Source organism: Pseudarthrobacter sp. TAF60_1, assembly GCF_052113505.1.
Classification (GTDB): domain Bacteria; phylum Actinomycetota; class Actinomycetes; order Actinomycetales; family Micrococcaceae; genus Arthrobacter.
Window position 1 is genome coordinate 168,912 of record NZ_JBFRDI010000002.1, and the last position, 57,671, is coordinate 226,582.

The 57,671-nt window shown below is 64.8% G+C and carries 53 protein-coding genes (2 of these 53 cut by a window edge); 38 read left to right on the forward strand and 15 right to left on the reverse strand.

What is annotated here, in order from left to right; genetic code table 11:
- The 4 genes from thrS to pdxS form a co-directional block, all read left to right on the forward strand.
- Positions 1–1,768 carry the 3' portion of a threonine--tRNA ligase gene (thrS, locus tag AB4Y73_RS03060; RefSeq protein ID WP_441868269.1) on the forward strand. The gene continues 242 nt to the left of window position 1, outside the view, so only the last 1,768 of its 2,010 coding nucleotides appear in the window; its start codon lies off the left edge, out of view; the stop codon is at positions 1,766–1,768.
- A gap of 20 nt (positions 1,769–1,788) precedes the next feature.
- Positions 1,789–2,376, forward strand: a complete 588-nt coding sequence (locus AB4Y73_RS03065; RefSeq protein ID WP_441868272.1) for an HIT family protein — start codon at positions 1,789–1,791, stop codon at positions 2,374–2,376.
- Positions 2,366–2,995, forward strand: a complete 630-nt coding sequence (pgsA, locus tag AB4Y73_RS03070; RefSeq protein ID WP_441868275.1) for a phosphatidylinositol phosphate synthase — start codon at positions 2,366–2,368, stop codon at positions 2,993–2,995. The genes AB4Y73_RS03065 and pgsA overlap by 11 nt, the downstream gene beginning before the upstream one ends.
- Before the next feature lie 135 nt (positions 2,996–3,130).
- Complete coding sequence (pdxS, locus tag AB4Y73_RS03075; protein ID WP_441868278.1) at positions 3,131–4,057, forward strand: pyridoxal 5'-phosphate synthase lyase subunit PdxS; 927 nt, start codon at positions 3,131–3,133, stop codon at positions 4,055–4,057.
- Between the two features lie 149 nt (positions 4,058–4,206).
- Here the strand turns inward: pdxS and AB4Y73_RS03080 are convergent, their stop codons facing one another.
- Positions 4,207–6,219, reverse strand: a complete 2,013-nt coding sequence (locus AB4Y73_RS03080; protein ID WP_441868281.1) for a M3 family metallopeptidase — start codon at positions 6,217–6,219, stop codon at positions 4,207–4,209.
- 421 nt (positions 6,220–6,640) lie between these two features.
- On the opposite strand from AB4Y73_RS03080, the gene AB4Y73_RS03085 reads away from it, so the two are divergent.
- Positions 6,641–8,011 (forward strand): ferredoxin reductase family protein, encoded by a 1,371-nt coding sequence (locus tag AB4Y73_RS03085; protein WP_441868284.1) that lies wholly within the window; start codon positions 6,641–6,643, stop codon positions 8,009–8,011.
- Between the two features lie 24 nt (positions 8,012–8,035).
- On the opposite strand, the gene AB4Y73_RS03090 is transcribed toward AB4Y73_RS03085, so the two are convergent.
- On the reverse strand, positions 8,036–8,788 hold the full coding sequence (locus AB4Y73_RS03090) for a type 1 glutamine amidotransferase (RefSeq protein ID WP_441868287.1): 753 nt from the start codon (positions 8,786–8,788) through the stop codon (positions 8,036–8,038).
- Positions 8,785–10,077: a MurT ligase domain-containing protein gene (locus tag AB4Y73_RS03095; RefSeq protein WP_441868290.1), complete on the reverse strand. Its 1,293-nt coding sequence runs from the start codon at positions 10,075–10,077 to the stop codon at positions 8,785–8,787. The genes AB4Y73_RS03090 and AB4Y73_RS03095 overlap by 4 nt, the downstream gene beginning before the upstream one ends.
- Positions 10,078–10,169: 92 nt before the next feature.
- On the opposite strand from AB4Y73_RS03095, the gene pdxT reads away from it, so the two are divergent.
- From pdxT to AB4Y73_RS03140, 9 genes are all read left to right on the forward strand, one after another.
- Positions 10,170–10,880, forward strand: a complete 711-nt coding sequence (gene pdxT / locus AB4Y73_RS03100; RefSeq protein ID WP_441868293.1) for a pyridoxal 5'-phosphate synthase glutaminase subunit PdxT — start codon at positions 10,170–10,172, stop codon at positions 10,878–10,880.
- A gap of 3 nt (positions 10,881–10,883) precedes the next feature.
- On the forward strand, positions 10,884–11,639 hold the full coding sequence (locus tag AB4Y73_RS03105) for a YebC/PmpR family DNA-binding transcriptional regulator (RefSeq protein WP_441868296.1): 756 nt from the start codon (positions 10,884–10,886) through the stop codon (positions 11,637–11,639).
- 35 nt (positions 11,640–11,674) lie between these two features.
- Complete coding sequence (gene ruvC, locus AB4Y73_RS03110; RefSeq protein ID WP_441868298.1) at positions 11,675–12,253, forward strand: crossover junction endodeoxyribonuclease RuvC; 579 nt, start codon at positions 11,675–11,677, stop codon at positions 12,251–12,253.
- Between the two features lie 90 nt (positions 12,254–12,343).
- Positions 12,344–12,988 carry a Holliday junction branch migration protein RuvA gene (ruvA, locus tag AB4Y73_RS03115; protein ID WP_164199541.1) on the forward strand — a complete coding sequence of 215 codons (645 nt, stop codon included), beginning with the start codon at positions 12,344–12,346 and terminating at the stop codon, positions 12,986–12,988.
- Positions 12,981–14,066 carry a Holliday junction branch migration DNA helicase RuvB gene (ruvB, locus tag AB4Y73_RS03120; RefSeq protein ID WP_441868301.1) on the forward strand — a complete coding sequence of 362 codons (1,086 nt, stop codon included), beginning with the start codon at positions 12,981–12,983 and terminating at the stop codon, positions 14,064–14,066. Before ruvA ends, ruvB begins: the two co-directional genes overlap by 8 nt.
- 183 nt (positions 14,067–14,249) lie before the next feature.
- Complete coding sequence (gene yajC, locus AB4Y73_RS03125; protein ID WP_441868304.1) at positions 14,250–14,645, forward strand: preprotein translocase subunit YajC; 396 nt, start codon at positions 14,250–14,252, stop codon at positions 14,643–14,645.
- 134 nt (positions 14,646–14,779) lie between these two features.
- Positions 14,780–16,537, forward strand: a complete 1,758-nt coding sequence (gene secD / locus AB4Y73_RS03130) for a protein translocase subunit SecD (protein WP_441868307.1) — start codon at positions 14,780–14,782, stop codon at positions 16,535–16,537.
- Complete coding sequence (gene secF / locus AB4Y73_RS03135) at positions 16,537–17,556, forward strand: protein translocase subunit SecF (RefSeq protein ID WP_441868310.1); 1,020 nt, start codon at positions 16,537–16,539, stop codon at positions 17,554–17,556. Before secD ends, secF begins: the two co-directional genes overlap by 1 nt.
- Before the next feature lie 136 nt (positions 17,557–17,692).
- Entirely contained in the window at positions 17,693–20,086 is a 2,394-nt protein-coding gene (locus AB4Y73_RS03140) for a RelA/SpoT family protein (RefSeq protein ID WP_441868313.1), read from the forward strand.
- On the opposite strand, the gene AB4Y73_RS03145 is transcribed toward AB4Y73_RS03140, so the two are convergent.
- The 3 genes from AB4Y73_RS03145 to AB4Y73_RS03155 all read right to left on the reverse strand — a co-directional run bounded on the left by AB4Y73_RS03145 (position 19,967) and on the right by AB4Y73_RS03155 (position 23,272).
- Positions 19,967–20,653: a hypothetical protein gene (locus tag AB4Y73_RS03145; protein WP_441868315.1), complete on the reverse strand. Its 687-nt coding sequence runs from the start codon at positions 20,651–20,653 to the stop codon at positions 19,967–19,969. The genes AB4Y73_RS03140 and AB4Y73_RS03145 overlap by 120 nt on opposite strands.
- Positions 20,654–20,752: 99 nt before the next feature.
- Positions 20,753–22,399, reverse strand: coding sequence for a DUF349 domain-containing protein (locus AB4Y73_RS03150; RefSeq protein WP_441868318.1), 1,647 nt, complete (start codon positions 22,397–22,399; stop codon positions 20,753–20,755).
- 66 nt (positions 22,400–22,465) lie between these two features.
- Positions 22,466–23,272 carry a peptidylprolyl isomerase gene (locus AB4Y73_RS03155; protein ID WP_441868321.1) on the reverse strand — a complete coding sequence of 269 codons (807 nt, stop codon included), beginning with the start codon at positions 23,270–23,272 and terminating at the stop codon, positions 22,466–22,468.
- 232 nt (positions 23,273–23,504) lie between these two features.
- Between AB4Y73_RS03155 and hisS the strand changes: the two genes are divergently transcribed.
- On the forward strand, positions 23,505–24,857 hold the full coding sequence (gene hisS / locus AB4Y73_RS03160) for a histidine--tRNA ligase (RefSeq protein WP_441868324.1): 1,353 nt from the start codon (positions 23,505–23,507) through the stop codon (positions 24,855–24,857).
- A 425-nt stretch (positions 24,858–25,282) separates the two neighbouring features.
- On the opposite strand, the gene AB4Y73_RS03165 is transcribed toward hisS, so the two are convergent.
- Entirely contained in the window at positions 25,283–26,545 is a 1,263-nt protein-coding gene (locus AB4Y73_RS03165) for an APC family permease (RefSeq protein WP_441868327.1), read from the reverse strand.
- 110 nt (positions 26,546–26,655) lie between these two features.
- Between AB4Y73_RS03165 and aspS the strand changes: the two genes are divergently transcribed.
- Together aspS and AB4Y73_RS03175 are read left to right on the forward strand one after the other, a co-directional pair.
- Complete coding sequence (aspS, locus tag AB4Y73_RS03170; RefSeq protein WP_441868330.1) at positions 26,656–28,443, forward strand: aspartate--tRNA ligase; 1,788 nt, start codon at positions 26,656–26,658, stop codon at positions 28,441–28,443.
- Between the two features lie 82 nt (positions 28,444–28,525).
- Entirely contained in the window at positions 28,526–29,317 is a 792-nt protein-coding gene (locus tag AB4Y73_RS03175) for a GNAT family N-acetyltransferase (protein WP_441868333.1), read from the forward strand.
- Here AB4Y73_RS03175 and AB4Y73_RS03180 read toward each other — a convergent pair.
- From AB4Y73_RS03180 to AB4Y73_RS03205, 6 genes are all read right to left on the reverse strand, one after another.
- Positions 29,314–29,517: a hypothetical protein gene (locus AB4Y73_RS03180; RefSeq protein WP_441868336.1), complete on the reverse strand. Its 204-nt coding sequence runs from the start codon at positions 29,515–29,517 to the stop codon at positions 29,314–29,316. The two genes, AB4Y73_RS03175 and AB4Y73_RS03180, sit on opposite strands and share 4 nt — an antisense overlap.
- Before the next feature lie 25 nt (positions 29,518–29,542).
- The gene (locus tag AB4Y73_RS03185; protein WP_441868339.1) at positions 29,543–30,952 is read right to left on the reverse strand and encodes an MFS transporter; all 1,410 of its coding nucleotides are present in this window, start codon (positions 30,950–30,952) and stop codon (positions 29,543–29,545) included.
- 8 nt (positions 30,953–30,960) lie between these two features.
- The gene (locus AB4Y73_RS03190; RefSeq protein ID WP_441868341.1) at positions 30,961–31,290 is read right to left on the reverse strand and encodes a Dabb family protein; all 330 of its coding nucleotides are present in this window, start codon (positions 31,288–31,290) and stop codon (positions 30,961–30,963) included.
- 1 nt (position 31,291) lies between these two features.
- Positions 31,292–32,968: an FAD-dependent oxidoreductase gene (locus tag AB4Y73_RS03195; RefSeq protein WP_441868344.1), complete on the reverse strand. Its 1,677-nt coding sequence runs from the start codon at positions 32,966–32,968 to the stop codon at positions 31,292–31,294.
- A gap of 57 nt (positions 32,969–33,025) precedes the next feature.
- Positions 33,026–33,787 carry an SDR family NAD(P)-dependent oxidoreductase gene (locus AB4Y73_RS03200; protein ID WP_441868347.1) on the reverse strand — a complete coding sequence of 254 codons (762 nt, stop codon included), beginning with the start codon at positions 33,785–33,787 and terminating at the stop codon, positions 33,026–33,028.
- 120 nt (positions 33,788–33,907) lie between these two features.
- Positions 33,908–34,693, reverse strand: coding sequence for an IclR family transcriptional regulator (locus AB4Y73_RS03205; RefSeq protein WP_441868350.1), 786 nt, complete (start codon positions 34,691–34,693; stop codon positions 33,908–33,910).
- Positions 34,694–34,838: 145 nt separating this feature from the next.
- On the opposite strand from AB4Y73_RS03205, the gene AB4Y73_RS03210 reads away from it, so the two are divergent.
- The 6 genes from AB4Y73_RS03210 (at position 34,839) to AB4Y73_RS03235 (ending at position 41,388) form a co-directional block, all read left to right on the forward strand.
- Positions 34,839–36,590, forward strand: coding sequence for an FAD-dependent oxidoreductase (locus AB4Y73_RS03210; RefSeq protein WP_441868353.1), 1,752 nt, complete (start codon positions 34,839–34,841; stop codon positions 36,588–36,590).
- A gap of 12 nt (positions 36,591–36,602) precedes the next feature.
- Positions 36,603–37,370: an IclR family transcriptional regulator gene (locus AB4Y73_RS03215; protein WP_441868356.1), complete on the forward strand. Its 768-nt coding sequence runs from the start codon at positions 36,603–36,605 to the stop codon at positions 37,368–37,370.
- 167 nt (positions 37,371–37,537) lie between these two features.
- On the forward strand, positions 37,538–38,812 hold the full coding sequence (locus AB4Y73_RS03220; RefSeq protein ID WP_441868359.1) for a cytochrome P450: 1,275 nt from the start codon (positions 37,538–37,540) through the stop codon (positions 38,810–38,812).
- Positions 38,805–40,133, forward strand: a complete 1,329-nt coding sequence (locus AB4Y73_RS03225; protein WP_441868362.1) for an NAD(P)/FAD-dependent oxidoreductase — start codon at positions 38,805–38,807, stop codon at positions 40,131–40,133. Before AB4Y73_RS03220 ends, AB4Y73_RS03225 begins: the two co-directional genes overlap by 8 nt.
- 9 nt (positions 40,134–40,142) lie before the next feature.
- Positions 40,143–40,466, forward strand: coding sequence for a 2Fe-2S iron-sulfur cluster-binding protein (locus tag AB4Y73_RS03230; protein WP_441868365.1), 324 nt, complete (start codon positions 40,143–40,145; stop codon positions 40,464–40,466).
- Positions 40,467–40,590: 124 nt separating this feature from the next.
- On the forward strand, positions 40,591–41,388 hold the full coding sequence (locus AB4Y73_RS03235) for a dioxygenase family protein (protein ID WP_441868368.1): 798 nt from the start codon (positions 40,591–40,593) through the stop codon (positions 41,386–41,388).
- 13 nt (positions 41,389–41,401) lie between these two features.
- On the opposite strand, the gene AB4Y73_RS03240 is transcribed toward AB4Y73_RS03235, so the two are convergent.
- A complete protein-coding gene (locus AB4Y73_RS03240; RefSeq protein WP_441868371.1) occupies positions 41,402–42,091 on the reverse strand; it encodes an acVLRF1 family peptidyl-tRNA hydrolase in 690 nt (229 codons plus the stop codon).
- A gap of 59 nt (positions 42,092–42,150) precedes the next feature.
- On the opposite strand from AB4Y73_RS03240, the gene AB4Y73_RS03245 reads away from it, so the two are divergent.
- The 14 genes from AB4Y73_RS03245 (at position 42,151) to nusB (ending at position 55,659) form a co-directional block, all read left to right on the forward strand.
- Positions 42,151–43,566, forward strand: a complete 1,416-nt coding sequence (locus tag AB4Y73_RS03245; protein ID WP_441868374.1) for a replication-associated recombination protein A — start codon at positions 42,151–42,153, stop codon at positions 43,564–43,566.
- Between the two features lie 203 nt (positions 43,567–43,769).
- Positions 43,770–44,396 (forward strand): 30S ribosomal protein S4, encoded by a 627-nt coding sequence (gene rpsD / locus AB4Y73_RS03250; protein WP_190988295.1) that lies wholly within the window; start codon positions 43,770–43,772, stop codon positions 44,394–44,396.
- Positions 44,397–44,541: 145 nt separating this feature from the next.
- Positions 44,542–44,916, forward strand: coding sequence for a DUF948 domain-containing protein (locus tag AB4Y73_RS03255; RefSeq protein ID WP_164199570.1), 375 nt, complete (start codon positions 44,542–44,544; stop codon positions 44,914–44,916).
- Positions 44,917–44,934: 18 nt separating this feature from the next.
- The gene (locus AB4Y73_RS03260) at positions 44,935–45,180 is read left to right on the forward strand and encodes a DUF6167 family protein (RefSeq protein ID WP_441868379.1); all 246 of its coding nucleotides are present in this window, start codon (positions 44,935–44,937) and stop codon (positions 45,178–45,180) included.
- A 116-nt stretch (positions 45,181–45,296) separates the two neighbouring features.
- Positions 45,297–47,975, forward strand: a complete 2,679-nt coding sequence (gene alaS, locus AB4Y73_RS03265) for an alanine--tRNA ligase (protein ID WP_441868382.1) — start codon at positions 45,297–45,299, stop codon at positions 47,973–47,975.
- A gap of 7 nt (positions 47,976–47,982) precedes the next feature.
- Positions 47,983–48,594 carry a Holliday junction resolvase RuvX gene (ruvX, locus tag AB4Y73_RS03270; protein ID WP_441868385.1) on the forward strand — a complete coding sequence of 204 codons (612 nt, stop codon included), beginning with the start codon at positions 47,983–47,985 and terminating at the stop codon, positions 48,592–48,594.
- On the forward strand, positions 48,578–50,272 hold the full coding sequence (gene mltG, locus AB4Y73_RS03275) for an endolytic transglycosylase MltG (protein WP_441868388.1): 1,695 nt from the start codon (positions 48,578–48,580) through the stop codon (positions 50,270–50,272). The genes ruvX and mltG overlap by 17 nt, the downstream gene beginning before the upstream one ends.
- A complete protein-coding gene (locus tag AB4Y73_RS03280; RefSeq protein ID WP_441868391.1) occupies positions 50,269–51,129 on the forward strand; it encodes a shikimate dehydrogenase in 861 nt (286 codons plus the stop codon). Before mltG ends, AB4Y73_RS03280 begins: the two co-directional genes overlap by 4 nt.
- Before the next feature lie 26 nt (positions 51,130–51,155).
- Complete coding sequence (aroC, locus tag AB4Y73_RS03285; RefSeq protein WP_441868394.1) at positions 51,156–52,355, forward strand: chorismate synthase; 1,200 nt, start codon at positions 51,156–51,158, stop codon at positions 52,353–52,355.
- Positions 52,355–52,924 carry a shikimate kinase gene (locus AB4Y73_RS03290; protein WP_441868397.1) on the forward strand — a complete coding sequence of 190 codons (570 nt, stop codon included), beginning with the start codon at positions 52,355–52,357 and terminating at the stop codon, positions 52,922–52,924. Before aroC ends, AB4Y73_RS03290 begins: the two co-directional genes overlap by 1 nt.
- The gene (gene aroB, locus AB4Y73_RS03295) at positions 52,921–54,012 is read left to right on the forward strand and encodes a 3-dehydroquinate synthase (protein ID WP_441868400.1); all 1,092 of its coding nucleotides are present in this window, start codon (positions 52,921–52,923) and stop codon (positions 54,010–54,012) included. Before AB4Y73_RS03290 ends, aroB begins: the two co-directional genes overlap by 4 nt.
- Positions 54,012–54,530 (forward strand): tetratricopeptide repeat protein, encoded by a 519-nt coding sequence (locus AB4Y73_RS03300; protein ID WP_441868402.1) that lies wholly within the window; start codon positions 54,012–54,014, stop codon positions 54,528–54,530. The genes aroB and AB4Y73_RS03300 overlap by 1 nt, the downstream gene beginning before the upstream one ends.
- Positions 54,531–54,685: 155 nt before the next feature.
- Complete coding sequence (efp, locus tag AB4Y73_RS03305) at positions 54,686–55,249, forward strand: elongation factor P (protein WP_056079419.1); 564 nt, start codon at positions 54,686–54,688, stop codon at positions 55,247–55,249.
- On the forward strand, positions 55,249–55,659 hold the full coding sequence (gene nusB, locus AB4Y73_RS03310) for a transcription antitermination factor NusB (RefSeq protein WP_441868406.1): 411 nt from the start codon (positions 55,249–55,251) through the stop codon (positions 55,657–55,659). The genes efp and nusB overlap by 1 nt, the downstream gene beginning before the upstream one ends.
- Before the next feature lie 82 nt (positions 55,660–55,741).
- Here nusB and AB4Y73_RS03315 read toward each other — a convergent pair whose 3' ends face one another.
- The gene (locus tag AB4Y73_RS03315) at positions 55,742–57,010 is read right to left on the reverse strand and encodes a PrsW family intramembrane metalloprotease (RefSeq protein WP_441868409.1); all 1,269 of its coding nucleotides are present in this window, start codon (positions 57,008–57,010) and stop codon (positions 55,742–55,744) included.
- Positions 57,011–57,109: 99 nt separating this feature from the next.
- Between AB4Y73_RS03315 and pyrR the strand changes: the two genes are divergently transcribed.
- Positions 57,110–57,671, forward strand: partial view of a bifunctional pyr operon transcriptional regulator/uracil phosphoribosyltransferase PyrR gene (gene pyrR, locus AB4Y73_RS03320; RefSeq protein WP_441868412.1) — the 5' portion only. Its footprint extends 26 nt past the window's final position; 562 of the gene's 588 nt are visible here — the first part of the coding sequence; its start codon is at positions 57,110–57,112; its stop codon lies beyond the right edge, outside the window.

Consider the following 57,671-nt stretch of genomic DNA (forward strand, 5'->3'; position numbering starts at 1 on the left):
CGTGCAGCAGCTGCGCCCGGATGCCAAGCTGGGCATCGGCCCCTACATTACTGACGGCTTCTACTTCGACTTTGACGTCGCCGAGCCCTTCACTCCCGAGGACCTCAAAACCCTCGAAAAGATGATGCTGAAGATCGTCAACCAGAACCAGAAGTTCGTCCGCCGCGTGGTCAGTGAGGATGAAGCCCGCGAGGCGATGAAGAACGAGCCCTACAAGCTTGAATTGCTGGGCAAAAAGAACGAAGCCGCCGAAGCAGGCGAGGGCGTCAACGTCGAGGTCGGCGCCGGCGACATCACCATCTACGACAATGTGGAGCGCAAGGAAGGGGCCACCGTCTGGTGCGACCTCTGCCGCGGCCCGCACCTGCCCAACACCAAGCTCATCTCCAATGCGTTTGCCCTGACCCGTTCCTCCTCCGCCTACTGGCTCGGCACCCAGAAGAACCAGCAGCTCCAGCGCATCTACGGCACGGCCTGGCCCACCAAGGACGCGCTGAAGGCCTACCAGGAACGCATTGCCGAAGCTGAACGGCGCGATCACCGCAAGCTCGGCGTCGAACTTGACCTCTTCTCCTTCCCGGATGAGCTGGGCTCCGGCCTGCCGGTGTTCCACCCCAAGGGCGGCATCATCCGCAAGGAGATGGAGGACTACTCCCGGCAGCGCCACGTCGACGCCGGGTATGACTTCGTCTACACCCCTCACATCACCAAGGGACACCTCTACGAAGTCTCGGGACACCTGGACTGGTACAAGGAGGGCATGTTCCCGGCCATGCACGTGGACGCCGAACTCAACGAGGACGGCACTGTGCGCAAGCCCGGCCAGGACTACTACCTCAAGCCGATGAACTGCCCCATGCACAACCTCATCTTCCGCTCACGGGGACGGTCCTACCGCGAACTGCCGCTGCGGCTCTTCGAGTTCGGCGCCGTCTACCGCTACGAAAAGTCTGGTGTAGTGCACGGCCTCACCCGCGTCCGTGGCATGACACAGGATGACGCCCACATCTACTGCACCCGCGAGCAGATGAAGGACGAACTGACCAAGACCCTCACCTTCGTGCTTGACCTGCTGAAGGACTACGGCCTGAACGACTTCTACCTTGAGCTCTCCACCAAGGATCCGGAGAAGTTCGTCGGCGATGACGCGGCGTGGGAAGAGGCCACCAGGACCCTTGCCGAGGTGGCCGAGGAATCCGGGCTCGAACTGGTTGCGGATCCGGGCGGAGCTGCGTTCTATGGCCCGAAGATTTCCGTCCAGGCGAAGGACGCCCTGGGCCGGACCTGGCAGATGTCCACCATCCAGCTGGACTTCAACCTGCCCGAACGGTTCGAGCTGGAATTCCAGGCGGCCGACGGCACCCGTCAGCGTCCCGTGATGATCCACCGCGCGCTGTTCGGTTCCATCGAGCGGTTTATGGGCGTGCTCACCGAGCACTACGCCGGCGCCTTCCCTGCGTGGCTTTCCCCTGTCCAGGTGGTGGGCATCCCGGTGGCCGAGACATTCAACGACTACATGTTCGACGTCGTGGACCAGCTCAAGGCGGCAGGCATCCGCGCCGAGGTGGATACGTCGTCGGACAGGTTCCCGAAGAAGATCCGCACCGCCAGCAAGGACAAAATCCCCTTTGTCCTGATCGCCGGCGGCGACGACGCCGAAGCCGGCGCCGTGTCCTTCAGGTTCCGGGACGGCAGCCAGGACAACGGTGTGCCCGTGGCGGAAGCCGTCAAGCGGATCACGGAAGCCGTCCGTAACCGGACCAGCTAGCGGAAACGGAACAGAACACGGTGCAGGAGAACACAGGCGCAGGATATCCAGGGGATGCCGGCGTGACCGATGACTTTGATCTCGCGGGCGTACCGGACGCATTCCAGCGCCTGTGGACTCCGCACCGGCTGGCCTACATCAAGGGTGGCCAGCACCAGTTCAAGAACGAAAACGACTGCCCCTTCTGTGTGGGCCCGGCCCGGACCGACGAGGAAGCCCTCATCGTCCACAGGGGGAAGACCTGCTACGTGGTCCTCAACCTGTTTCCCTACAACCCCGGCCATCTCCTGGTGTGCCCCTACCGGCATGTTCCGGACTACACGGACCTCACCACAGAGGAGACGGCGGAATTCGCCGAGATCAGCCAGACAGCCATGAGGGTGCTGCGCAAAGTCTCCAACCCGGGCGGATTTAACCTGGGCATGAACCAGGGCGTGGTGGGCGGCGCCGGCATCGCGGCCCACCTGCACCAGCACATCGTTCCGCGGTGGGGTGGTGACGGGAACTTCTTCCCGATCATTGCCCAGACCAAGGCAATCACGCAGACCCTCGACGAGGTCCGCCGCCTCGTTGCCGAGGCGTGGCCCGGGGAGACGAATGCTGAATAGGTATGCGCGCGGCTTCTTCACCGCGCTGTTCACCCCTCTTGCCCGCTGGCTCCTGAAAATCGGTGTTTCGCCTGACGCGGTGACGGTCATCGGCACCGCCGGCGTGGTGGTGGGAGCCCTGGTCTTCTACCCCCTGGGCCAGCTTTGGTGGGGAACCCTGTTCATTACCGCGTTCATCTTCTCGGATGTGCTCGATGGCATTATGGCCCGCATGCGGGATACCGGCGGCCGGTGGGGCAATTTTCTGGACTCCACGCTGGACCGGATCGCAGACGGCGCCCTGTTTGCCGGCGTGGCCATCTGGTTCTTCACCGGGGGAGCGGACTACGCCATCGCGGTCGCGGCCATGGTCTGCCTCGTTTTGGGCATGGTGGTCTCCTATGCGCGGTCCAAAGCCGAGTCCCTTGGCTTCACGGCAAATGTCGGCATAGCCGAGCGCGCCGAGAGACTGGTTTCGGTGCTGGTGGTCACCGGATTCACCGGTTTGGGTCTGCCCCCGGTGGTTCTGCTCGTGACGCTCGGGCTGCTGGCACTTGCCAGCCTCATCACGATTTGCCAGCGGATATCGACCGTCCACCGGCAGGCATTTGCGGAGTCCGCGGCTTCGGAAGAAGCCTGATTAAGCCCCCCGCCTGCCGGGGGACTAGTATTGTCACTGCCCGGTCAATGGATCCGGCAACCCGGTGCGTGTACTTTCGGCTTCGTGCCGCCCTCACGTCCGGCGAAGATCATCTATCTACCCATAGGGGTTTTTGTGTCTACACCTGATGTAAGCAGCGAAGCCGGTTCGTCCGCGAACAGCGTCACGGGCAGCAACCGCGTCAAGCGCGGCATGGCTGAGATGCTCAAGGGCGGCGTCATTATGGACGTCGTTAACGTTGAACAGGCCCGCATCGCCGAAGATGCCGGTGCCGTTGCAGTGATGGCGCTGGAACGCGTTCCGGCCGATATCCGTGCCCAAGGTGGCGTGTCCCGCATGTCCGATCCGGACATGATCGACAAGATCATCGATGCCGTGTCCGTCCCGGTCATGGCCAAGGCCCGGATCGGCCACTTCGTCGAGGCCCAGATCCTGCAGTCCCTCGGCGTCGACTACATCGACGAGTCCGAGGTCCTGACTCCGGCCGACTACATCAACCACATCGACAAGTGGAACTTCAAGGTTCCCTTCGTCTGTGGCGCCACCAACCTCGGTGAAGCCCTGCGGCGCATCAACGAGGGCGCAGCCATGATCCGGTCCAAGGGCGAGGCCGGCACCGGCGACGTCTCCAACGCCACCGGTCACATGCGCAAGATCCGCTCCGAGATCGCCAGGCTCTCCTCCCTGCCCGAGGACGAGCTCTATGTCGCGGCCAAGGAACTGCAGGCCCCGTACGAACTGGTCAAGGAAGTTGCCGCCGCCGGCAAGCTCCCCGTGGTGCTGTTCACGGCGGGCGGCATCGCCACCCCGGCCGACGCCGCCATGATGATGCAGCTCGGCGCCGACGGCGTGTTCGTCGGCTCCGGTATCTTCAAGTCCGGCAACCCCGCCCAGCGGGCCGCTGCCGTGGTCAAGGCCACCACGTTCTTCGATGACCCGGACGTCATCGCCAAGGCCTCCCGCGGCCTGGGCGAGGCCATGGTGGGCATCAACGTGGACGAGATCCCGCAGCCGCACCGCCTTGCTGAGCGCGGCTGGTAACAGCCCCAAAAGCAGTACGACGGCGGGTGGTCACCTTTTCGAAGGTGGCCACCCGCCGTCGTTCGCTAACCCCAACTAGGTAGCAGCACATGTCGTTATGGAGTCTCAGAAGGACATCTACTGCTACCTAGATGGGGGAGGGAGAGTGGCTACTCGAGGCCGCGGCGCTTTAGCAGGGGCTCCAGCCTGGCGTCGCGGCCGCGGAGGGTGCGGAAGGATTCCAGCGGGTCCCGGCTGTTTCCGCGGGACAGCAGTTCGGTGCGGAAGCGGTCGCCGTTGGCGCGCGTCAGGCCGCCGTTTTCCGTGAACCAGTCCACCGTTTCCGCGTCCAGGACCTCGCTCCAAATATAGGAATAGTAGCCGGCCGCATAGCCGTCGCCTGCGAAGATGTGCTGGAAATACCCTGTGCGGTAGCGCGGCGGTATCAGGGCGTGCGCCACCCCCGCCGCGGCCAACGATTTAGCCTCAAAGGCAAGGACGTCGTCCGGGACTCCGGCTTCGTCAAGCACGTGCCACGCCAGATCCAGCAGCGCGGCCCCCAGATACTCGGTGGTGCCGAAGCCCTCGCCCCACAGCCGCGCTTCATTGAGCCGGTCCACGACCTCCTGGGGGAGCGGCTCGCCGGTTGTGTGATGCCGGGCATAATTGGCCAGCACGTCGGGCCAGAGGATCCACATTTCGTTGACCTGCGACGGGTATTCCACGAAGTCCCGGGGGACCGCAGTGCCGGAGAACCGCGGATACGTCACGTCGGAGAACAAGCCGTGGAGGGCGTGTCCGAACTCGTGGAACGCGGTGCGGAGCTCGTCCAGGGTCAGGAGCGTGGGCTCGCCTGCGGGCGGCTTGGAGATGTTAAGGTTGTTGATCACCACGGGTTGGGCGCCTAGCAGGTCCGACTGGTCCACGAGCGAGTTCATCCAGGCACCGCCCCGTTTGGATTCGCGGGTGTAGTAGTCGCCCAGGAACAGTCCGAGTCCCGTTCCGTCCGGGTTCCGAACTTCCCAGACGCGGACGTCCGGGTGGTAACCATCCAGGTCATCGCGTTCATGGAAGGTGATGCCATAGAGGGACGTGGCAGCGAAGAAAACGCCGTCCCGGAGGACGCGGTCCAGCTCAAAATAGGGGCGGAGGGCCTGCTCGTCCACAGCGAACTTTTCCCGGCGCACTTTGGCCGAGTAGAACGCCCAGTCCCAGGCCTCCAGCGGATGCCCGGCGATCTCGGCCAGGGCTGCAGCCTCGGCGTCTGCATTGCGGACGGCCGCGGGGGCCAGCCTGTTCAGCATGGACTGGACGGCCTCAAAATCGGGGGCCGTCTGGCGGTCCACCACGAGTTCGGCATAGTTCGCGAAGCCAAGGAGTGCGGCCTTTTCAGCGCGCAGCCGAGCCATGGAGGTGACCAGTTCCAGGACATCCAGGCTGCCGCCCCCGCTGCCACGGCCGGTGGAGGCCTCGAACAGCCGACGGCGGACGTTACGGTTTTCGAGGGCAGCCATGGCGGGCTGGTTGCTGGGCTGGATCAGTGTCAGCAGGAATTCGCCGTCGTGCCCGGCCGTGCGGGCAGCCTCGGCGGCGCTGGCGATATCGTCTGCCGGCAGGCCCGCCAGCTCTTCTGCGCTGGCCAGCAGCACAGCCGCGGACTTCATGCCCTCCTTGACGCGCTGTCCAAACTCCGTGCCGAGTTTGGACAGTTCGGCATTGATCCCCTTCAGCCTGTCCTGCCCTGGTATATCGAGCTGGATCCCGGACTGGCGGAACTCCTTGAGGTATTCCTCCACGAGCCGGACAGACTCAGGGTCGAGTCCTGAGGTATCGATTGCCGTGAACCGGTCGAACAGCGCACGGTTGAGATAGACCTCGTCCTGGTGGGCGGCGAACCGTGGCGAAAGTTTGGTCTCCAGGTCACGAATCTCCTCCGACGCGTCCGCCGAGACCAGGGTGAAAAAGGAGGCAGCCGCCCGTTGGAGCAGTTGGCCGGTCCGTTCCATGGCCACGGCAGTGTTCTCGAACGTCGCGGCGGCAGGGTTGTCCACGATCGCCTGGATTTCGGTCAGATGTTCGGCAAGGCCGGCGGCCACGGCCTCGGCGTAATCGGACGGTCCGATGTTGGCAAATGGAGGCAGCCCGTAGGGCAGGGCGCTGGGGCTGAGGAGGGGATTCGTCATCACGCTAACCTTTCACACCGTCCCATGCATCTCAATGCGCGGCTTTCCGGTTTTAGGTGGCCGCCGAACCTACAATGGCGCCTATGGGCTACACAAACGGCAGTGCTGCGTGCCGAATCGATGCAGGCCTCGCGGCTTCCACGCTGGCCGTGTTCCTGACCGCCTGCGGCCTCCTTGCGGAACAAAACCCGCCATCCGCCAGGGGCGTGTCAGACGCGGGGTCAAGAGTGCAAAGCCCGACGGCGCCGCCCGCGTCCACTCCCGCTCCCACCCCAGGCGCCGGACCTGCGTGCCCCACGCTCCGCTGCACTTCCCTCCTGGTCGACGCGGCCACCAGACAGCGGACGGCCGCGGTCGTGGAGTCACGGGGATCCGCAGCGGCACGTGCGCACGAACTCTTGATTACGAAGGAACCATAGACATGTCCGGCGGCGAGTTTGCGGGACAGCAGAGGCGCGCGGCGGTCTTCGGCGTGCCCATAAGGCTGCTGGGCCCCCTGGCCATCGGGCTACTTGCTCTCGGATATGGTGCGCTCTGGCTGCTAGCGCGCCCACCCGGGGAACCGTTGCTGCGCCACGTGGGCCAGCTGTTCGGCGGTGAATCTATCCTGTTCATGTCCATTGCGCTGGTGCTGATCAGTACTCTTCCGCACGTCGAGCAAGTCTTTGGCGGCATTGATTACGCCGCCATCTGGCACCGCAGGCTTGCTATTGCCGGGACGGTGCTCCTGCTGCCTCACGTTGAACTGGCGTCCAACCCGGAAGCCACGAGCCTGGGCAAAACGCTGGCGGTTCCAGCAGCCATAGGGCTGTCCGCCATGATCGTCTGGGCCATCCTGCCGCGTTGGCGCACCATGCTGCCCGGGGCTCTTCACGGCCTTGTACTGCGTACCCGCAATTCGTGGCCTGTGCTGCTGGTCGCCCGTGTGCTCGGCGGCTACGAGCGGTGGCGTGGTTTTCACCGTCTCACCGGCTTGTTCGTTGCCGCCGGTTTCCTTCATGGACTGCTGGACGCTACCGCCTTCGAGTCGACGCCCGTGCTGCGTTGGAGCTACGTGGTGATAGGCGGCGTCGGATTGGCGTTTTATGCCTACCGTGAAGTGCTGGCCCGGCACTTCCTCCCGCATCACGACTACCAGGTTCAAGAGGTCAGAACTGTGGCACCCGGTTTGGTCGATGTGCTCCTGTTCCCGCTGGGAAAGCCGCTGGCATTCAGGCCCGGCCAGTTCGCCATGATCTACCTGGAAACGAAGGACGGCTGGCAGCGGCATCCGTTCTCGATTTCGGGCGCCCCTGATGGCGAACACCTCCGCATCACGGTGAAGGCGCTCGGAGATCACACTGCCAAGCTCCCGGACGTGGTCCAGCCCGGTATGCCGGCAGTAGTCAGTGGGCCCTATGGCAGGTTTGACCGCCGGATGGGGACGGACCGTCAGGTGTGGATCGCCGGCGGTGTGGGCATTACGCCGTTCCTGAGCTGGCTTCGGTCCCTCGACGATGAACTCGCGGAAACCGTCGACTTCTTTGTCACCTCAGCGGGCCGGTCGCCCTTCGCCGATGAAATCCAAAAGACCGCGAAGGACCATCCCCGGCTGACCGTGCACCTGATTGACACCAGCACTGACGGCCGGTTGACGCCGGATCAGGTGCTGGGCGCGGTGGACGCCGATCCGCGCGAGCTGTCCGTGTTCATGGGCGGTCCAGACCCGATGCTCCGCCAGTTCCGCAGAGCCCTGCGCGCTTCCGGGGTACGCGCTGCCAATATCCACCGGGAGTATTTTCATTGGCGCTAATGAGCGGAAGGGGGGCTTCCCCCGTCAGCGCGGGCGCCGGACAGCGTGCTCGCGTGCAAGCACGGCGAACCGGTCATCAGGGGCGCCCGGCTCAAATGTCCCAAACTTGCGCTCCGCGGCCGTCCGGATGAGGAAGTCGGCAATTGCAGGGTTCTTCGGCAGCAGCGAACCGTGCAGGTAGCTGGCCACCACGTTCTTGTAGCGGGCGCCCTCGTGGCCGTCGCTGCTGTTGTTCCCGGTTCCCTTCGCCGTGGTTCCCAGTGGCCGAACGCCGGGGCCCAGCGTGGTTTGTCCGCTGTGGTTCTCGTAGCCCAGGACCTCGCCGAACTCGTCCGAGGCCACCTTGACGTTGCCGATCAGGCGTTCGTCCGTGCCGTGGGTTTCCACGTCCAGGATGCCGATCCCCGGAATGACTGTTCCCAGATGGGTTTTGAAGAAACGACCGAACAGCTGATAGAGCCCGCAGATCACCAGCATGGGGGCGCCGTCCTGGGCCATCTCGGTCAGAACGTCGGCCCGTGAGTGCAGGTCGTCCTGGATGATCAGCTGGCCGCTGTCCTGGCCGCCGCCGCCGACGATGAGGTCCACGTCCCCGGGAAACTCGTCGCCGACGTTGTATTCGAGCAGTTCCGGCGTATAGCCGTGCCAGCTGATCCGCCGCTTCAGGACCAGCGCGTTGCCCCAGTCGCCGTAGATGTTCATGTCCCGCGGATACAGCTGCAGGACGCGGATGGTGCCCTTGCTGCCCTGGCCGCTCTCGGTAGGTTCAGCGGTCATGAGACCACCTCCACTTCGGTGATTTTGGACAGCTCGCGGCGGATGGCCAGCATGGCTGTATAGGTGCAGAAAATCCGCTTCGGCTTACCGCTGCCCTCCCGGATGAAGGCGGCCAGGGCGGGGGCAATGTCCGGCTGGACCGCGCCGATGCGGACATTGTCATACTGCAGCCGCAGCGCCATGTCGTACGCCCGGGACCCGGTCAGCTGGTCCACGCCGCCCTCGCGGAGGGAATCGAATTCAACGTCCCACAGCCAGGACATGTCCCTGCCGTCGGCGTAGTTGTCGTTGATGGCGATCATTGTTGCGTAACCGCCTGCCGGGAAGGACTTGAGGCCTAGCCGGAAACCGCTGGGATTCTTGACGAGCACGAGGTCCAGGGGCTGTCCGTCAACGCTGAGGCTTTCGCCGCGGCCGAAGGCCGGTTCAACCTGGGAGAGTGCGGTGAGCAGTGTCGCGTGGTCGGCGGTCGCGGCACCGCCGCCGCAGATGCTGCGGGCCAGTACCAGCGCGGCCGCGGCATTGAAGATGTTGTAGACGCCGCGGAGCTTCATCGCGGTGGTGACGGTGACGCCGTCGTACTCGAAATCCGCGGTGTCCGGTCCTACCTTGCGCAGTACGACGTCGGCGGGCGGCTTCTGCGGCAGCGCCGCGGGGGCGGGGCTGCCGGGCGCTGCACGCATGTCGTCGTCGTTGGGAAAGGTGCTGAGGAGCGAATCGTCCAGGCCGAAATACTGGACGTCCTGCCCGGTGAGGGTGTCCGCGATGCGGGCAACGCGGGGGTCCTCGCGGTTGAGGACCACTGTGCCCGTGGTTTTGGCCGCGATGTGCTGCAGAAGCTGGGCCGTTTTGTCGATCTCGCCGAACCTGTCCAGCTGGTCCCGCAGGACGTTCAGCAGAAGGCTGTAGCGGGGCGGGACGCGGTTGACGAAGTGCACGGCGTGGGCTTCGTCGAGCTCCAGGACGGCGACGTCGGCCTTGAGCCTGCCGCGCCAGTCCACCTCGCCGAGCAGGGCGGCGGCCACGCCACGGGTGAAGTTACTGCCCGTGCGGTTGGTGAAGACCTTCAGGCCCTGGCTTTCGAGAAGTTCCACCACCATCTTGGTGGTGGTGGTTTTGCCGTTGGTTCCGCTCACCACAGCAACCCCGTGGGGGAGCGTGGCGAGTGTCCGCTGCATAAAGCCGGGATCGATTTTTTCGACCACCAGCCCGGGCAGGGCGGACCCGCCACCCCTGAGCCGGGACACCCGGCGGACAAGCTTGCCGAGCGGAACGCTGATGTAAAGCATGCTCTGTAATATATCCCAGCAACGGCATAGAACCCCGCGCCCGGAAGATCCCCACGCCCGGGTGCGCGCTGCCGGCGCACTATGCTAAAAAGATGACAAACCCCCCTTTTGCCGCTGACCCACGCCTGGGCGCAGGCCTGCGGATCGGCGTCTTGGCCCTTCAGGGTGACTTTCGGGAACACCTGCGGGCCGTTGAAGCATCCGGTGCAGCCGGCGTCGGAATCCGCAGGCCCAAGGAACTGGACGGCCTGGACGGGCTGATCATTCCTGGCGGCGAATCCACGGCCATCGACAAGCTGGCCCGCGCCTTTGAACTCGCCGGGCCCTTGAAGGACAGCATCGGCAACGGCCTGCCGGTCTACGGGTCCTGTGCCGGCATGATCCTCCTCGCGAACGATATCGCCGATCCTGCCACTGACCTGGCCGGCAATCCGCAGCAGACCTTCGGTGGCCTCGACATTACAGTGCGCCGCAACGCGTTCGGCCGCCAGCGTGAGTCCTTCGAGACGGACCTGGATTTCAAGGGTCTGGACTTCAGTGCCACGGCGGCCGGCGTGGCCCCGGTACACGCGGTGTTCATCCGCGGACCCTGGGTAGAGCGCGTCGGAGCCGGTGTGGAGGTCCTCGCCCAGGTAGAACCGGCCGACCTTGAACACGCGTCCCACGCGGCGGGCCTGCCCGGGACAGCTAGAATTGTTGCAGTGCGTTCCGGCCACCTGCTGGCCACCTCCTTCCACCCGGAAGTGACTGGGGAGAAACGCGTACATGAACTTTTTATCCGCATGATCAGAGGAGACGCGTAAAGCATGTCAGGACACTCCAAATGGGCGACAACCAAACACAAAAAGGCCATCCTTGATAGCCGCCGTGCAAAATCGTTCGCCAAACTGATCAAGAACATCGAAGTCGCTGCGCGCATGGGGGGACCGGACCTCCAGGGCAACCCGGGCCTGGAACTGGCCGTCACCAAGGCGAAGAAGACCTCGGTTCCCGCGGACAACATTGACCGCGCCATCAAGCGCGGCGCCGGCCTGACCGGCGAAGTGGTGGACTACACCGAGATCATGTACGAATGCCGCGGCCCGCAGGGTTCTGCGCTGCTCATTGAGTGTCTGACGGACAACAAAAACCGTGCGGCCTCCGAGGTCCGCCTGGCGATCTCCCGTAACGGCGGCACTATCGCCGATCCCGGTTCGGTCAGCTACCTCTTCAGCCGTAAGGGCGTTGTCTCGCTGCCCAAGAAGGGACTCACGGAGGACGACGTCCTGATGGCCGTTCTCGACGCAGGCGCCGATGAAGTCAAGGACAACGGCGACACCTTCGAAATCCATTCGGAACCGACGGACCTCCAGGCCGTTCGCGACGCCCTCAAAGAGGCCGGAATCGAGTACGACACCGACGAAGCCGAGTTCGTTCCCTCGATGGTGGTGCCGCTGGATCTGGAAGCCGCCAAGAAGTTCATGAAGCTGGTTGACGCCCTGGAAGAGCTCGACGACGTCCAGAACGTGTACAGCAACGCCGACCTCAGCGACGAAGTCCAGGCCGCCCTGGAATCAGAGTGACCTGCGTCCTTGCTGCTTAAGGCGGTTGGTCAAGGGTGACGCTGCGCGTGTTGGGCGTTGACCCGGGCCTCACCCGCTGTGGCATCGGGGTGGTGGACGTCGAGCGGAACAGGCGTGCCACGATGGTGGCCGTTGGCGTGGTGGGGACTTCCCCCGAGGAAACCCTCGACCAACGGCTGCTCGTGATTGCCTTGGCCATCGACGATTGGCTGGACCGCTACGAACCGCAGGTGCTCGCCGTCGAACGTGTCTTTTCCCAGTTGAACGTCAGCACGGTCATGGGTGTGGCACAGGCCTCCGGTGTGGTGATCACGGCCGCCGCCAGGCGCGGGATCCCGGTGGCGCTGCACACGCCGTCGGAGGTTAAAGCGGCTGTTACGGGCAGCGGGACGTCCAACAAGGACGCCGTGACAAAACTCGTCACGAAGATCCTGCGGCTCGATGCGCCGCCTCGTCCCGCCGACGCCGCGGATGCCCTGGCATTGGCCATTACCCACGCGTGGCGTGCCGGCAGCGGAGCCGCGGTGGCCACCACCGGCCCGGGCAGCCTTTCGCTGACGCCGGCCCAGCGCGCGTGGGCCGATGCTGAGGCGAAAGCGCGGCGCGCACGCTGAATGTCAGCAGGCCTTGCTAGGGTATTCGTAGATATGTTCGGATAGCCGGTCGTTCCATCAAGGGCCCGGCAGTACACCAGGAGCCCGGCTTTGATCAGTTTCCTTCGCGGGACCGTGGCGCACGTTGGCCTTTCCACAGCAGTGATTGACCTCAACGGGGCGGGCATGAGCGTGAACGCAACGCCCCAGACGCTCAGCGGACTCCGCACCGGGGAGGAAGGCAAGCTCTTCACCTCGTTGATTGTCCGCGAGGACTCGCTGACGCTCTTCGGCTTTGCCTCCGATGACGAGCGGGAAGTCTTTGATGTCCTGCTCAGCGTCAGCGGCGTGGGGCCACGGCTTGCCCTGGCAGTACTCGCCGTTCACGAGCCGGAAGCCATCCGCGTTGCCGCCCACACCGGGGACAGCAAGACGTTCACCAAGGTGCCCGGCATCGGCCCCAAGGTGGCAGGCCGGATCGTCCTGGAACTCGCCGGCAAACTGGTGCCCCACGGCACGGCCGGTACCGCCGCTCCGGCCACTGCCGCGGAGGCAGCCTGGAAGCCTCAGGTGGTGGCGGCCATGACCAGCCTGGGCTGGTCAGAAAAGGATGCGACGGCAAGCATTGATAAGGCCCTCGCGGACGATCCGGAAGTCTCGTTCCGCGGCAATGTTGCCGAAATTCTGCGGACCACCCTCCGCTGGCTTGGGCAGGACGGCGCGCGGGCCGGCAACCGCGTAGGCAGCCGTGGCTGAGCCTTCGGTGGTAGCAGCGGGGGAGGAGCCCGAGGAACGCGCCATTGAGGCCGCCCTCCGGCCCAAGAACCTGGATGATTTTGTCGGCCAGCACCGCGTCCGCAAGCAGCTCTCCCTGGTCCTGCAGGCCTCGCGAATGCGCGGCCGCAGCGCTGACCATGTGCTTTTTTCCGGTCCTCCCGGCTTGGGGAAGACCACGCTGGCCATGATTGTGGCGTCCGAAATGAACGCGCCACTGCGGATCAGCAGCGGGCCGGCCATCCAGCACGCCGGAGATCTCGCGGCCATCCTCTCCTCTCTTTCCGAAGGCGAGGTCCTGTTCCTGGATGAAATCCACCGCATGTCCCGCCCGGCCGAGGAAATGCTCTATATGGCCATGGAAGATTTCCGCGTGGACATTGTGGTGGGCAAAGGCGCCGGTGCCACAGCCATCCCGCTGGAACTGCCACCGTTCACCCTGGTTGGCGCCACCACCCGCGCCGGACTCTTGCCCGGTCCGCTGCGAGACAGATTCGGGTTCACCGGCCACCTTGAGTTCTACAGTGTGGCCGAACTGGAACTGGTGCTGAGGCGTTCAGCCGGCCTGCTGGACCTCAAGGTCAACTCCGCGGGCTTCAGCGAAATTGCCGGCCGCTCCCGGGGTACACCCCGTATCGCCAACCGCCTCCTCCGCCGGGTCCGGGACTGGGCACTGGTTCACGGCATTGAGCAGATCGACGCACGTGCGGCCTCTGCCGCGCTGGACATGTACGAAGTGGACAAACGCGGCCTGGACCGGCTGGACCGTGCGGTTCTGGAGGCCCTCATCACCAAATTCGGTGGCGGCCCGGTGGGGCTTTCCACCCTCGCCATTGCCGTGGGGGAAGAAACCGAGACCGTGGAAACGGTGGCGGAGCCGTTTCTTGTCCGTGAGGGTCTGCTTGGCCGCACACCACGGGGCCGCATTGCCATGGCACCGGCCTGGACGCACCTCGGTTACGCGGTGCCGGCAGGTGTGTTCGGGCAGGAGCCTCTGGACCTGTTCGAAATAGACCCGGACAGCAGCGAGGCCGAGGCAGATTGGGCACCGAACAGCTAAGAGGGTTTCCTTTCAGCTTTTCCCTTTAGACTGGTATGAAACCCGGCACGTTCGGGTCTTTGTTCCCGCCGGCGGCTCCGAGGGGCCGTTGCCGGCCAGCACGAAATCTGCATGGCGGAACGAAGCGGACGCAGCCACACACCAGACACGCCAGTAGAGAACGGAAACCTCCCTGTGGATCCCATGAACATCGTCTTGTTTGCAATGCTCGGAATCTTTATCTTCATGATGTTCCGCCGCAACAAGAAGACCAAGGAGCAGCAGGCCACTCTGCAGTCCCAGTTCGAGCCGGGTGTTGAGGTCATGACCAGCTTTGGACTCTTCGGCCGGATTGTCTCCATGGACGACGCCGAGAACAAGGTAGTCCTGGAACTCTCACCCGGAAACCTCGCCACAGTCCATCGCCAGGCAGTCACCAAGATCGTTGAACCTGCCGTTGTAGCTGACGAAGAGAGCACCCTTGTCCCCAACGACGCCTCCTCACTGACCGCCCAGGACCTGAGCAGCCCGGCGGCAACGGCCGAGACCCCCGAGGAGACCCTGAAGCGCCTCAACGATGAGGGCAAAAAGGAAAGCTAGCCACCGGCCGCTGCTCCGCATCAGGCTTCACAACACCTCTACGGCTGCGGACCGCCGCCGGTGAGAGCAACAGGCTCACACCGGCGGTTCCTCCGTAAACAGCGGTTCCTCCGTAAATAAGAGAAAGATCGACAATGGCACGAACTGGCCCTAAGAACTCAGGCCTCAGGGTACTGGTGTGGCTCGGCGTAATCCTCGCCGTGCTGACCGCCGTATTGGCCGGCGGCACCATTGCCGGCAAGGCCAGCTGGGCGCCCAAGCTGGCGTTGGACCTCGAGGGCGGCACCCAGATGATCCTGGCCCCCAAGGTTGAGGGCGGTTCGGGCATCAACGAAGAGCAGCTCAACCAGGCGGTGGCCATCATTCGCCAACGTGTTGACGGCTCCGGTGTTGCCGAAGCCGAGATCAGCACACAGTCCGGGCGGAACGTTGTAGTCAGCCTTCCCGGCACGCCCAGCAAGGAAACCCGCGACCTGATCCAGGCCTCTGCGGACATGAACTTCCGGCCGGTCCTCCTTAATGGCGATGCCGCTGCCGTACCCACGGAGTCGCTCACGCCCGAGGACAAGCTCCCCAAGCCCACGGCGGAACCGGCCAACAGCAGTGACGTCAACTGGATCACCCCGGACATCTACCGTCAGTTCGAAACCCTTGACTGCAACAACCCGCCCACGGACAAACCGGCCGCCTCTGATCCCACCAAACCACTGGTCACCTGCGAACCGGCCACCGCAACCACCCCGGCGATCAAGTACGTCCTGGGCCCCGTTGAGGTCAAAGGCAGCAACATTGTCACCTCCTCCTTCCAGCTGCAGCAGGGCTCCCAGGGTGCAGTCACCAACCAGTGGGCCGTCAATATCCAGTTCGACAGCGAGGGAACCGCCAAGTTCAGGGACGTCACCCAGCGCTTGAACCAGTTCTATGTGGCCGCCGGTGGAGAAACCGGCAACGATCCCAAGGCGCAGTTCGCCATCGTCCTGGATGACAAAGTGATCTCCGCACCGAGGTCACTGGCCGTCATTACCGACGGACGCCCCCAGATCACGGGCAACTTCAACGAAAAGTCAGCCAAGGCGCTGTCCGACCAGTTGCGCTTCGGTGCGCTGCCCATCAGCTTCGAAATCCAGAGCGACCAGCAAATTTCCGCGACCCTCGGCGGCGAGCAGCTCCGTATGGGCCTGCTGGCCGGCGTCATCGGCCTGCTGCTTGTGGTGGTCTACTCGCTGTTCCAGTACCGCGCACTCGGCTTTGTGACCATTTTCTCCCTTGTGGTAGCGGGCGCCCTGACCTACCTGGCCATCGCGATCCTCGGCTGGACGGAAAACTACCGGTTGTCCCTTGCCGGCGTAGCCGGGCTCATCGTGGCCATCGGCCAGACCGCTGACTCATTCATTGTGTACTTTGAACGAATCCGTGATGAGCTCCGCGAAGGCCGCGGCCTGGTTTCGGCCGTGGAGAACGGCTGGAAGCGTGCCAAGCGCACCGTGCTGGCTTCGAAGGCCGTCAACCTGCTCGCCGCGCTGGTGCTCTACTTCGTAGCCGTCGGCAACGTCCGCGGTTTCGCGTTCACCCTTGGCCTGACAGCCATCGCCGACCTCATCGTGGTCTTTATGTTCACCCACCCGACGCTGCAGCTCCTGGCGCGGACCAAGTTCTTCGGGGAAGGCCACCGCTTCTCCGGCCTCGACCCCAAGCGCCTTGGTGCTGTTCCGCTTTACCGCGGTGCGGGCCGCCTTCGTACGCCGGGGGCCAAGCCGGCAGTAGTCCGGGCCAAGAACACCGGCGCCGCTGCCGAAGCTGAACGGCGCATGACCATCGCGGAACGCCGCCTCGCGGAAAAGCAGGAGCAGCTTACCGGCTCCTCCAAGAGCGCAGCCAAGGAGAACAAGTAATGTCCAGCTTTGCCACTTTCGGTAATGAGCTCTACACGGGCAAGCGGTCCTACAACTTCGTGGGGGCCAAGAAGATCTGGTTCCTCATCGCCATAGTGGCGGTGGCGCTGTCCATCGTGATTCCAGCGGTCAAGGGCGGATTCAACCTCGGCATCGAGTTCCGGGGCGGTTCTGAGTTCACTGTTTCCAATGTGAAGGACACTGACCCTGCCCTCGGTGAAAACGTCGTTCAAGACGTTGTGGCCGGCAGCGTGCCGCGCGTTGCGAACGTCGCCGGGACCACCATGCGGATCCAGACCGACAAGCTTACGGACGATGAAACGCTCAAGATCAAGGCAGGCCTCACCACGGCCTATGGCGTCACCGACAATGAAGTGACGTCAACCTTCATCGGGCCCACTTGGGGTGCCGACGTCACCAAACAGGCGCTCATGGGCTTGCTCGTCTTTGTGGCCCTGGCCGCGGTGCTGATGGCGCTGTACTTCCGGACCTGGAAAATGTCGGTGTCAGCCCTGACCGCAATGCTCGTAACAATGTTTATCACCGCGGGGGTGTACGCCCTCAGCGACTTTGAAGTGACACCGTCAGCCATTATCGGGTTCCTGACGGTGCTCAGCTACTCGCTGTATGACACCGTGGTGGTCTTCGACAAGATTCGAGAAAACACCGCTGATGTGAATGCCTCTACGCGCAGGACTTTCGCTGAGGAAGTCAACCTCGCGGTGAACCAGACGCTGGTCCGTTCCATCAACACCATGATGGTGGCCATCCTTCCGGTGGGCGCCATCCTGTTCATTGGAGCCGGCCTCCTCGGGGCAGGCACCCTGCGCGACTTGTCGCTTGCCCTGTTCGTCGGCATCTTGATCGGGACCGCGGCAACCATCTTCGTGGCGGCGCCTATGTACGCGTGGCTGCGCCAAGGCGAACCCGACCTGGTCAAGCAGGCCAGGAAAGTCGAAAACCGCAGGGCCGCAAACGCTTCCCTGACGGAGGAAACGGCGGCCCCCGCCGGGGCCTGACTCCACGCACTATAGTGGGCCGGGCGTCGTGGAATATCCATGGCGCCCGGCCCGTTCGCTTTTAATCGCCGGTTACGGAAGTGAACACCCAGAGGAATAGACTGGGATAATTAACAGGGTCGTGAGGGGTGCTTCATTGGAAGAACGTTCGGCATCGGTGCCAATGGCAAACGGGGATGGGACGCCGGGCCACGGAGTTCAGGCCGCGCTGACCGCTGCCGCACGCCCCGGAACGGCTGTCCCGGTGGACAACTCCGGTGCGCGGCCCACGTTTCCGGGCCGCCGCGAGCGCACACGTTCGCGTTTGGCCCGACTCACCGGCCGCGGTGCCACCACTTATTCACCGATTCTTGAGCCGCTGCTGCGAACGGTCCGGGCTAACAATCCCAAGGAAGATTTCGACCTCATCCAGCGCGCCTTCGACGTTGCTGAGAAGAGCCACCGCGGGCAGAAACGCAAGAGTGGCGATCCCTACATCACGCACCCCGTCGCCGTAGCCACCATCCTTGCCGAACTGGGCCTTAGCGGGACCACTCTCGCCGCTGCCCTGCTTCACGACACCGTCGAGGACACGCCGTACACCCTGACGGACCTCAAGAAGGACTTCGGTCCGGAGGTGGCCATGCTGGTGGATGGTGTTACCAAACTGGACAAGGTCAGTTTCGGCGAGGCCGCGCAGTCGGAAACCGTCCGCAAAATGGTTGTGGCCATGGCCAAAGACATCCGCGTGCTGATGATCAAGCTCGCCGACCGGCTCCACAACGCACGGACCTGGCGGTTTGTCTCCGCCGAATCGTCGGCCCGGAAGGCCCGGGAAACGCTGGAGATCTTTGCGCCCCTGGCCCACCGGCTCGGCATGAACACCATCAAGTGGGAGCTCGAGGACCTGTCCTTCGCTGCCCTCTATCCGAAGGTTTACGAAGAGATCGTCCGGATGGTGGGGGACCGCACACCGGAACGTGAAAAGAGCCTCGGTGTCATTCGGGACCAGATTACCGAGGACCTCCGTGCCGCCAAGATCAAAGCCACCATCACCGGCCGGCCTAAGCATTACTACTCCATCTACCAGAAGATGGTTGTCCGGGACAAGGATTTCGACGACATCAACGACCTCATGGGCGTTCGCGTCCTGGTCGATTCCGTACGGGACTGCTATGCCGCGCTCGGTACCATGCATTCGCGCTGGAACCCCCTGCCAGGGCGATTCAAAGACTACATAGCCATGCCCAAATTCAATATGTACCAGTCGCTGCACACCACGGTGATAGGCCCGGGCGGCAAACCCGTGGAGATCCAGATCCGCACGCACGAAATGCACCGCCGGGCCGAATACGGCGTCGCCGCGCACTGGAAGTACAAAGATCAGCCCAACCGGACAGCCGTTGGCCCGGGAAGCCCCCGCGACGGTGACATGGGCTGGCTGCGGTCCCTGGTCGACTGGCAGCAGGAAACCTCGGATCCCGGGGAGTTCCTGGATTCCCTGCGTTTTGAGATCAATGCGCGTGAGGTTTTTGTCTTCACACCCAAGGGTGAGGTGATGGCGCTGCCCGCCGGGTCAACCCCTGTGGACTTCGCCTACGCCGTCCACACGGAAGTGGGGCACCGCACCATCGGTGCCCGGGTCAACGGCAAACTGGTTCCGCTGAACAGCGAATTGAACCACGGCGACTGGGTGGAGATTTTCACCTCCAAAGCCGAGGGTGCAGGGCCCAGCCAGGATTGGCAGCACTTCGTCAAAAGTGCCCGCGCCCGGAACAAGATCCGGCAATGGTTCAGCAAGGAACGCCGCGAAGAGGCAATCGATCGCGGTAAGGAACTCCTGACCAGGGCCATGCGGAAACAGAACCTGCCACTGCAGCGCCTGATGACACACGAGGCCTTGGCGGCCGTGGCCGCGGACTTCAAGTACTTGGACATCTCGGGCCTGTACGCCGGCGTGGGAGACGGGCACACGTCAGCCCAGTCGGTCATGGAAAGGCTTGTTGAAAGCCTCGGTGGCAGTGAGAGCACCGACGACGACATCACCGAAGTCAGCATCCCCACGCAGGTCACCAAAACCAAGTTCTCCGACTCCGGTGTGGTGGTGCGCGGCGTCGGTGATGTGTGGGTAAAGCTGGCCCGTTGCTGCACCCCCGTGCCGCCGGATCCCATTCTCGGATTCGTCACAAGGGGCTCCGGTGTGTCCGTGCACCGAACTGACTGCACCAATATCTCCGACCTCAAGGACCAGCCGGACAGGATCGTGGATGTTGACTGGGCTCCGACGCAGTCGAGCGTTTTCCTGGTGGAGATCCAGGTGGAGGCGCTCGACCGGAAGTCCCTCCTCTCGGATGTGACGCGGGTACTTTCCGAAAACCACGTCAATATCCTGGCCGCCAGCGTGAACACCTCCAGTGACCGCGTGGCCATCTCACGGTTCGCCTTCGAGATGGGTGACCCCAAGTACCTCAGCCACGTCCTCAGCGCTGTCCGACGCATCGACGGCGTGTTCGATGTCTACCGGACTACCGGTAACAAGCGCCGGAGCTAACAGCGCAAGTTTCTCCAGGGCGGCCCTTTTGTGCGGGACCCTCGGAGTGGCCTCGATGGCCAGGACGAGCAGGCGCAGCCGGACGTCCTTCTCCGGGCGGGCCAGCAGTCCTGCGAGGGCGGGCAACGCCCGGTGGGCGTCCACGTGCAGTGCGATGTCCACGGCCGTCCGGAGCGGGCTCGACACCATGAGCCCGCCCATGCTGACGACGTCAAAGGGGCCAAGCCTGACTTCATGGAGGGTGCAGCCACGGGTGCTGCGGAGACTGGAAATCCGCCGTTTCGCATCCACAAGCAACGCCAGCTTGTCCGGCTCCTCCGCGCAGCCGTAGATCCAGGCCGCCGTCATCCTGCCAGCCACCACACGCTGCCGTACCGGTGCAGGCACTGCATTGGCGGCCGCCCTGGCCCTTAGCTGGGCCGAGACCTGAACGTCAGGCAGCGTATAGCCGTGCTGGTGGAACTGTGAAAGGACCCCGTCAGCCGCCAGGGTCTGGAGTTCCGGCCACGTGAAAGGCCGGCCCGGCGAGTAGAGGTCAGGGTGTTGGGAAGGTGACGGGGTGGCCATCCACCCATCCTGCCGCGTGGCTGATTAAAAGGCACAGGCCCGGTTCCGGTTATGTGGATAACCGGAACCGGGCCTGTGCGGCCTGTGGTTGGCTGGGTCCTAGGCGAGCTCGCTGGCAGAGCGCTGGATCTGGTCAAGCCAGGCCTGCCGTGCCTCGAGGGCTTCCCTTGCGGCCTTGATCTTTCGCTCGTCGCCGGCTTTCTCCGCCTTCTGGAGATCGTCCTGGAGCCCGGCAATGGCTGCCTCCAGCTGCGAGAGTGCGCTGTTGGTGCGGGCTTTGGTCTCGGGGTTGGAGCGCTGCCAGTTTTCCTGTTCGGCCTGGTGGACAGCGTCCTCCACCTTGCGGAGGCCGGCTTCGATCCGTCCCATGTCGGCACGGGGGACCTTGCCCGCTTCTTCCCAACGGTCCCGGATCGACTGGAGCGCCTTCTTGGCGGCGCCCAGGTCCTTGACCGGAAGGATGGCGTTGGCCTCAACCAGGAGTGCTTCCTTCACCGTGAGGTTGGCCGCGTACTCCTGGTCGATCTCCTCGTTGGCTGCCTGCCGGGAGGTAAAGAAGACGTCCTGGGCTGCGCGGAAACGGGCCCACAGGGCGTCGTCGTCTTTACGGCTTGCCCGCGGGGAGGCCTTCCAGTCATCCATGAGCCGGCGGTACTCACCGGCGGCGAAGCCCCAGTCGGTGGACGAGGACAATGCCTCAGCCTCTGCAATGAGCTTTTCCTTGGCCAATTTTGCGGCCGAGTTGGTGCTGTCCAGCTGGGAGAAGTAAGCACGGCGGTGGCGGTCGAACACCGTGCGTGCGGCACGGAAGCGCTTCCAGAGGGCATCTTCGTTGCTGCGTCCGAGCCGGACGCCACTCTTCTGGGCCGCCTTCCAGCTTTCAAAGAGTTCGTTCATCCGTGCGCTGGAGGTTTTCCACTGGATCTGGGTGGGATCCTGGCCTGAGATTTCTTCCGCTTCGGCCACAATTGCCTCGCGGGCGGAGAGTTCGGCGGCCCGCACGGCGTCGTGCTCTGCCTTCTCTGCCTTCTCAAGCTCGGTGATTTGGGCCGACACAGCATCGAGGCGCGCTTCGGCGGACCGGAGGTCGCCCACCATGTTCCGCTCTGCCAGCTGTTCACGCAGGTGGGTAACCGTCTTCTGCATATCAGTGCTTGGAGCCTTGGAGCTGACGCGCTGTTCCAGGAGCACGATTTGCGCCACGATGTCGTCATATTTCCGCGCGAAATACCCCAGTGCCTCGTCGTCGCTGACGTCAGGGTATTGGCCAACCGGGTGCTCTTCGCCATCAATGGTCAGGAACACGTGGCCATCACCTTCGACGCGGCCCCACCGGGCAGCTTCCGCCAATGAGGTGGCGGAAGCAACTGGTGCCGGGGTCACCACGGGTGCGGCTGCTGCCGGCTTGGGCCGGGCGGCAAAGGCTGCAGGCGACGGAGCGGGCCGCGGTGCGGGGGCCTCGGGCTGCGGGGCCTTAGGCGCTGCAGATGCCTCCTTGGCCGCCTCCGGCTCCCCGGCGTCAGCCTGCGGAACCTCGGCCGGAGCGTCCTCGCGAGCCTCAGGTGCATCCTGGCCAGCTTCAGCCTGCGTAGTCTCGGCCTGAGCGGTTTCGGTCTGCGGAACCGTGGCCTCCTCGGCTGCGGCCTCCTCGGTTCCTGCCTGGTCAGCTACTGCCTGCTCAGCCTCGGGGGCTGTTGCCTCGGTCAGGTCTGCTGCTGTTTCGTCGGATTTCTGACTGTCTGTCACCGCTAAAAGTCTTTCGCTTGGAGGAAAATACTCACATACTGCACCGCAGCCGTGAGGCCGGGCTTCCTACTTCAGAGAAACCGAGTCTATCGTGACTGGTTCCACGGGTGCGCCGTCCGTGTCGCTGCTGCCGGGGGTGATTCCCGCCGCCGCGATTCCGGACACCACATCCAGTCCGGACGTCACCTTGCCCACCACCGTATATCCGCCGGCGGTGTCGGCCGGAATCACGGTGTCTTTGTAAACAATAAAGAACTGCGTGCCGTTGCCGTACGCATTGTTGCCCGTCCTCGCTACGGCAATGGTGCCGGCCGGGTACAGATTGTCAGCCGGGACATTTTCGAGCGGACCCCACGTGTACTCAGGCTTTCCGCCGCCCTTGCCGTCGGCAGATCCGCATTGCAGGACACCGAAATTGGCACCCGTGGTGAGCCGGTGGCAGGACTTGCCAGTGAAGTAGCCTTCATCGCTGAGGGATTTGAAGACGGCGGCCGCCTGGGGTGCCTTGGTGCCGTCCAGTTCGACGCCGAGCTTGCCCCGGTTCAGGGCGAGCTCGCCGGTGAACACCTTCCCGGCGGCTGTTTCCGGCGATGGGACGTTGGCCGCGTTGGTGGGCGGGGCCGACGTTGTGGGGGAGGCGGAGGGAGTGGTCAGGCCCGCCTCTAATGCAGCAAACTCGTCTTCAGTGGGATTGCCTGCAAAGGCCGTGAACTGAAGTACGACGGCGAGGACCACGGCGGCGGCGCCCGCACCGGCGGCGATGAGGTTGTCGCGTTTGCGCCGCGATTCCTGGTCCCGCCGCAGCTCGCGCTTCGCCTCCATCTGCTGGACACGGCGTTTGGCTTCGCGGGCACTGCGTGAACTGGCCGCCAAGGGTCCTCCTGTAAGTCGGTCTGCGGCCGGTAATGAGCTCCCGGGCACAGTGGTCTGGCGGCAGCCTTCAGCGTCCACGGCCCCGTATTAGAGATGCGGGCGGATGGCGCATAAACTGACTGCCGCACATAGTTTATGCATGAGTTGCTGGACAGCCGCCGTTCCTGGCCCGTTTCGGGCGGAATGCCGGGCAGAGTCCCAGGCGCCTTTCATCAAGAGGAGAACATCCACCATGGCACGCACCGCCTCCCTGTCCGGATTCCCCGAGTGGCTTCCCGAGGAGCGGCTGGTGGAGCTGCACGTGCTGGACACGCTCCGCAAGGTTTTTGAGCTGCACGGCTTCGGGTCCATCGAGACCCGGGCCGTGGAAACTGTCGGCCAGCTGCTGCGTAAAGGCGAGATCGATAAAGAGGTTTACGGACTGAGCCGGCTGCAGGATGATGAGGCCGACCCGGATTCGGCGAAGGCCGGAAAGTCCGATCCGCACGCCCTCGCTTTGCACTTCGACCTAACGGTGCCGTTTGCCCGCTACGTCGTGGAGAATGCCGGCTATCTGGCCTTCCCGTTCCGGCGCTACCAGATCCAGAAAGTGTGGCGCGGAGAGCGCCCGCAGGAAGGCCGGGCCCGGGAATTCACCCAGGCGGATATTGACGTTGTGGGCGACGGCGAGCTGCCCTTCCGCTACGACGTGGAGATCGCCCTGGTCATTGCGGAGGCCCTGAGCGCCCTGCCCATCCCTGACTTCCGCCTGCGCATCAACAACCGCAAGCTTGCGGAAGGCTTCTACCGCGGGATCGGCCTGGACGATACCGCCGGCGTGCTCCGCAGTATCGACAAGCTGGAAAAGATCGGTCCCGAAAAAGTTGCCGACTTGCTTAAGGCTGAATTGGGGGCATCCGACGAACAGGCGCAGCTGGCCTTGAAGCTGGCGGGAATCCGCACGGAAGACACCACGTTTGTGGCCCAGGTCCGCGCCCTCGGCGTCACCAACGACCTGCTCGAGGAGGGCCTCAACGAACTCGAACAGGTGATCGACGCCGCAGTTCAGCGCGCGCCTGGCAAGGTAGTGGCGGACCTCAGCATTGCCCGCGGCCTCGACTACTACACGGGCACCGTGGTGGAGACCGTGTTGGTGGGCCACGAGCAGCTCGGTTCCGTTTGCTCCGGCGGCCGTTACGACGCCCTGGCGAGCAAGGGCAACCGCAAGTTCCCCGGCGTCGGCCTCTCCATCGGCGTCACCCGGCTTGTGTCGCGCATCCTCAGCCAGGACCTGGCCAAGGCCTCCCGGTCCGTACCCACGGCGGTGCTGGTTGCGCTCACGAGCGATGACAGCTGGGGTGCCGCCCAGGACGTTGCTGCCCAGCTTCGCAGCCGGGGCATCGCCACGGAAGTAGCGGCCAAGGCGGAGAAATTCGGCAAGCAGATCAAGTTCGCGGACCGCCGCGGCATCCCGTTCGTGTGGTTCACTGACGACGACGGCAATCACCAGGTCAAGGACATCCGGTCCGGAGACCAGGTGGTCGCATTTCCGGAGATCTGGACACCGCCGGCAGAGGACCTGAACGTCCAGATCTTCACGACGTAGGGACCCGGATGCGGCCATGGGGTTTTGGCTGATGAAGCTCTACGGTCATAAGGGGCTCAGGATCCTGGACACCTCAAGGACCACCTGGGAGCAGGCTGGCCGGCCATGGTCGGTACAGGCGCCGGAGCCTCGCCGGACTGACTACCGACCCGGGCAAGCGAATCCGTGCCGCGCAGGATGAGGTAGCGGAATCGATTGGGCTGCCGGGGGTCGCCTTGGTGGATGTCTGCATCGAGGCTGAATTCCGGGACCCGGCTGGCGAGATAGTTACCTACTGCATGGTTGGTGCCCGCGCCAGCACCGCATGGTTTGTGCTGACCTACCTGCTGGGACGCAGTCACGTCCGGGTGTACGGCGGCTCTTGGGCCGAATGGGGAAAAATGGCGGCAACGCCTGTGGACTCCGGATGGCCGGCCGGGGGCACACTACCGCAGCCGGAGCACCACAAACCGGACTGCGGCGCCGGCGGCCAGGATGGCGGCCATCCCCAGCACGGACGCCGCCGGCAGCGTGAAAGCAAGCAGCAGGCAGCCGCCGAAACCGGCCACGTTCAGCCACTTGGGTGCGTGGGGCGGGTGGGTCTCCAAGGTGAAGGCGGCAGCGTTGGTGACGGCGTAATAGATCAGCACGCCGAAGCTGGAGAACCCCACCACGGTCATCACGTCCGTGGTCACCAGAAGCAGGATCACGACGGCGGCCACGGCGAGTTCCGCCACGAACGGCACCGGGCGCCGGCCCCCTACGCGGGCCAGCGGTGCCGGCAGGTCCCGCTCCCGGGCCATGGCCAGGGTGGTCCTTCCCACTCCGGTGATGAGCGCCAGCAGGGCTCCGAGGCTGGCGGCCGCCGCACCGGCCTGAACCAGCGGAGCTCCGGCGGCGAGCTGTGATTGCAGCACAGCGTCCAGCAGCGGGACGTCGGTGGCGGCAAGGAGGCCGTCCGGCAAATGGCTCTGGAGCAGCAGCGCCAGTCCCAGGTAGATAACAAAGGCGGCGGCCAGCGCAGCGAGGATTGCCCGTGGAATGGTCCTCGCCGGATCCTTGACTTCCTCGCCCAGCGTGGCAATCCGGGCGTAGCCGGCAAACGCGAAAAACATCAGGCCGGCGGCTGGCAGCACGCCCCCCAGCCCTCCTGCAGAATGCCCTCCTGTACCGGGCCCTCCGGCACCCGATGCAGCGCCCGCAGGGTGTGGCCCGAGGACGGCAGCCACCGCCACAAAAACCAGGGTGGCCAGGACAAGGCACAGGAGGACCCGGGTCAGCAGTGCGGTCCGGGTGATGCCGAACATGTTCACGACCGTGAGCGCAACCACGGCCGCGACAGCAACAGGAACGGCATAGTCCGGGGCCACATAGTGGCCGAAGGTCAGTGCCATGGCTGCGCACGACGCCGACTTCCCGCTCACGAAGCCCCACCCGGCAATAAAACCGGGCCATTCGCCCAGCCGCTTCCGGCCATAGATGTACGTGCCGCCGCTGGCAGGATACCGCGCCGCCAACTCCGCAGACGCTACGGCGTTGCAATAGGCCACAGCGCCCGCGACCAGGACGGCCAGGACCAGGAAATTCCCGGCCAGCCCCGCGGCCGGGGAGAAGACCACAAAGACCCCGGCGCCCAGCATGGAACCGAGTCCGATGGAGGTGGCGTCAAACACGCCGAGCCTCCGTTGAAGCTGTTGATGCGGGTTCATGGGGGAGCGGGACCTTTCCAGCGGGTAAACTCGAACGGGATTGTTCCCGGAACGATCCTATGCATCTTTAAGTCTTAGTTTTCCTGCTGTCTCCTTCAGAAAGGCGTGCTGTGCTGCGCACACATGACCTCGGATCCCTTCGCTCCGAGCACATTGGACAAACCGTAACCCTGGCCGGCTGGGTGGGCCGCCGCCGCGATCACGGTGGAGTTGCCTTCGTGGACCTCCGCGATGCGTCCGGCGTGGCCCAGGTTGTGGTCCGTGAGGAAGAGGTCTTCCACGGTCTGCGCAATGAGTACGTCCTGCAGGTCACCGGCACCGTTTCCCAGCGCCCTGAGGGCAACGAGAACCCGGCCCTCGCCACCGGCTCCATCGAGGTCATGGCGGACAAGGTGGTCATCCTGAACACCGCGGATCCGCTGCCGTTCCAGATCGATGAGCACGTTGAGGTGGGCGAGGAAGCCCGCTTGAAGCACCGCTACCTGGACCTGCGCCGGCCCGGCCCTGCCCGCAACCTGCGCCTGCGCTCCGAAGCCAACCGGGTTGCCCGCGAACTGCTGCACCAGGACGGTTTCGTCGAGATCGAGACGCCCACGCTGACGCGTTCGACGCCGGAAGGCGCCCGTGACTTCGTGGTCCCCGCACGTCTGGCCCCCGGATCCTGGTACGCCCTGCCGCAGTCCCCGCAGCTTTTCAAACAGCTCCTGCAGGTGGGCGGCTTTGAGAAGTACTACCAGATCGCGCGCTGCTACCGCGATGAGGACTTCCGCGCGGACCGCCAGCCGGAGTTCACCCAGCTGGACATCGAGGCGAGCTTCGTGGACCAGGACGACATCATTTCGCTGGGCGAAAACATCGTCAAGGCACTGTGGAAGCTGATCGACGTCGAAATCCCGACGCCCATTCAGCGCATCACCTACGCAGACGCGATGGCACGGTTCGGCTCGGACAAGCCTGACCTTCGTTTTGGCGTGGAGCTCACCGAGCTTACCGAGTTCTTCAAGGACACCAACTTCGGCGTCTTCAAGGCTCCCTACGTCGGTGCTGTGGTCATGCCCGGCGGTGCTTCCCAGCCGCGCCGCACCCTTGACGGCTGGCAGGAATTCGCCAAGCAGCGCGGCCACAAGGGCCTGGCGTACGTCCTCTTCAAGGAAGACGGCGAACTGGCTGGCCCCGTTGCCAAGAACCTGACCGACACCGAGCGTGCCGGCCTGGCCGACGCCGTTGGCGCCCAGCCGGGCGACTGCATCTTCTTCGCCGCCGGCGAGAAATCAGCAGCCCGCGCCCTCCTCGGTGCTGCCCGTGTTGAGATCGGCCACCGTACCGGGCTGATCAACCCCAGTGACTGGGCTTTCTGCTGGGTGGTTGACGCCCCCATGTTCGAGCCGGCCGCGGCGGCTGTTGCCTCCGGTGACGTGGCCGTTGGGGCAGGCAAGTGGACGGCCGTGCACCACGCCTTCACTTCACCCAAGCCGGAATTCCTGGATACCTTCGACAAGGACCCGGAATCGGCCCTGTCCTACGCTTACGACATTGTCTGCAACGGCAACGAAATCGGCGGCGGATCCATCCGTATCCACGAACGTGACGTGCAGGAACGCGTGTTCGAACTGATGGGCCTGGACCGCGAAGACGCCCAGACCAAGTTCGGGTTCCTGCTGGAGGGCTTCAAATTCGGCGCCCCTCCGCACGGCGGAATCGCCTTCGGCTGGGACCGGGTGGTGGCCCTGCTGGCGGGAGTTGAGTCGATCCGCGACGTCATCGCGTTCCCGAAGACCGGCAACGGCTACGATCCGCTGACCCAGGCTCCGGCGCCCATCACCGCGCAGCAGCGCAAGGAAGCCGGCGTGGACTTCAAGCCGCAGGCAAAGTCGGAAGAGCCCAAAAAGGCCGAGTAATCAGGCCAATACTGGCGAGGCCCCCGGTTCGAACTGGTCCAGTTCGAACCGGGGGCCTTTCGCATCTGAAAGGTGGTTAGCCATGGGTGCCCCGCCGCTGCATGAGCTGGAGATTATGATGGACGCCGCCTGGCGTGCTCCGGACCGTTCGGAATCCAATGGGTGGGTTCTGCGTGCGGCGTCCGGCGTGACGCAGCGCGCCAACTCGGTCTGGGCGCGGGAACCGGGCAGCGATTCCCAGGCGCAGCATGCTGCGCTGCGGGCTGCGAGGCTCTGGTACCGGGACCGCCGGCTGCCGCTGATCTTCCAGGTGTTCGACGATTCCCGTTCGGCCGACCTTAACGCTGTTCTCGATGAGGAGGGCTTTACACGGCAGTCCGAGACGGTGATCATGAGCCGAGGCCGCTCCGCCCCGTACGAAGCTCCGGATCCGACTCCCGCGGTGGAGATTTCGCAACTGCCGTCCGAAGAATGGCTGCAGTTGTGGTGGAGCGTCGACGGCCGGGGCGGCCCCGCCGAACGTGAGGTGGCCCGCGCCGTCCTCACCGGCTGCCCGTCGGTATACGCGCTGGTGAGGTCCGACGACGGCGTTCCCGCCGCCGTCGGACGGCTCGCCCTTCCGCGCGGTGCTGCAGCATCCGGAGGCATCTACTGCATGGCCACCCGTCAGGATGCACGCCGCCGCGGCCTCGCCGGACGTGTATTGCAGGAGCTGCTTTCCCAGGGCGCCCTTCACGGCGTCGGCGGCTATTGGCTCCTGGTGACCGCGGCAAACCACGGCGCCCGGCAGCTCTACGCCGGCGCCGGTTTCCGGGAAGCGGGCCGCTACCTCTACAGGCAGGACCGGCCGAAACGGCATCTGACTGGCTGCTAGCCATCCTCAGACGCGTAGTGCAGTCCGATCCACGCCGACGCAGTCAGGGTGCCGTCAGCGGGATTGTGTGCCGCCGGGCCGGTCATCTCCAAGGTTGAGCGGCCTGGCGGCGGCAGGGGGTGACGGATGGACGGCAGTCCGGAAACCTGGATCGGCCAGTGGCTGGGGTACTTGTTGCGGTGGTTGGTTGCTCTGGACATGCCGGTTTCCTCTCGGGGGAAGGTCTCAGGGGATCGGTGCGCCGGCCCGGGCGGCAGACAGGTCCTGCTTCTCCGCGGCCAGCCTGTCGCGCCGCAGCGCGAATCCCTTAAGGTAAGGGGCGCCGAGTTCCGCAATCGGCGTCCTGAACGTCTCCCGCGAGTAGAACACCGAGGCCGCCGCGATCAGCATGCAGACCGTGGCGAAGACGGCAACCGGAATCCAGCCTGTGACGCCGGGGGTGAGGAGCATGCCGGCGATCATCGGTGCAAAACCGGCCAGGACGAGTCCCAGCTGGTTGCCCAGGGCCATGCCGGTGTACCGCACCGGCGCGGCGAACTGCTCCGCGAAGAACGAGGGCCAGATGCCGTTGAAGCCCGAGTAGAGCACCGTCATGTTCAGGAACGCGGCGAGGAAGACCAACACGAGGTTGCCGGAGGCCAGCGCCAGGAAGTAGAGGAAGATCGTGACCGAGCAGCCGATTGCAGCCGTGAGCATCACCGGACGCCGTCCAATCCGGTCCGACAGCCTGGCGGCGAGCGGCATGGCGACCATTGACAGCCCGATGGCCACGGCATTCACGGTCAGGATGGAGGCGCGGTCAAAGCCTGCGGTGGACGTGGCGTACGCCAACCCGAAAACGGTGAATATGGTCTGCATGACGGACATGATGGACATGCCCACTACCCGGGCCACGTCAGCGCCCTGGAACTTAAGTACGTCCTTGACGGGCATCGGGGCCACCTGGTCCTTTTCCTGGGCTTCCTCGAAGACTGGAGTCTCATCCAGGTGGGTGCGCACCCAATAGGCAATGGCAAGAACCACGATCGAAAGCCAGAAGGGGATACGCCAGCCCCAGGCCATCATGGCGTCCTGCGGCATGGCTGCCACGGGAATGAAGACGAGGGTGGCTAGCACCATGCCGGAGGCATAACCGGTCATCACGAAGCTGGTGAAGAAGCCGCGCTTTCCTTCCGGGGAGTGCTCGAGGGTCAGGGCCGACGCGCCGGCCGATTCCGCGCCCGCGGAGAAGCCCTGCGCCAGGCGGCCGGCCACGAGGAGGATCGGGGCCCAGATGCCCACCTGCTCATAGCCGGGCAGGAAGCCGATGCCCAGTGACGACAAACCCATGATGCCCAGGGTGAGCAGCAGGATCTTTTTGCGGCCCAGCTTGTCACCGAAGTGGCCCATGACCAGGCCTCCCACCGGACGGGCGACGTAGGCCACGCCGAACGTTGCGAATGCACTGATTAGTCCGATCGCGGGGTCGGCTGTCGGGAAGAAGAGGTGCGGAAAGACCAAGGCGGCGGCGGTCCCGTAGATGAAGAAGTCGTAATATTCCAAGGTGCTGCCGAGGAAGGACGCCAGGGCGGCCTTGCCCGGCGTCTTGCGCTGGGTTGGGGATGCTGTGGCTTGGGTTGGGGATTCGGACTGCATGGTTCTCCTCAAGACGTCGGTGTCTTAGTGGAAGCCTGCTGGGGAGCCTCCAGGTGGAAGTCCACCGAGAGGATCTGCTGGCTGTTGGGGAACGAGAACGCTTTGAGCGGCTCGTGGAGCGGATGCGTGTTGTAGACCGCGATGTCCTCGACCGTTTCGAAGTCGGCCACGATGGCGTAATCGAAGGAGCGTTCGGTGTTGAGGACGTCTGTTCCGTGGGTGAGGCTAAGCATGCCGGGGATGTTCCCGGTCATCCTGTTGAGTCCGGCGATCCAGGCCTGCTTGTCTGCAGGCGGAAAATCCGGTTTGAACTTGAACAGCACCGTATGCCGGATCATCTCAGGCGCCCACCAGTTCTGCCGTGGATTCGGTCTGTTCAGCCGGGCTGTAGTCCGCGGACTGGCCGGCGATGGTCCTTCCGGCGAGGTAGCCCATGGTCATGATCGGTCCGAGGGTGGCACCAGCGCCGGGGTACCCGGCTGCGTAGGCGTTCTCGGTCGTGTTGCCGGCGGCATAAAGGCCCTCGATGGGGCGGTTGTCCACATCGAGCACGCGTGCCCGGCCGTCAGTGGCCACGCCGCCGTTGGTGCCAAAGGCCCCGTTGACTACCTCCATCGCGTAAAACGGTCCAGTCTGCAGAGGACCCAGGGACGGGTTCGGGTACTGGTTGTCGGTGTCACCCCAGTACTTGTCGTAGGCACTTTCGCCGCGGCCGAAGTCCGGGTCTTCGCCCTTGACCGCAAACGCGTTGAAGCGGTCCACCGTTTCAACGAGGTTGTCCGCAGGAACGTTGATCTTCGCCGCCAGTTCCTCCAGCGTCTTGGCTTCCACAAGGTAGCCGGGGGTAGGCTGTCCGGCGCGGTGGGCCAGGATGCCGTAGCGCTCCATGTAGGCGTGGTCCACAATCACGTGGGCAGGAGTATTGAGTGTCTGGTTGTTGGGGGAGTCCCAGGACTGCAGGCTCCGGGCGAGGTCGTTGTAGTTCTGGGACTCATTCGCGAAACGGCGGCCATGGCGGTTCACCATGATCGATCCCGGACCCTGGCGCTCGAAGCGCAGCAGGGTGCCGATCGGCTGGCCGTCACGGGCGTCGCCGGTGACAGACATCGGGGCCCACCAGGCTTCGCGGGTGCCGCGGGTCTGGCCGCCGATCCGCTGCGCCATCCGCAGGCCGTCGCCGGTGTTGGAAGGCGGCGAGCACATCGTGTACAGCCGCGAGGCGAGCATCGAGTCGGCCAGTGCCTTGTCCCATTCGAAGCCGCCAGTGGCGAGCACCACGCCGTCGTTCGCCAGGAACGTTTCCCCGGTTTCAAGTTCGACGCCGGTCACGCGGCCGCCGTCGGTCAGCAGCCGGTGTCCGCGGGCCCCGGTGGCGAGCGCTGCACCGTCGCGGACCAGGCTGGCGAGCAGCATGGAGACGAGGGCCTGGCCCTTCGCCACCAGGCCATCGGCCTGTCGTTGGGACAGCGCGTCCCACGGGAACTTGGTGAAAGCGCCCCAGTTTTCATATTCCTGCATCGTGAACGGCGCCCGGCCGTCGCTGCGCACGTGTTCCTTCAGGTCGCCCAGTGCTTCCCGGCTGTTGAACAGTTCCGGCTCCACCGTGCGGCCGCCTTCCACGGCGCCGGGCAGGTCCTGGCGGTAGTCGGGGAAGTTGTCGAGGAAGATGAAGCCGAGCCCGCACTCCTCTTCGACGAAGCGGAGCATCTGGTCCCCGTACGCCAGGGCCGCGTCCAGCAGTTCATCGCGGCCGCGACCCCGGGCCACCGCGCGCACGTATTCCGCCGCCGCTTTCTTGGAGTCCGTGATGCCGGCCCGGCGGGCATGATGGTTGTCCGCCACCCACAGCATGCCGCCGGAGACTGCTGACGTGCCGCCCAACAGGGCACTTTTTTCGAGGACCACGACAGACTTGCCCGCGCGGGCTGCCGTAGCCGCCGCGGTGAGGGCGCCGGCCCCGGAACCTAGAACGACGACGTCGTAGCGTTCGGATGCGCTTCCATGGACGAATTTCATCAGGGTGTTGCCTTTCGGGAGTAACAAAGAAGAGGGGAATCGGCGCGGAGGGCCGGATCAGACGGCAGTGTAGCCGCCGTCGATCACGAGCTCGGAGCCCGTCGTAAAGCGGGACTCGTCGGAGGCCAGGTACAGCACCCCGTAGGCGATCTCGTCCGGCTTGCCCTGCCGCGGCAGGGGATTCGAACCGACCAGCTGCTTGTAGTAGGCCTCGGGCCCGATCTCGGACTGTTCGGCCGAGCGGCGGCTCATCCGGGTGTCCATGGAACCGGGGTGGATGGAGTTCACCCGTACGCCGTGGCTTCCGTACGCGGCCGCGTCAGACTTGCTCAAGAGCCGGACGGCGCCTTTGGTCGCGTGGTACAGCGGCACGCTCCGACCGCCCGTGATGCCGTGGATGGAGGAGAAGTTGACGATGCTGCCGGCGCCTTTTTCGATCATGCCGGGGACCACGTACTTGGTCATGAGCCAAACGCCCTTGACGTTGACGTTGAAGATCGTATCGAAATCGGTCACCGACGCCGTGTGTGATGCTCCCGCAGGCCCGATGATTCCGGCGGCGTTGACCAGGATGTCCGGAGTTCCCAGTTCGTCGCGGACCCGGCGAATGGCGTCCGCGACGCTCTCCTCGCTGGTGACATCCACGTCATACTCGTTGATGTTGGCGTGGGAGGCGCCGGCAGGGATGCCGGCAACGTCCAGGCTGGCGACTATTGCGCCGTGTTCTGCCAACAGTGCGGCAGTGGCGCTGCCCAGGTCGCCGCGGCCGCCTGTGACGATGGCTGTTTTGCCGGCCACGCGGTTCGCTGTGGTGTTCATGTGGTCTGCTCCTCTACTCCTGCAGCCTCATCGCTGCGTCCCAGCCAGAGTGGCAGGAAAGGTGTGATTGGAACCACATGATTACCGATGATCGGAAATAGCCGAATCCAGGGGTCCTGCTCAGTGACTTTGGCGCAGGGTGCCCTTCAGCTCGCCACGCCAGCCGAGGGCCCGCGAGATTCCCCGCGCCGAAGCCATCAGCACGGGTACCCGGGCGGCTGCATTCTCCTCGTTGCGGGGGACCACCACGCTAAGCGCCGCGCCGATTGCGTTGTCCGGCCCGAAAACGGGGACGGCGATACCGCTGGATTCGGGAACAATCACGCCAGGCATGGCAGCAAAGCCGCGCTGCCTGATCCCGGCCAGATGACGGCGCAACTCGGACGGGTCGGTCAGTGTCGTTTCCGTGAACTTCGGCAGGGGCCGGGCGAGGAAGCTGTCCTGATAGGCAGCGGGGGAGTGCGCCAGGAGGACCAGGCCCGACGACGTCGCGTGGAGCGGCAGCCGGCCCGCAACTTTGGTGATGTCCACAATGGTCTTATCGGAACCCAGGCGCTCGATGTACAGCACCTCGTCCGAGTCCAGGATGCCCAGCGTGGTGGAGTGCTGCACTACGGCCTGGACGTCCTCCATGAACGGCAGCGCGGCCTCCCTCAGGCTAAGCGTCTTGGACCCCCGCGAGCCCAGTTCCCACATTCGGGTGCCGATATGGATGTCGCCGCCGGGCTCCCGTTCGAGCAGCCGTTCCTGGAGCAGGTCATTGACCAGCCGATAGGTGGTGGTGACCGGCAGCCCGGTCCTGCGCCCGAGTTCGGCGACGCTCATGGAACCATGGCGGTCGTCGAATGCGCTCACGATCTTTACGAAGCGGCCGATGATCGACTCGCCCGATGCGGAATTGGCCACATTGCTCCTTCGATTCCCGCTCAATGGTAATCCGACTCCCCGACGGCGGCGCCACCCGGTCTACTGGGGGTTTAGCTTTCCACCCGGCCGCGGCAATGATGCGGGCCGACTGATTGGAGCAGGATTTATGAGCAAGGCAACAACCATGAGCGAATCACCCGTCGACGCCACAGCAGTCTGTGATGTCCTGGTCATCGGCTCCGGCGTGGCCGGGATGGCCGCCGCCATAAAGGCAGCCTCACAGGGGCTCAGTGTGATCGTTGCGGAAAAGGAACAATACTTCGGCGGGACCACTGCCATTTCCGCCGGCTGGGCGTGGGTCCCTGGCAACAGGCAGGGGGTGTCGCAGGGAGATACCCGCGAGGACGCCGAGACCTACCTGAAGAACCTCGCCCCGGACACGTTCAATGAAGCCGGCGTCCGGGACTTCCTGGACACGGTCCCGGAAGCGATCTCCTTTTTCGAGAATGAAACCGAGGTGAAATTCACCTATCCGGAAAAGTCCCCGGACTACCAGATGGACCTGCCCGGGGCGAAGCTTTCCGGCCGCGCCGTCCTGCCGCAGGATGTTGACGCACGCGTCCTGGGGGATAAGCGCCTGTTGATGCAGCCGTATATGAGTTCCTACACCGTGTTCGGCTACATGCCCCAGGTGGGCCCGGATATCAATGAGTTCTTCCACGTGAACCAGTCAGTCAAGTCGTTCGTTTATGTGGCGAAGAAGCTGTTGCGCACCTGGGCAGACGCTGCCCGGTACAAGCGGCCCGTCCTGCGTTCCAACGGCAATGCCCTGATGACCCGCATGGTGAAGAGCGCCGATGACCTGGGTGTGCGGCTGTGGAAATCTTCGCCCGCGCTCTCCCTGACCAGGGACGACGCCGGAAGCATCACCGGGGCGGTCCTCGGCGGAGAGCACGCCACCACGGTCACAGCACGGCTGGGCGTGATCCTGGCCGCCGGCGGCTTCTCCGGTAACAGGGAACTGCGGCGGCAGTATTTCCCGCACGACGCCGACGGGGACGACCACTTCACCCCGACAGTGGGCCACGGCGGGGACGCCGCAGTCCTGGCGACGAGCGCCGGCGGCCACATCGATGACTCCGTGTTCAGCGTAGGCTCCTGGGCCCCGGTAACCGTGTTCAAGTACCTGAGCGGCAAGGAGCGGCTCTTCCCGCACCTGCGGGCCATCGGCCTGCCGGGCCTGATCGCCGTCGACCGTCATGGGAAGCGGTTCGGCAACGAGGCGCTCAGCTACCACGACTTCGGCGGCGCGATGATCGCCCACAACCGGGACGAGGACAAGACGTACGGCTACGTTATTGGTGACGCAAAGACCATGCACAAGTACGGCATCGGTTATGCCAAGCCCTGGCCCATGCCCCGCGGCTATTTCTACCGCACCGGGTACCTTGTCAAGGGCAAAACGCTTGCTGAATTGGCCGGAAAGCTCGGCATCGACGCGGCGGGCCTCGCCGCCACCGTCGCGGACTTCAACCCGGCGGCGGAGCGGGGCGAAGACCCTGCCTTCGGACGCGGTTCCACCCTGTACAACCACTTCCGCGGCGACCTGGAGCACAAGCCGAACCCCAACCTCGCCCCGGTGGGCAAAGGCCCCTACTACGCCGCGAAAATCCAGATGGGCGATCTGGGCACCTTCGCCGGAATCGGCGTCAACGAACAGTCGGAAGTTGTCACGCCCGAGGGAACGGCAGTTCCCGGCCTCCTGGCCGTCGGGGCGGCAGCAGTGAGCGTCTTCGGCGGCGGTTACCCGGGTTACGGCTCCCACATCGGGCCGGCCCTCGTGTTCGGCTACCGGGCTGGCCGGGACATCGCCGCCCTGGCCGCCGGCCGGGACGACGCCCGCGGCGCCAGCGTCGCAGCGGGCCAGGTAAATTAGCCGGAGGCGTCCGTGGCAAACTCCTCATCCGGTGAATCGGTGATCAGCCGCGTCGTGCGACTGATGAGTGCGTTCGACCGGGACCTGCCCACCATGACGCTCTCGGGCCTCGCCCGCCGCGCGGGCCTGCCACTGACAACGGCCCAGCGGCTGGTCAGTGACCTGGTCCTGCACGGACTGATAGAGCGGTTGCCGGACGGCAACCTGCGTTCGGGGATGCGGATGTGGGAGTTGGCCTCGCGGGGGTCGCACGCGCTGAGTCTTCGCGAGCTGGCACTGCCGTTCCTGGACGACGTCCAGGCGGCCGTGCACCAGCACACCACCCTGGCGGTGCTCGACCATGGGACGGTGCTTTACGTGGAGCGCCTGTCCGCGCCTGAATCCAGTCTGAACGCAGCCCACATCGCCCAGCGGATGCCGATTCACGCATCGTCCTCGGGCCTGGTGCTGCTGGCTTTTTCCCCGCCGGCATTCCAGGACGAAGTGCTCTCGCGCCCCCTGGCCGCCGTCACGCCCGAGACCATTACCGACCCGTTAGTGATCCGGAAGCATCTGGCAGAAATCCGCCAGCGCGGCTACGTGGCCCTGCCGGGCATCGGCGTGACGGAATGGACCGGCATCGCCGTGCCCGTCTTCGGCCCCGGCAACGCCATCGCGGCGGCCCTGAATGCCATTGTGCCGCGGCACGAAGCCGCCGTTCCTTTGAGAGTGCCAGCCCTGCTGACCGCTGCCAACGGTGTTTCACGGGCCTTGAAAGCCGCTCCGGCGGCCCGGCGCTAGGAATTCCACGCGTCGGCGCCGGGTTGCCAAGCCGGAGCCGGGGCCGGAGTCTTTCGCACCCGATGAACGGAAGTCCTCTGGGACCGGCCGGTGAAGGCTCGGCATTCTTGATTGAGACGTAATTCACGTCGGAAAACTCCGAAAGAAGGACAACGATGTCTTCTGCCATGACTGAGGTTTCAGCAGCACCAGCTTCAAGGGACCTTCACGTCCAGTCTGCAGGCCTGCCCCCGTATTCGCATGACTTGAGCTGGCCCGAGGGCATGGCCCCGTTCAAAGTGGTCGACGACGGGACCCAGGGGGACCCCTACGCCCACTACGAATGGATGCGGGAAAACGCCCCCGTGCTACGCGCTTCTTCGCCTGTATCGGACGTGTGGTTCATCTCCCGCTACGACGATGTCCGCAAGGCCATGCGGGCTCCCAAAATTTTCTCCTCCCAGGTTGTCGACCCGGTTCCGCTGACCTTCCTGACTCTCTTCGACGCCCCCAACCACACTCGCCTGCGCCAGGTCGTGGCGCAGGCCTTCATCCCGAAGGCGATTGCCCGCTTCGAGGACCGCGTCCGCGAAAACGCCGAGAAGTACCTGGCACCGATGCTTGCCGCCCGCGGCGGAGATGCCGTGGATGACTACGCCATCCCACTCAGCATGTCCACCATCAGCTCACTGCTGGACGTGCCGGCCGAGGACTTCGAGAAGATGAAGTTCTGGTCCGACGAAACCTTCAGCTATTTTGGCCGCCTGGCCCGCAACGCCCAGGGTACCGGCACCGACGAACAAAGCACCTTCGAATTCTTCGCTTACCTGAAAGACACCATGGAGCGCCTGTACCGGGAGGGCAGCGAATCCGTGGGCGGCCACATTGCCCGGATGTGGAAGGACGGCCTGCTCAGCGAGAAGGAAGCCAAGGAACTCTGCGCCTTCGTCTTTGTCGCCGGCCACGACACCACCACCATCCTGCTGGCCAACGCGTTCCGCGTCTTCAGCGAGCAGCCGGAACTGCTGGACCGGATCCGCCGCAACCCCGCGGACGCGAACCTCTTTGTTGAAGAACTTGCCCGCTACCGCGGCACCGTGCAGCGGGCGAGCCGGATCACCACCGAAGCCGTGGAGGTGGCCGGGGTGACCATCCCGGCCGGTGGCATCGTCCGGCTGCTGCCTGCCGCCGCGAACCGGGATAGCAACAAATACCCGGACGGCGAGCGCTTCGATATCGACCGCAATACCGACGGCCATCTCGGCTTCGGCCACGGCGTCCACAGCTGCCTTGGGGCCCCGCTTGCGCGGTTGGAGGTGGTGGTGACCGTGAAACTCCTTGCAGAGAAGCTGGGATCCCTCTCGCTGGACCCGGGCAAGCCGATCGAATATGTGCGCGGAAACAACCTGACAAACTCGGGTCCGGAACACCTCCACGTCCTGTTGGAGGGGTCCAATGCGTGAGCAGACAGTGATCCAGGGCGACATGGCCCGCCACTCATCAGCAGCCACCGCGCCTGTGGTGATCGTGGGGGCAGGGCATTCCGGCGTCGCGGTGGCCGCAGGACTGCGGTCCCGCGGTTGGGAAGGCGGCATCCTGCTGCTCGAAGCGGAGACGGAGACGCCCTACGAACGGCCCCCGCTGTCCAAGGAACTCCTGAAGCCGGACGCGCCGGATGAGTCCGCTGTGTTGCGCAAGGAGAAGTTCTACCAGGATAAGAACATCGACCGTGTTGCCGGAACCGCCGTGGAATCGATTGACCGGCAGGGCCGGACGGTACTGCTCTCCGACGGCACCAGCCACACTTATCACCGGCTCGTCATCGCCACGGGTTCGAGGGCCAGAGACCTCACAGTACCCGGAGCGGGCCTGGCAGGGGTGCAGGCGCTGAGGACGCGCGAGGACGCCCTCCAGCTCAAACGGCTTCTGGTGACCGGGGCCCGCGTTGCCATCATCGGTGCCGGCTACATCGGTCTGGAAGTGGCCGCAGCCGCAGCCGCAAAAGGCTGCGAGGTTACCGTGCTGGAATTCCAGGACCGGGTGATGAGCCGGGTGACCTCAGAGCCGGTATCGCGTCACTTCGAAAAGCTCCATGAAGCGCACGGAGTCCGGTTCGTCTTTGGTGCAGCGGTAACGGCAATCGAAGGCGGCCGGCGCGCCGAAGGCGTGGTCACCGCCGACGGCTCGGTATTCCCCGCCGACGTCGTACTGGCCGGGATCGGTGTCGTCCCCAACCAGGAACTGGCCGCCGAAGCCGGACTTGAGTGCGCGGACGGCATCCTCGTGGACGACGACGGGCGGACCTCCGACCCCGCAATCTATGCCACGGGCGACGTGACGCGCTTCACGAGCCCCGTTGACGGCGCCAGCCAGCGCCTGGAGTGCATCCAGAATGCGCAGGCGCAGGCGGACCGGGTTGCCGCCCACATCACCGGCCAGCCGCCGGCTGTACCGGAAATCCCCTGGTTCTGGACCGTCCAGCACGGTGTCCGGCTTCAGACTGCCGGCGTGCGCCACCCCGAAGACGACGTGATCGTGCGCGGCGACCCGGCCGGCCGAAGTTTCTCCGTGACATATCTCCGCGATGGCCGCCTTGCCGCCGTGGACACCATCGCGGGCCTGGCAGACTTCCGGCCGGCCAGAAAACTGATCGCCACTGCGGCACGGATGGATCCGGCATTGGTGGCCGATCGTGGCGTCCCCCTCACGGACGCCATCCTTGACCCCTCTGATCCCAATGACCGGCACCGCACCGACCCTGCCCTTGCCGCAGCCCACATCTAAGGAACCGTTATGAGCAACAACAAACTCACTGTCATTGACCGCGAAGGCTCCACCCATGATCTCGAATGGGAAGAGGACCAGACGCTGATGGAGGCGCTGCGTGACAACGACCTTCCGGTCCTCGCCTCCTGCGGCGGAACCGCATCCTGTGCAACGTGCCACGTCTTCCTGGAGAAGGAGGTCTTCGACACCCTGGCTGACCGCAGCGAGGACGAGCTGGAACTACTCGTCGAGGCCGAAGGTTACCGGGAATGCGGCTCCCGGCTCTCCTGCCAGCTGGACTTCAGCCGGGAACTCGACGGGCTGAAGGTCACCCTCGCCCCGGAAGAATAGGTGCTGCGCTCAAGACGCATCCGGGCGGCCCTGGGCAACAAAACCTTGGAACGCAGGGGGTGGTCAAGCATCGCGTGGACGTTTTTTACTTGAATGTTCAACAAAAGCGGAGTATGCTGTTTTTATGACTCAGACACTTGGCCAGCCCCCGGTCCTCTTCCTCAGCCACGGTGCGCCGCCGCTTGCCGACGACGCTACCTGGACCCGGCAGCTGCACGATTGGTCCGGCACTTTCAGCAAGCCCAAGGACATTCTGATGATCTCCGCGCACTGGGAAAACGCCCCCGTGACCCTCAGCGCCACCCAGCGGGATCCTGGCCTTATTTATGATTTTGGTGGCTTCGCGCACAAGTACTACGAGGTCAAGTACAACGCTCCGCAGGCGCCCGGGCTCGCCGCGGAAGTGGAGCGGCTGGTGGGTGGCCATGGCCACCATGTGGAGCGTGATGAGAGGCGCGGGCTGGACCACGGCGCATATGTGCCACTCAAGGAACTGTTCCCGGAGGCAGACGTCCCCGTCGTCCAAATGTCCATGCCCACCCTCGATCCGCAGGGTCTGTTTAACCTCGGCATGTCGCTGGCGCCGCTGCGCGAACGCGGAACGCTGATCGTCGGCTCGGGGTTCACCACGCATAACCTGCGCTGGTTCAACCCTGCCGGCGGGCCGGACAGCGCTCCGCCTGCGGCCTCGAGCGAGTTTGACCACTGGGCTGAAGAGGCCATGGCACGGGGGGATGTGGATGGGATCCTGGACTTCCTGAACAAGGCCCCGGCTGCCCGCCAGGCACACCCGCGCAGCGAACACTGGGCGCCGCTCTACGTTGCCCTCGGCGCAGCTTACGGATCCGGAGAACTGCACGCGAAGACCGCGATCGACGGGTTCTGGTACGGGCTGTCGAAGCGGTCCTGGACGCTGACCTAGGAACTGTTCGGCCCTACCTGGGGGCGTCGGCCACCTGAACCCGCACTGAGCACGCAGCGGCCGCGGCCTTCTTGAGGACAGAGCCTTTGGGATCAGCCACGTCCAGGAATGCCAGCCGGGAAAGCCCGGCGTACGGCCGCAGGGCAGGGTGGTCCAGCACCAGGCCCGCCAGGGTCCGGTCACCGCCGGGAGCGAGGTACTCGATCGGATGGCCACGAAGGATCGCCGCCGCCTGCGCTGCGACCTTCTCCACCAGCTCATCGGCCCGGTTGGCGCGGCGGCGGGCGAACCGCTGCTGGGACTGGCCGCCCGCGGCGGTCCGGCCTTGCACGTACCGGGAGCCGGTTTTGGACGCCAGCACAGCACCTTCCCGCGCCACTGCAACACCGTAGCCGCCGCGCCGCACCAGTACCAGGCCCGCCGTCCGGGGCTGGCCGGCCACTGACGCCAACCGCTCCAGGGGATCGCCGCCACGTCCGGGACGTCCGTCCGGCGGCCAAGGCGCCTGGAGTAGCGCGGCGGTGCCGTCGGCCGCCAGCAACCGCAGGCCGTCGTCGTCCTCGCTGAGCCGGAAGCCGCCGTGCGCGGCGCCGAAGCGCTCAACCCACCCCGAGAGTCGGCCCGCCGGCACAAAAGCGGTCCGAACGGACCCTTCACGTGCTGACCCGGCCCCGCTGACGTCGTCGGCGCTGTGTGCGGTCATGGCCGTCCCCCTGGTGAGCGTGCGGATGAGTGGTGCAGAACTAGAAGTAGCCTATCTATGTGGATGATCTCTTCGGCCAGGTGCCCGGCAATGACGACGACGACAGTAACGAGCCGTCGTCCGCTGACCGTGCCGCGGCAAGCCGGAGCGCGGCGCAGCGCAGTCCGTTGGCGGTCAGAATGCGGCCCCGCACTATTGACGATGTGGTGGGCCAGCAGCACCTGCTCGGCCAAGGCTCACCCCTGCGGCAGCTCGCCGCCGGCACGGACGCTGTGGGACCCGCCGGCCCCAGCTCCCTGATCCTGTGGGGACCCCCCGGGACCGGCAAGACTACGCTCGCCCATGTGATCGCCAAGGGGAAAGGGCGGAAGTTCGTGGAACTGTCCGCGATCACCGCAGGCGTCAAGGACGTCCGGCGCGTGATGGACGAGGCCCTGACCGCGCGCGACCTCTATAAGACCACCACTGTGCTGTTCCTGGACGAGATCCACCGCTTCAACAAAGCGCAGCAGGACGCCCTGCTGCCCGGTGTGGAAAACCGCTGGGTGGTGCTCGTGGCGGCAACCACGGAGAACCCGTCCTTTTCGGTGGTCTCGCCACTGCTGTCCCGTTCCCTGCTGCTGACCCTGAAGCCATTGACGGACGCGGACATTGAAGGGCTCGTGCAGCGTGCCGTGGCGGATGAGCGCGGGCTGAACGGCAAAGTGCAGCTCAGTGCCGAAGCGCTGGCCCACCTCGTCAGGCTGTCCGGCGGCGACGCGCGGCGTGCCCTGACTGCCTTGGAAGCAGCCTCCGGCGTTGCCTTCGGTGACGCAGACGACTCCGATGACGACTTGCCGGTATCCATAGAGCTCAAGCACACCGAGCGCGCACTGGATGTGGCCGCCGTGCGCTACGACCGGGCGGGCGATCAGCACTACGACGTGGCCAGCGCCTTCATCAAGTCAGTCCGCGGGTCCGATGTGGACGCCGCCCTGCATTACCTCGCCAGGATGCTGGAGGCGGGGGAGGACCCCCGCTTTATTGCCCGGCGCATTGTGATTTCCGCCGCAGAGGACGTGGGGATGGCGGACCCCACCGCATTGCAGACGGCCGTCGCGGCTGCCCAGGCGGTGCAGCTCATCGGGATGCCCGAAGGCCGGATTGTCCTGGCCGAGGCGGTGGTGCACCTCGCCACCGCGCCAAAGTCCAACGCGGCCTACATGGGAATCAACAAGGCCATCGCTGACGTCCGGGCGGGACTGGGCAACGGTATTCCGGCGCACCTGCGCGATGCGCACTACCCGGGCTCAAAGCAGCTCGGGCATGGCAAAGGCTACAAATACGCCCATGATGCACCGCATGCCGTGGCCACTCAGCAGTACCCGCCGGACGACCTCGTGGGCCGGGACTACTACGAACCCACCGGCAACGGCGCGGAGCGCGACATCGCCGTTCGTCTCGAACGGCTAAGGAAGATCATCCGCGGTAACTGAACCCGAGTGCGGGAGTGCCGGCCAACCCTGCTAAGATGGTTCGTTGTCTGGCAAGGCACGGACGCAATCTCCCACATCTTTCAGTAATTACTGCTTCATGTTGGGGTAGCACTGTGCCCAGTAGCAAAAGGCAGCGGTTGGCCGATGCTCTCCATCGTGGAGGCCAGTAACACTGACACACCGCAGATATTGGAAGGACACAAGTGGCTAACAACACTCGTGCTCGCCGTACAGCACGCCTCTCGCGTGCACTCGGCATTGCTCTGACCCCCAAGGCCGCCAAGTACATGGAGCGCCGCCCGTACGGCCCCGGCGAGCATGGCCGTGCCCGCAAGAAGCAGGACTCCGACTACGCCGTACGTCTGCGCGAAAAGCAGCGTCTGCGCGCCCAGTACGGCATCCGCGAAGCCCAGATGACCCGTGCCTTCGAAGAAGCACGCCGCACCAAGGGCCTGACCGGTGAAAACCTGATCGAACTGCTCGAAATGCGTCTCGACGCCCTCGTGCTGCGTGCCGGCTTCGCCCGCACCATCGCCCAGGCCCGCCAGCTGGTTGTACACCGCCACATCATGGTTGACGGCATCCGCGTTGACCGCCCGTCCTTCCGCGTTGGCGAGGGCCAGTTGGTCCACGTGCACAGCCGCAGCGAAACCATGGTTCCGCTTCAGGTTGCAGCAGCCGGCGCGCACCGCGACGTCCTGCCCCAGGTTCCGGCCTACCTGGACGTCAAGCTTGACGCCCTGCAGGCACGCCTGGTCCGCCGCCCGAAGCGCTCCGAGGTTCCCGTAACCTGCGAAGAGCAGCTCGTCGTCGAATTCTACGCACGCTAAATCCCAGCAGCGCATCCAAAGAAGCCCGTGGCAAGCGCCACGGGCTTCTTTGTATGTAAGGTACTTGTGGGACATCTGCGGAACGCGTGAAGGCAGCGTGCGCGGTGGGAAGAGATCCACGTCAGTTTCAAGGAGATGAACGTCTATGTCTGGTGGCGATATTGCCGGCCTGATCGCAGCCGGAGTGTTTGCACTCCTCGTGCTGCTGCTCGCGGTACCCATCCTGAAGCTCGGCAGCGTATTGGAAGAAATACGGACTTCCATCCGATCCATCAGCGACGGCGCCACGCCCCTGATGGACGAAGTCACCGCCACGGTAACCACCACCAACCAGCAGCTGAAGAAAGTGGACGGCATCGCCTCCAACGTTTCCGACGCTTCCGCGAACCTCTCGGCCCTGTCCTCCCTCGTTGCCGCAACGGTGGGCTCGCCGCTGATCAAGGTGGCAGCGTTCAGCTACGGAGTCCGCACCGCCCTCGCCAACCGCAAGAAGCCCGCGGCCGGCCGCCGCAGCCGCTAGCCACCGGAAGAACAGAACATGAAACGACTTGTCTGGATGGGAATCGGCGTCGCGATCGGAGTCATCGCGTTCCGAAAGCTCACTGAAGCCCAATCAAACCTTGGGCCCGAGGGCCTGAACCGGGCCGTGGGCCGGCTGGCCGACGGCCTCTACGACTTCGCGGACGCTGTCCGGTCCGGAATGCACGAGCGGGAAACGGACCTCCGCACCGCACTCGGCGTCGAATCCCCGGCCGTTTCCCCGCAGGATGCGGCCCGGCGCTAAAGGCCGGAAAAACGCGAGAGAATTAAACCAGCGGTTGCGGCTTGCCCGAACTGCTGCCTGTATCAAACCGTCACGCATCACAAACGTGTGACCCAAGAAGGGTATGTAATCAGCTCATGAAGTCGCAGGAGATCACCAAGCGCTGGATCGACTTTTTTGTCAGCAAGGGACACACCGCGGTGCCATCCGCCTCCCTGGTTTCCAGCGACCCCTCCCTGCTGTTCACCGTCGCCGGCATGGTCCCTTTCATTCCCTACCTGACCGCCCGCGAAGAAGCACCCTTCTCCCGGGCCACGAGCATTCAGAAGTGCATCCGTACAGGTGACATCGAGGAAGTGGGCAAAACAGCCCGCCACGGCACGTTCTTCCAGATGTGCGGCAACTTCTCCTTCGGCGATTACTTCAAGGAAGACGCCATCAAGTTCGCCTGGGAACTGCTCACCACGAGCGTTGACGACGGCGGGTACGGCCTTCCGCCGGAACTCCTGTGGGTCACTGTCTACCAGGAGGACGACGAAGCCCGGGACCTGTGGCTGAAGAACACCGGCGTCCCCGCCGAGCGGATCCAGCGCATGGGCAAGGCTGACAACTACTGGCACACCGGCCAGCCCGGCCCCGCCGGCCCCTGCTCGGAAATCTACTACGACCGGGGTCCCGCCTACGGCGTTGAAGGCGGCCCGCTCGCGGACGAGAACCGTTACGTCGAAATCTGGAACCTCGTCTTTATGCAGTACCAGATCGACAACGTCCGTTCCAAGGACGACTTCGACATCGTCGGTGAACTGCCGAAGAAGAACATCGACACCGGGCTCGGCATGGAACGACTCGCCATGATCCTGCAGGGCGTCGAGAACATGTACGAGACGGACCAGGTCCGCCCCGTGATCGACAAAGCAGCCGAGCTGTCCGGCCGGGAGTACACCTCCGCCGAAACAGCGGACGATCCCCACCACACGGACGATGTCCGAATGCGCGTTGTGGGCGACCATATCCGTTCCGCCCTGATGCTGATCGCCGACGGCGTGACGCCCTCGAACGAAGGCCGTGGCTACGTCCTGCGCCGCCTCATCAGGCGTGCGGTGCGTTCGATGCGCCTGCTCGGCGTCGAAAAGGCCTGCCTGCCGGACCTGCTGCCGGCCTCACGCGACGCCATGAAGGGCGTCTACCCGATCGTCGAGACGGACTTCGACCGCATCAGCCGGATCGCCTACGCCGAAGAGCGGGCCTTCCTGCGCACCATTGCCTCGGGCACTGCCCGCCTGGAGGATGCTGTAACGGTGTCCAAGGCTGCCGGCGCCCCGCTGTCCGGCGCCGACGCGTTCGCGCTGCATGACACCTACGGCTTCCCGATCGACCTCACCCTGGAGATGGCTGAAGAAGCCGGGCTCAAGGTGGACGAGGCCGGTTTCCGCGCCCTCATGCTCGAACAGCGCCAGCGCGCCCAGGCTGATGCCAAAGGCAAAAAGGGCGGCCACGCCGACCTCACTGCCTACCAGGAGATGCTGGGTGAGGGCGAGACCGTTTTCATCGGCTACGAAGAGCTCGACGGCGAGTCCCGCGTCCGTGGCCTCCTCAGCGGCGGCCAGCGTGTTGCCCACGCCACTACCGGCGACGAAATCGAACTTGTCCTTAACGAAACGCCGTTCTATGCCGAGGCCGGCGGCCAGTCCGCGGACACCGGGCTCATCACCGGTGACGGCTTCGTCGTCGAGGTGCTGGACGTTCAGCGCCCGGTCAAGGGCCTGAGCGTGCACAAGGCGATCGTTCGTGAAGGCGAGATCGCCTCCGACGCCATGGTGCGTGCCGCCGTCGACCGGGAACGCCGCCATGCAGCCGAGCAGGCCCACACGGGCACCCACATCGTCCACGCCGCCCTGCACCAGATCCTTGGTCCCCAGGCCACGCAGCGTGGTTCCTTTAACAAAGCAGGCTACCTGCGCTTTGACTTCGCGTGGGGCGAAGGACTCAGCACGGCCACGCGCTCGGAAATCGAAGAGGTGTCCAACCTGGCCATCCGCAACAACTTCCGGGTGGACACGAAGGTGATGGCCCTGGCCGAGGCCAAGGCACTCGGTGCCATGGCCCTGTTCGGTGAGAATTACGGTAGCGAAGTACGGGTTGTGGAGATCGACGGCGCCTGGTCGCGTGAACTGTGCGGGGGCACCCACGTCTCCAACACGTCCCTGATCGGCAGCCTGTCATTGCTCGGCGAGCAGTCAGTCGGCTCAGGAAACCGCCGTGTCGAAGCCTTCGTTGGCATGGACGCCTTCCGCCATCTCGCGGCCGAGCGCGCCCTGGTGACCGAGCTGACCGAGATGCTCAAGGTACCGTCCGGCCAGCTCGCCGACAGGATCGCCAGCACGCTGAACAAGCTCAAGGCCACGGAGAAGGAACTGGACCGCCTCCGCAAGGAGCAGCTCACCGCAGCAGCCGCCAACCTCGTGGGCACCGCCCAGGACGCCGCCGGCATCCGGGTCATCGCGCACGACGCCGGCCCGATCGGTGGTGCCGATGACATCCGCAACCTTGCCCTCGACCTGCGCAACCGGCTCGGTTCCGAAGCAGCCACCGTGGCAGTGGCCGGTGTCAGCAACGACCGCCCCATGATCCTGGTGGCCACCAACGAAGCCGCACGGGAAGCCGGGGTGAAAGCCGGAGCCCTGGTGCGGCTCGCGGCCGGCATCCTCGGCGGCGGCGGCGGTGGCAAGGATGACGTCGCCCAGGGTGGCGGCACGGACGCCACCAAGGTCGGCCCGGCGCTTGCCGCCGTGGTGGACGCTATTTCCCGGCGCTAAGGAACCCGTGACTGAACCTGTTGCAGCCGCCGACTACCCCCAGGGCATCAAACTGGGGGTAGACGTGGGCACCGTCCGAGTGGGAGTGGCCATCTGCGACCGGGATGCCATCCTGGCCACCCCGTACAAAACCCTGGACAGAAATGCCAAGAAGAACTCCGACGTGCGGGTGATCGCCTCGCTTGTGCAGGAACTCGGCGCCGTCCAGGTCTTCGTGGGACTGCCGCGCACCATGAAGGGGGAGGAACACGCCTCCGCCCGGATGGCCGCAGACTACGCGGAGCTGCTCGTGGCGGAGCTGGCCGGCCGTGGCCTGGACGTGCCCGTCAACCTCGTTGACGAGCGGCTCAGCAGCGTCACGGCCCACCGCAACCTGCACGAAGCTGGCATGAGCAGCCGCAACCACCGTAAAGTAGTTGATCAGGTTGCGGCGGCAGGCATTCTCCAGCACGCCATCGACATGCAAAAAGCCAGGGGAGCGGACGTCGGGAGCCGCGTGAGCGCGCCGGCACGTCTGCAGCCCTCCGGACCAGGCGGGTCAGCCACGGCTGGCACCCGCGAATCCGAAGGCAAGTCACGATCTCAGAACACGGAAGGCTACAGTGAGCCCGTCCAATAACGATGACGCCTCAGGCGCCACCAATCATGATGGCGCCAGGCCGCTGACCCGAAAAGAGCTCCGCGCATTGGAGAAGCACACCGAAGACGCCAATGCGGTTCCGGAACAGGCCTACCAAACCGGCCAGGACGTGCCGTTGCCGGCACATGAGCCTGAAGCTTTCGAGGCTCCCGCGCCGGAGCCCGCTGCACCATGGGTTGTACCACCGGCCCCGGACCGCGAGCCCGATGCGGCGGCCGAACCCGTTGTAGAGCCAGTCGCGCCTGTCCAGGAGCACCAACCGGCAGTCCCCACGCAGCCGGAGACCCAGCCCTCCATCCAGGAAGACGCTGCCACCCAGGTGCAGCACCAGGTGCCGGCCACCGTGCCGGACTATCACGCCGGTCATGGCCCGGCCGTGGACGCCCAGGGTGCCGAGCACTACGAGGGACACCCCACGGGGTACGCCCACCCCGACGAAGTCCACCATTACGACGACCAGCACTACGAGGGTCACCACTTCGAAGAGTTGGACCACCATGGGCACTACGTCGACGATCCCCACGGCGCCCACCCACAAGACCATGCTGAAGCCAGCCTGTTAGCCGGGGCAGCGGGAAGTTCCGTTGTGACGAAGCCTTCGAAGAAGGTGCGGCGCAGGCGCCGCCTCCTGGCCCTGTTCCTGACACTTGTGGTGTTTGTGGCAGCCATTGCCGTGGGCGCGCAGTTCCTGAAACCCCTGTTGGGAAGCGATAGGGCGAGCGACTACCCCGGTCCGGGCAGCGGCGAAGTCCATGTATCGGTCCAGGCTGGCGAGGGGATGCGGTCGGTAGCTACCAAACTGGAATCCGGCAAGGTGGTCGCCAACGCGGACACGTTCCTCCAGGCATTTACGGCTTCCGGCGGAACGCTCTCACCTGGGGACTTCACCTTTAAGTCCGAGATGAAGAACTCCGACGCCGTCAACGTGCTGCTGGGCCACGACAAAACCAAGGTCATCTACTTCGCCCTGAGCGCAGGCCTGCGGATCGACGAATCACTACAGGCGATTTCCGAAGGATCGGGCCTCAAAATGCAGCAGCTGAAGCAGTTCAGCGACTCCCCGCAGCAGTTTGGCCTGCCGGCCAACGCCAAGAACCTTGAAGGCTACCTGCACCCTGGTGAGTACCGGTTCCCGCTGGGAACCCCGGCGAAGGACATCCTCCAGGCCCTGGTCAAGACGACCACCGACGAGCTCGTGGCGCAGGGCATCACCGATCCCGCGAAGCAGTACGAGGCAATCATTGTCGCCAGCATCGTCCAGGCTGAGGGCGGTCAGGCCGAGTACGGCGACGTCGCCGGCGCCATCTACAACCGGCTCAAGCCCAATGACCAGACAGGCGGTTTCCTGCAGGTGGACTCGGCCGTCACGTACGGTCTGAGCACCAGGAGCTTCAACTTCACCGAGGAGCAGCGCAAGGATAAGTCGAACGCATACAACACCTACGCCAACCCGGGACTGCCGCCTGGCCCTATTGGCTCGCCCGGCAAGACCGCAATCGATGCTGCCGCGAAGCCAAAGACCAATGACTACCTGTACTGGGTGACCATCAACCTGGACACCAAGGAAACCAAGTTCTCCAAGACACTTGCGGAACACAATGGCTACGTGGAGCAGTACAACGCCTGGTGCCGGGCAAATACCGGCCGCTGCACGTGAGTCATCGGGCGGCAGTGCTGGGCCACCCGATCAGCCACTCCAAGTCACCGGCATTGCACTCGGCGGCCTACAGCAAGCTGGGGCTCGACATTGCGTACACGGCAGTGGATCTGACCGAGCAGGCACTGCCCGTATTTATGCAGCGGGTGCGGAATCAGGAAGGGTGGCGTGGCCTGTCGGTGACTATGCCGCTGAAGGCGGCCATGGTCGCGGAAGTGGACGAAGTCCGCGGTGTGGCCCGCACACTGGGTGTGGTCAACACCGTCGCTTTTGAAGAATCCGACGGGGCTGTCAGGCGCATTGGTTACAACACGGACGTTGCGGGCATAGTCAACGCGGTTCGCAACGCCGGAGTAGTAACGAGTCCTTCCGCTGTAGTCCTGGGCGGAGGCGGAACGGCGGCAGCGGCCGTAGCCGCATTGAAGGATTTGGGCACTGCGCACGCGCAGCTGTTTGTGCGCGATCCCTCGCGGGCCACTGACGCGCTGGCCGCCGCCGCCGGCGTTGGCCTGGCCATCGACGTCCGGCCGATGACCGAAGCAGCCACGCCCACGGCAAGTGCCGACGTCGTAATTTCGACCCTGCCGCCGCGTGCGGCCGACTCCCTTGCTGCCGAAATAGCCGCATTGGGATGCGGGACTCCGGGCGTCCTGCTTGACGTGGCCTACGATCCCTGGCCCAGCCGGATTGCCACGGTGTGGCAGGCAGGCGGCGGTGCCGTGGTCCCGGGCCTGGAAATGCTGCTGTATCAAGCGGTGGAGCAGGTGCGGCTGTTTACCGGGCTCGGTGACGAGGTTAACGGAGCGGTCATAGATGTGATGTGCGACTCAGTCGGCCTTCCCCGACGGGCGTTCTGACAGCCATACGTGGCAGGATGGAAATTATGTTGCGTTGGTTGACAGCCGGTGAATCCCATGGTCCGGCTCTGATGGGAATTATTGAAGGCGTCCCTGCCGGTGTTGAAGTCACGAGCGGGCAGATCGCCGATTCACTGGCACGCCGTCGCCTCGGCTACGGCCGGGGCGCCCGGATGAAGTTCGAGCAGGACGTGGTCACTATTCTGGGCGGCGTCCGCCATGGCCTCACGCAGGGCGGTCCGGTGGCCATCCAGGTGGCCAACACCGAGTGGCCCAAATGGGAACAGATTATGGCAGCGGACCCCGTGGACCCCGAAGTTCTCGCCGACCAGGCACGTAATGCACCGCTGACCCGGCCCCGCCCGGGCCACGCAGATTTCACCGGCATGCAGAAGTACGGCTTTGACGAAGCACGTCCGGTTCTGGAGCGCGCCAGCGCGCGCGAAACTGCGACCAGGGTAGCCATGGGCACCGTGGCCTCGCAGTTCCTGAAACAGCTCGGGATTGAACTGGTCAGCCACACCGTCTCCATCGCCAGCGTGACCGTGCCCGAAGGGCGGCCGTTGCCTGTTCCGGCCGACGTCATCGCCCTGGACGCAGATCCGCTGCGGTGCTTCGACCGCGAAACCTCCGACGCCATGGTGGCCGAGGTGGACGCCGCACACAAAGAAGGCGAAACCCTGGGCGGCGTGGTGGAAGTCCTCGCCTACGGCCTGCCCCCGGGCCTGGGAAGCTACGTCCACTGGGACCGCAGGCTCGACTCACGGCTCGCCGCAGCCCTCATGGGGATCCAGGCCATCAAGGGCGTGGAGGTTGGCGACGGGTTCCTGACGGCCGCACGCCGCGGCTCAGCTGCCCACGACGAGATTGTTAAGGATTCCGACGGCAGGATTGTGCGCACCAGCAACCGCGCCGGCGGGATCGAAGGCGGCATGAGCATCGGAGACGTCCTGCGTGTCCGCGCCGCCATGAAGCCGATCGCTACCGTGCCGCGCGCGTTGCGGACCGTGGACGTCAGCACGGGGGAGCCTGCCAAGGCCCACCACCAGCGCTCGGACGTCTGTGCCGTGCCGGCCGCCGGCGTCGTCGCGGAGGCGATGGTGGCCCTCGTCCTGGCGGAAGCCGTCACCGAAAAGTTTGGCGGTGACTCCGTGGCGGAGACTGCACGCAACATCAAGGGTTACCTGGACAGTATTCCGGCATCCCTGGACTCGATCGGCCACTAGTGCCACGCGGCAACAAGGGCGTGGTGCCAGGTAACCGGCCCATCGTTCTCATCGGGCCCATGGCGGTGGGCAAGTCCGCCATCGGCCAGGAGTTGGCCAAGCGACTCGACGTGACATTCATTGACACGGACGTGCTGATCGTCGACGCCCATGGCAGCATCGCATCAATCTTTGCCAGCCGTGGCGAGCATGCGTTCCGGGAGATCGAGGCCCGGACCGTGGCCAGCGCCGTGGAACAAGCCGACAACACCCCAACGGTAATTTCGCTGGGTGGCGGCGCCGTACTGGACTCCGGAACCCAACAAGTCTTGGCCCGCTGCACCGTGGTGTACCTCGAATGCGATGAAGGAACCGTGGCATCCAGGATTGCCCGGAACTCGGTACGGCCGCTGCTGGCCGGTGATGCCATGGCCCGCTGGGCTACCCTCTTTGCCACCAGGAAACCCGTCTATGAACGGCTGGCCGACCTGGTCCTGGACGTCCGCCACGGTTCAATCAACGAACTGGGGCACCGGCTTGAAGTTGCGCTGCGTGAGTACGCGGCCGCCAAACAGGAAGTTGAAAAGTGAGCCTCGATTCAACAGTCATCAAAGTCACCGGCGAATCCGCGGGGCAGAATTACGACGTCGTAGTGGGCCGTGGCCTGCTGGGTGACCTTCCTGCCCTGCTGGGCGAGCGGGTGCGGCGGGTACTGGTGATCCATCCCCGGGCCTTGCGCCTCACCGGTGACACCGTCCGTGACGAACTCGCGGCTGCCGGCTTCACCTCCCTGACCGCTGAAATCCCGGACGCCGAAGAGGGCAAGCACATCCAGGTCGCGGCTTTCTGCTGGCAGGTACTGGGCCAGAACGACTTCACCCGGTCTGACGCCATCGTGGCAGTGGGTGGCGGCGCCGTCACGGACCTCGCAGGATTCGTGGCGGCCACCTGGCTCCGCGGGGTCAAGGTCATTCACATGCCCACCAGCCTGCTGGGCATGGTGGACGCCTCCGTGGGTGGCAAGACCGGCATCAACACGGCCGAAGGGAAGAACCTGGTGGGATCCTTCCACCCACCGGCCGGCGTGCTGGTGGACCTGGACACCCTGAAAACCCTGCCCCGCAACGAGATCATTTCCGGAATGGCGGAGGTCATCAAGTGCGGCTTCATTGCAGATCCGGCCATCCTGGAACTCGTGGAAAAGGACGCCGCAGCGGCCACCGATCCCGGCTCGGACACCCTCCGCGAGCTCATCGAACGTGCCATCGCTGTGAAAGCGAAAGTGGTTTCGGAGGACCTGAAGGAATCCGGGCTGCGCGAAATCCTGAATTACGGCCACACCCTGGGCCACGCCATTGAACTGGTGGAGCGTTACTCCTGGCGGCACGGTGCGGCCGTGTCGGTAGGCATGATGTTCGCAGCCGAGCTTGCCCGCAGCGTGGGCCGCCTCAGCGACGCCGACGCCGACCGCCACCGCAGCATCCTCGAAACCCTGGGGCTCCCGGTCACGTACCGGAAGGACCGCTGGCAGGGTTTGCTTGACGGCATGCGCCGTGACAAGAAGTCGCGCGGGGACCTACTCCGTTTTGTGGTCCTCGACGGCATTGCCAAGCCGGGCATCCTGGATGTCCCGGACACGTCGCTGCTTTTTGCCGCCTACCAGGAAATAGCCTCCTGATGCAGGGCGACCTGGCAGGCACCAGCGACTGGCCGGAGGCAGGGTTTCCGGGCGTCCGGATCAATCCGCTCTCCCTGCTGCCCGAGATTGTGAACGAGGACGCCTGCCGTGCTGCCCTCGCTTTGTCCGCCGACCCCGCAGACAACATCTTTGTCCTCCTCGTGGAAGGGCACGCCGCCGAGGCCGCCGAACTGCTGGCGGAAGCACGGTTCAAGGACCCGGAATCCTTTCGGCTGAGGGCTTTTGAGGCCGAAGTACTGCGGGTTTCACACCGCGCCGACCGCGCCGTGGAGCTGTTCAAACAGCTGCTCTCGGAAGTCCAGGGCACCGACTACGAAGCTGTCACCCTGCACTACATCGGCAAGGCGCAGTACGCGGCGGGCCACATTGCCGCAGCGGTGGAGGCCTTCGCCCGGGCCCTGGACCTTAGGGTAGCCCAGTCTGCCGACGCCGCCCAGATCTACTCGTCCACAGTGGCTCTCCAGCGCGCCCGCGAGGTCATGGACCTCGCCTGCTGACAGGCCCGAACTGTCACCGGACGCAAAGTGCCCCGGATTTACCGGTAGAATAGTTCTTGGATTTTTGACAAACACGCGCTGGCGGGCCACTTGGCCTGGCTGGCCGGAATAGAACGTCTGACAACTCACCAGACTGACGACACCAAAGGAAACCAGTGGCAACCACTAACGACATCAAGAACGGCACGGTCCTGAAGCTCGAGGGCCAGCTCTGGAACATCATCGAATTCCAGCACGTCAAGCCCGGCAAGGGTGGCGCCTTTGTACGGACCAAGATGCGGAACGTGATGTCCGGCAAGGTTGTGGATAAGACGTTCAACGCCGGCCTCAAGATCGAGACTGCCACGGTTGACCGCCGCGATTACCAGTATCTGTACCAGGACGGTGCGGATTTCGTGTTTATGGACACCTCCGACTACGACCAGATCACCGTCTCCGGTGCAACGGTTGGCGACGCCACCAACTTCATGCTGGAGAACCAGATGGTCAACATCGCCATCCACGAAGGCAACCCGCTGTACATCGAACTCCCGCCCAGCGTTGTGCTGGAGATCACCTACACCGAACCCGGCCTGCAGGGCGACCGCTCTTCTGCCGGCACCAAGCCTGCCACCCTGGAAACGGGCTACGAAATTCAGGTCCCACTGTTCGTCGAGAACAACACCAAGGTCAAGGTTGACACTCGCGACGGAAGCTACCTCGGCCGGGTCAGCGAGTAGTGAGCGCCCGCGGTAAAGCCCGGAACCGGGCCCTGGATGTACTTTTTGAAGCTGAGCAACGCTCGGTTTCGGCTTTCGACGTGCTGCGGGCACGGCGGGAAATGACCGATCAGATCATCAACCCGTACACCCTCGAAATCGTAGAGGGCGTTATCTCACAGCAGACCGCCATCGACGAATTCCTGGAGACCTATTCCCAGGGCTGGACATTGGAGCGCATGCCTTCGGTGGACCGTGTCATCCTGCGGATCGGCACCTGGGAACTGCTCTACAACGATGACGTCCCCGACGGCGTCGCCGTCAGCGAGGCTGTGGCCCTGGCGAAGACGCTCTCAACGGATGAGTCGCCGTCGTTCATCAACGGACTCCTGGGACGCCTGCAGCAGCTGAAGCCCTCGCTGCTCGCCTGACGCCGAAGGCATCACACCTGAGAAGGGACCGGTAACCACCGCTTGGTGGCTGCCGGTCCCTTCTGCGTTGGTGTGCCCCGTTTCAGCCCGCGACGGCGGCGCGCAGCGACAGGATCCGCTGCAGCTGCTGCTTCTCCTCCGCCTGGTGCAGCTGAACGTCCCGGCCGCTGAGGATTCGCTGGCGAATGAAGGCCAGTTGGGTGGCGGCGCGGAGGAATGCTTTCATCTGCGGCCGTCGATGATAGCCGGCCGCCCAATGCAATGCCGTTCGCCTCCCGCGGGGTGTTCCCAGGAGTTCCACCTCCGCCGGACTGAACCAACCGGCAGCGGAGTACTCCATGAGCCGCTGGCGCGTGAGCCTGTTTTCTGCCACGCGCAGCAGGATGATCCCCACCACCGCCAGCACGAAGATCGGCACCTGAATGAAGACGTACTCGGCCAGGAATCCCGCCCCCATGCTGTTCCACCGGTTATGGAGCAGCATGGCCGGGATCAGGCCGATGAAAAAGGCAAGCACGGACGCTCCGGCGTGCCAGCGCCTGGCGGCGAAACCCATGATGAGGCCTGTAGTCCCGGTGAAGATGGCGTGCGCGAACGGCGACATCACGCCGCGGAGCAGGAAGATCTGGGCAAGGCCGGTAGCAGGGCTGGCGGACTCGGCAATGGCCCGGCCGAAGTACAGGATGTTCTCGGTGAACGCGAAGCCGCCGGCGATGGTGAACGCGAACACCACGCCGTCCACCGGGCCGTCAAAGTGTTTCCGGGCAAGGAGCAGGAGCAGCAGCAGGCCCAAAGACTTCGCGAATTCCTCCACCACCGGGGCCTGGACGGTAGCCATGTAGGTCCGCAGGTCAGCGGCGTCACTGAATTGGAATGTCAGGGCGAAGAACGGCTGGATCAGGAGCGTAACGGCAACGGACACTGCTGCGCCCCAGGTGAACGCAAAGAAGAGGAGCCGTTTGGGCTCCGGTTCCCACCGGTCGATGGCGTGCACTGTCAGGAGGACAGCGGACAGCGGAATCAGCGAGACCACAAAGCCCACGATGAACCCGCCCACGCCGGTGCTCGCAACCAGGAAGGGCACCACCAGCAGAAGGCTCAGGAAGGCAAGGGCTGCGCCGCCTACAGTAAGGGCCAGCAGGCCCGCGGATCGCATGCCTCGGCCGTCAGGGGCGGGCTCCGGAGGGCCGAGGACGGGAAGGGGAGCAGCATAGGTGCCAGGCGCCGGCCGATAGTACTCCGGCTCGATCCGTCCCATCCAGCTCGGGTTCGCCTGACCGGGGAAGGGGTCCTGGGGGCCGGCGGGCCCGCCGGCCTGGCCGGGACCTCGCTGATATGGGTTGGTGGACATATGAGAAAGCCTAATGCCCGGCGCCGATGTGGTAATTTTGAACCGCACATGATCCTTTTTTAATTCCGTCCCGTGAGGCGGGGAAAGGGGAGACGAGCGTTGACTTCTGTCGCAAGCGCACCGGTTCCAGCCCGGGTTGTTCTCAACCAGGCCGACATTGACCGTGCACTCACTCGTATCGCCCATGAAATCCTCGAGGCCAACAAAGGCTCCCAGGACCTGGTCCTGCTGGGAATTCCGCGCCGCGGTTATCCGCTGGCACTGCGGCTGGCCCAGAAGATCGCAGCAGCGGACCCCACCGTTGACGCCGCGGAAATTGTTGGTCAGTTGGATGTGACCATGTTCCGTGACGACCTGTCACACCAGCCCACCAGGCCTCCGTACCCCACCCAACTCCCGCGCACGGGGATCGACAACAAGGTTGTGGTGCTCATTGATGACGTCCTGTATTCCGGCCGGACCATCCGGGCGGCCCTTGACGCCATCATCGACCTCGGCCGCCCCCGGATCGTCAGGCTCGCCGTGCTGATCGACCGCGGCCACCGCGAACTTCCCATCCGGGCCGACCATGTAGGTAAGAACCTTCCCACATCGTCCGTCGAGAAAGTCCGCGTCCGGCTCGAGGAAACAGACACTGCTGCCGACGGCGTCAAGGTCAACG

What these genes read in the sequence shown, in the direction of transcription:
- pgsA (WP_441868275.1), top strand. Translation starts at nt 2,366, where the DNA reads ATGCTGAATAGGTATGCGCGCGGCTTCTTCACCGCGCTGTTCACCCCT.
- AB4Y73_RS03080 (WP_441868281.1), bottom strand. Translation starts at nt 6,219, where the DNA reads ATGACGAATCCCCTCCTCAGCCCCAGCGCCCTGCCCTACGGGCTGCCT.
- AB4Y73_RS03085 (WP_441868284.1), top strand. Translation starts at nt 6,641, where the DNA reads ATGTCCGGCGGCGAGTTTGCGGGACAGCAGAGGCGCGCGGCGGTCTTC.
- AB4Y73_RS03090 (WP_441868287.1), bottom strand. Translation starts at nt 8,788, where the DNA reads ATGACCGCTGAACCTACCGAGAGCGGCCAGGGCAGCAAGGGCACCATC.
- AB4Y73_RS03095 (WP_441868290.1), bottom strand. Translation starts at nt 10,077, where the DNA reads ATGCTTTACATCAGCGTTCCGCTCGGCAAGCTTGTCCGCCGGGTGTCC.
- pdxT (WP_441868293.1), top strand. Translation starts at nt 10,170, where the DNA reads ATGACAAACCCCCCTTTTGCCGCTGACCCACGCCTGGGCGCAGGCCTG.
- AB4Y73_RS03105 (WP_441868296.1), top strand. Translation starts at nt 10,884, where the DNA reads ATGTCAGGACACTCCAAATGGGCGACAACCAAACACAAAAAGGCCATC.
- yajC (WP_441868304.1), top strand. Translation starts at nt 14,250, where the DNA reads ATGAACATCGTCTTGTTTGCAATGCTCGGAATCTTTATCTTCATGATG.
- secD (WP_441868307.1), top strand. Translation starts at nt 14,780, where the DNA reads ATGGCACGAACTGGCCCTAAGAACTCAGGCCTCAGGGTACTGGTGTGG.
- secF (WP_441868310.1), top strand. Translation starts at nt 16,537, where the DNA reads ATGTCCAGCTTTGCCACTTTCGGTAATGAGCTCTACACGGGCAAGCGG.
- AB4Y73_RS03145 (WP_441868315.1), bottom strand. Translation starts at nt 20,653, where the DNA reads ATGGCCACCCCGTCACCTTCCCAACACCCTGACCTCTACTCGCCGGGC.
- hisS (WP_441868324.1), top strand. Translation starts at nt 23,505, where the DNA reads ATGGCACGCACCGCCTCCCTGTCCGGATTCCCCGAGTGGCTTCCCGAG.
- AB4Y73_RS03165 (WP_441868327.1), bottom strand. Translation starts at nt 26,545, where the DNA reads ATGAACCCGCATCAACAGCTTCAACGGAGGCTCGGCGTGTTTGACGCC.
- AB4Y73_RS03175 (WP_441868333.1), top strand. Translation starts at nt 28,526, where the DNA reads ATGGGTGCCCCGCCGCTGCATGAGCTGGAGATTATGATGGACGCCGCC.
- AB4Y73_RS03180 (WP_441868336.1), bottom strand. Translation starts at nt 29,517, where the DNA reads ATGTCCAGAGCAACCAACCACCGCAACAAGTACCCCAGCCACTGGCCG.
- AB4Y73_RS03185 (WP_441868339.1), bottom strand. Translation starts at nt 30,952, where the DNA reads ATGCAGTCCGAATCCCCAACCCAAGCCACAGCATCCCCAACCCAGCGC.
- AB4Y73_RS03190 (WP_441868341.1), bottom strand. Translation starts at nt 31,290, where the DNA reads ATGATCCGGCATACGGTGCTGTTCAAGTTCAAACCGGATTTTCCGCCT.
- AB4Y73_RS03195 (WP_441868344.1), bottom strand. Translation starts at nt 32,968, where the DNA reads ATGAAATTCGTCCATGGAAGCGCATCCGAACGCTACGACGTCGTCGTT.
- AB4Y73_RS03200 (WP_441868347.1), bottom strand. Translation starts at nt 33,787, where the DNA reads ATGAACACCACAGCGAACCGCGTGGCCGGCAAAACAGCCATCGTCACA.
- AB4Y73_RS03210 (WP_441868353.1), top strand. Translation starts at nt 34,839, where the DNA reads ATGAGCGAATCACCCGTCGACGCCACAGCAGTCTGTGATGTCCTGGTC.
- AB4Y73_RS03220 (WP_441868359.1), top strand. Translation starts at nt 37,538, where the DNA reads ATGACTGAGGTTTCAGCAGCACCAGCTTCAAGGGACCTTCACGTCCAG.
- AB4Y73_RS03225 (WP_441868362.1), top strand. Translation starts at nt 38,805, where the DNA reads ATGCGTGAGCAGACAGTGATCCAGGGCGACATGGCCCGCCACTCATCA.
- AB4Y73_RS03230 (WP_441868365.1), top strand. Translation starts at nt 40,143, where the DNA reads ATGAGCAACAACAAACTCACTGTCATTGACCGCGAAGGCTCCACCCAT.
- AB4Y73_RS03235 (WP_441868368.1), top strand. Translation starts at nt 40,591, where the DNA reads ATGACTCAGACACTTGGCCAGCCCCCGGTCCTCTTCCTCAGCCACGGT.
- AB4Y73_RS03240 (WP_441868371.1), bottom strand. Translation starts at nt 42,091, where the DNA reads ATGACCGCACACAGCGCCGACGACGTCAGCGGGGCCGGGTCAGCACGT.
- AB4Y73_RS03255 (WP_164199570.1), top strand. Translation starts at nt 44,542, where the DNA reads ATGTCTGGTGGCGATATTGCCGGCCTGATCGCAGCCGGAGTGTTTGCA.
- AB4Y73_RS03260 (WP_441868379.1), top strand. Translation starts at nt 44,935, where the DNA reads ATGAAACGACTTGTCTGGATGGGAATCGGCGTCGCGATCGGAGTCATC.
- alaS (WP_441868382.1), top strand. Translation starts at nt 45,297, where the DNA reads ATGAAGTCGCAGGAGATCACCAAGCGCTGGATCGACTTTTTTGTCAGC.
- aroC (WP_441868394.1), top strand. Translation starts at nt 51,156, where the DNA reads ATGTTGCGTTGGTTGACAGCCGGTGAATCCCATGGTCCGGCTCTGATG.
- AB4Y73_RS03300 (WP_441868402.1), top strand. Translation starts at nt 54,012, where the DNA reads ATGCAGGGCGACCTGGCAGGCACCAGCGACTGGCCGGAGGCAGGGTTT.
- AB4Y73_RS03315 (WP_441868409.1), bottom strand. Translation starts at nt 57,010, where the DNA reads ATGTCCACCAACCCATATCAGCGAGGTCCCGGCCAGGCCGGCGGGCCC.